The organism is Gordonia iterans (genome assembly GCF_002993285.1).
Classification (GTDB): Bacteria; Actinomycetota; Actinomycetes; order Mycobacteriales; family Mycobacteriaceae; genus Gordonia; species Gordonia iterans.
In genome coordinates this window covers 342,128-399,028 of sequence record NZ_CP027433.1, presented here as the reverse complement: position 1 = coordinate 399,028, position 56,901 = coordinate 342,128, and the positions used below count along the sequence as shown (strand labels likewise).

Genomic DNA, 56,901 nt, shown 5'->3' with positions numbered 1-56,901 from the left:
TCGACGCCGTCGGCGCCCAGCGCCTGCTCCGCCTCTACACCGGAGCAGCCCCCTCGAGCCATCCGCGCATGCGCATCCGGCTCACGAGCGACATGGCCGTCCCCGACACGCTCATCCAGTTCGGCGGCCGCGAGGTGATGGCCGACGACGCCCGCGCAATTCATGCGGGGATCCTGGCCGCGGGCGGCAGTTCCACCCTTCAGGAGTGGCCCGGACAGGGCCACGTGTTCCAGATGTTCCCCTACTTCACTCCGGATTCGCGCAAGGCGGTCCGGGAGCTGAAGAACTTCCTGGACCAGTACGTGCGCGTGTGACCGGCGGGCGCGCTGCCGGTTTCGCCCCCGGCCCGGACCCACGGAGATCCCGTTCCGGACGAGTACACCCAACTCGGATCAGCAGCCGCAATGGTCCGGGTCGGCGCCCGCCTCTTGGCCGTTCCCGCGTGTCGATCCGCTTCCCGATTGTGGTTCTCGTTCCCGCGGACCTCCGGGAGTCCGCAGGAGGCGGATCGACACTCGGCAGGAGGATTGATACTCGGGAGCGTCGTCCGTGCGGTCGCGCGTGGCAGAATCACGACACAGCGCGGCACGGGCCGCACCGAGCAGAAGCGAGAGTGTCATGGCCGACCTCAACGATCTCCTGAACCGCCTGCCGATCGACGACCTCGCCACGAAGGTCGGCGCCAGCCCCGACGACGTGCGCGCCGCAGCGGCGGCCGCGCTCCCCACCATGGTCGCCGGCTTGGCCGCGCAGACCGGTAGCGAGGAGTCGTCCGCCGCGCTGGCCGGTGCGCTCGAGAAGCACGACGACGGTCTCGCCGACGGGGCCATCGACGTGGAGAAGGTCGACACCGCAGACGGGCAGAAGATCGTCGGCAAGCTGTTCGGCGACCAGCAGGACTCCGTCGCCCAAGGCATCAGCGGCGCGGTCCCTGCCGCGGCGGTCGACCAGGGCCTGGTGAAGAAGCTGCTACCGATCCTCGCCCCGATCGTGCTCAGCTACGTGATGAGCCAGTTCGGCGGCGCCAAGGGCGGCACCCAGACCGACGGCGGTCTCGGCGATCTGCTGGGCGGCATGCTCGGCGGCGGCAACAAGAGCTCCGGCGGGGGGCTCGGCGACCTCCTGGGCAGCGTGCTCGGCGGGGGCGGCGGCAAAGGCGGCGACAATCCGCTCGGCTCGATTCTGGGCGGCATCCTCGGCGGCAAGTAGCACCGCCGGGTCTCGACTTCGCTCGACCAGGGGTGGCACTTCCCGCGGCCGAGACACAACCCTTCCGCGGATCTGCGCGCTGAGCGCTCGGATCCGCGGAACACAGTCGGCCGTCCCGTCGGGGTTCGACCGCCGTGGAGACACAACCACTAGGATCGACGCATGAAGCGCGTCCTGATGTCGGCGGCGGTCCTGCTCCTCACCGCCTTCGGGATCTTTCTGCCGCTGATCAGCTTTTCCACGTCGTCCGGCTCCATCTCCTCCGACCCGGTGGTGATCACCGATTACCGGGCCGACGTCACGGTGCACCGGGACGGCTCCCTGAACGCGACGGAGACGGTGACCGCCGAGTTCCCCTACGGCCGGCACGGCATCTTCCGGTTCTGGGACGTCTCGGACACCAGCAATCGCGGGACTCGCTTTCCGCCGCAGGACATCTCGATCACCATGGACGGCGCAGCCGTCCCGTTCGAGCTGAGCTGGGAGCAGCGCGACCGCTACCGTGTCGCCAAGATCGGTGATCCGAACCGGTACGTGAGTCCGGGCGCGCACACCTACGTCATCAAGTACCGGGTCGACGGCGTGCTGGCACCGGGCGGGTCACCGGCCCACCGCGGCGACACCTCCAGCTGGGGCAGCGACAAGACCTCCCGCTTCCTCTGGCGGGTGGTGGCCGACGGTTGGCAGATGACGATCGTCAAGTCCGAGAGCATCCTCCGCTTGCCGGAGGAGCCGGTCTCGTTCACCTGCGCGACGAACCGCGGCATCGACTGCCGGATCGCCGCGCCGGATGCGAACACGCGCGTGGTCACCACCGGACAATTGCCGCCGATGACCGGCGTCGCCGTGCGGGCCGATCTCCCGTTCCCCGCGCCGGACCGCACCGTGCTGCCGTGGTCGATCCGCTTCGATCCGGTCTTCGGCCGCTCGGTCGGCGGTCTGATCGCCGCCCTGGCACTGTCTGCCGTCACCCTCGGCCTCGGAGTCTGGTGGACGCTGCGCAGCCGGGAGAAGCCGCCGCTGCGGCCGGTGATGTACGGGCCGCCCGAGGATCCGCAACGGTCGGGCGGGGTGCTGGGACCGGCGCAGAGCTACTACGTCGCCTACGAGGCGATGCCGAAGAAGGCCCTGGTCGCCACCCTGTTCCATCTCGCCGAAGAGGGCGCCGTGCGCCTCGAACGCAAGGGCGGCGACTGGACCGTCCACTCGACGGTGACACCGGACCTGAGGAACACGCTCGACCCGGCCGCGCGCTCGGTGCTCTCCTCGCTGGGTCTGGCCGCAGCGGGTCAGACCTTCCGGGCCGACGGCAGCGTGTCCGCGGGCCAGAAGCTCAGCGCGGCGCAAGGATCACTGGAGGGCGCGGTGAAGGGCTGGGGCGCGTCGAGCGGCACCGTGGCGCACAGCAACTCCGAGAACCTGGGACGCGCACTCACGGCGGTCGCCCTTCTCGTCGCCGCCGGTCTGCTGATCTTCGGGCTGCTGCCGGCCACCGTCTGGGCGCTGCCGGCGGCCGCGTTCGCCGTCGGCGGCGCGGGCCTGTGGTCGTCGGGGGTGGGCACTCGTCGTACCCGGCTCGGCCGCGAAGTCTGGTCCCGGGCCGCCGGCTTCGAGCGACTCCTCTCCACCCGCTCCAATCAGGAACGGTTGGATTTCAGCGCCCACAAGGAGCTCTACACCGACTACATCCCGTACGCGATCGCCTTCGACTGCGCCGACGCCTGGGCCGACAAGTACCGCTACGCGACCGGGCACGAGCCGCCCGAGCCGGTCTGGTTCGGCGGCGGCTTCTACGGAGTGCACGGAATCGGCGGCTTCGGGGCAGGCGGGTCGGCGTTCAGCAGCTTCGAATCCAGCCTGCAGTCGTCGCTGTCGGCGTATACCGAGTCGCAGTCGTCCAGCAGCAGCGGAGGCGGCGGCAGCTTCGGCGGCGGCTTCTCCGGCGGCGGCGGAGGCGGCGGAGGCGGCGGTTCCTGGTGACCAACGGCCGGAGCCGACCTCCGCAATGGACGCATAATGGCAGTCAGTCCCCCATCGGAAGAGAATTCCCATGACCACCGCCTTGATCATCGTCGCCGTCGTTCTCGTCATCGTCGTGCTGTTGGCCCTGTTCGGGATCATCGGCTTCAACAAGCTCCGCAAGGCGGACATCCTGTGCGAGGAGGCGATGGGCGGAATCGACGTCCAGCTGACCCGCCGTGCCGACCTGATCCCGAACCTGGTCAACACCGTCAAGGGCTACGCCGCGCACGAGTCCGGCGTCCTCGAAGCCGTCACCGCCGCACGCACCACCGTGCAGCAGGCCGCGCAGGGGCACGACGTCTCCGCCAAGGCTGCTGCCGAGGCGCAGATGAGTGGCGCCCTGGGCCGGCTCTTCGCCGTCGCCGAGAACTACCCGCAGCTGCAGGCCGCGCCGAACTTCCTGGCGCTGCAGACCGAGCTCGCCGAGACCGAGAACAAGCTCTCCTTCGCCCGGCAGTACTACAACGACGCCGTCTCCCGACTGAACCAGCTGGTCAAGACGCTGCCGTGGATGTTCTTCGCGCCGATGGCCGGAGTCAAGGCCCGCGAGTTCTACCAGGCGCCCGCCGCCGCGACCGAGCGGCCCGACGTACAGTTCTGAGGTCCCCGTCGCGCGTCCATCCACGCCTGTTCCCGCTCGGCGACACCGCCGACCCGACGACCGGCTGGCGCGCTAGTGTCTTAGTCCTCGTCGTTCTTCGGCGCCGGATACTGCACGCGCAACCAGCTGTAGCCGTACGTCGACAGGAACATGACGCCGACCGCTCCTATCGACCACCAGAGCCAGACGTTGAGCAACGAGTCGCGGAACGCGGTGACCAGCCAGAGCATGATGAAGATCACGCAGGCGAGGGTCGCCAGAAACCGCAGCGGCAGAATGATGGTCGCGGCCGTCGACCACAGCGCTTCGCGCGCAGTTCGTGACATGGATTCATTCTAGTGTCCCGTGTTGGGAGTTTCTCGATGGTTGCCGGGAGTCCGATGGGCGGCCGGCAAGGCGGACGAGGGAGGGATACCGGCAGGTATCGGCGACCGAGGACAACGCCGCCAGACGTTCATCGGGCCCCGGCATACCGCGAAAGAACTTTCGACACGGGACACTAGACATCGGAACATGTCGCGAGCAGGGACGAACGTCGCGAACAGGCGCACAATGGAGCCCATGAGGACGATTCTGAACGTGCTGTGGCTGGTGCTCTGCGGATTCTGGATGGCGGTCGGCTATGTGGTCGCCGGGGTGATCTGCTGCATTCTGATCATCACCATCCCATTCGGGATCGCCTCGTTCCGGATGGCGAACTACGCGCTCTGGCCGTTCGGACGGACGGTAGTCCGCAATCCAGAGGCGGGAGCGGCGTCGACGATCGGCAACGTGATCTGGTTGATCTTCGCCGGGATCTGGCTGGCCATCGGTCACCTCACCACCGGAATCGCCTTGTGCCTCACCATCATCGGTATTCCACTCGGCGTCGCCAGCTTCAAGATGATCCCGATCGCCCTGCTTCCGCTCGGTGCGCAGATCGTCTCCACTGACGATCCTGCGGCCATCGGCCTGTGACCGAGCCGCCGGTCCGGTCGGAAGCCACTGCGGCGGGACGGTCGCCGATCAACCCAGCGCGGCGATCAGCTCCGACTTCTTCATCGTCGAGTATCCCTTGATTCCCTTGGCCTTGGCCTCGGCCTTGAGCTCGGCGACGGTCTTCGCCTTCGGCTTGGCGGCCTTCGCCGCGGGCTTGTCAGCCTTCTTGGCCGGCGCGGACTTCCCCGCCGGCTTCGACGCAGCGGGCTTCGACGCAGCGGGCTTCTTCGCAGCAGACTTGGTCGCAGCAGACTTGGTCGCAGCGGGCTTGGCCGGCTGAGGCTTCTTCGCCGCGGGCTTGGCAGCCGCCGACTCGACCGGCTCGGACTTCTTCGCTGCGACGGGCTTGGCGGCCGGCTCCGGCTTCTTGGCCGCCGCGGGCTTGGCGGTCGGCGCAGGTTTCGCGGATTCCGGCTTGGCCTTCTTGCCGATCGGGCTCTTGGCGCTCAGCGTGTCGCGCAGCGCCATCACTTCGTCGGAGAGACGCCGGACTTCCTTTTCGAGCCGCTTGAGGAGTTCGTTCTTAGCCATTGATCGCTACCCTTCGTCGGGATTGTCAGGACGCGGCCGTCGTTCGACCTGCCCCATTGTGACCCGACCTGCAGGAAATGTGCCGCATCGACACCCGATCAGCGTCATTCCGGCGGGGCGTGACCGGGTGCGCTGATCAATCGGCGAGGCCCCGACACGGGTGTCGACCGAAAGTGGGAATTCGCCGGCAGGGTGATACGACGCCGCATTTCCCGGCGATGTTTCGAGTGAACGATATCTACCGTTCAGTCCGACACCGATTCCCTCGCTAGGAGATGGCATGACGTACCCGCCGCCAGGGGGTCACGGCTTCCCCCAGAGTCCGCACCACCCGCCCGCTGTTCCGGCCGCCAAGCGCAACCAGCGCCGGCTGACCATCGCGCTGTCCGCAATCGTCGTCGTTCTCGCGGTGATCGTCGCGCTGGTCGCCAACCAGCTGATCTTCGAGGCGACGGGAAAGGCGCCGTTGCCGAGCCTCACCCTGCGGGCCGCGAACGATTCCGGCGAGGATCCCTTCACGGACTCCGTCGTGCTCACCAACAAGGTCCAGCCCGCGGCGCCCCGGGTGGAGACGGCCGCCGGCGCCGGGGTGCGCCTGGTCAACGGCACCGCGCCCGGCCTCTACGCGACGCCTGGCACGGCGTCGTGCGATGCGGCCGCGCTGGGCAATCGACTGTCCGCCAATCCGGGTGCGGCTCGCGCCTGGGCCGCGGTCCAGGGCATCCGGCCGCAGGACATCCCCTGGTACCTCGACTCCCTCACTCCGGTGGTGCTGACCGCGGACACGTGGGTCACCAACCACTCGTACTCCAGCGGGGGCGCACGGGCGTTTCAATCGGTGCTGCAGTCCGGGACCGCCGTCTTCGTCGACGCCGCGGGTGTTCCCCGAGTCGCGTGCGCGTGCGGCAACCCACTGCGCCCGCCTGCCGCCGCACCGATCGGCGGCTACCGCGTCCGGGGCGACCGGTGGCCCGGCTACCAGCCGCGATACACGTACAAGGTGACGACCAACAACACGTACGTCACCAACAACACCACCGTGGTCCAGCAGACCCCGCCGCCCGGTCTCTCGCCGACCGACGTGCTGCGGCTGATCGACACCGTCACCGGCGCCCTGGTCGCCACCCCCGTCGGCGACCTGCTGAATCTGCCGCCCCGCCCGGAGGGCACCCCCGAGTTCACCGTCGAGCGCGCCGCGGCGACGAACGTGGCGGTCTCGTTCGACGACGAGGAGGAAGCGACGGCGAACGGGCTCGCCGGTGCGCAGCAGACCGGGCCCGCCGCCGAGGTGGTCGAGGCGGCCGAGAACAACGGCGACGATCCGTTCCGCAACGATGCCACCGCATCGTCAGGCGCTCCGGACGTGCACGCATCCGACGCCGGCCAGCCGGCCCCGGCCGACCCCGGCGCACCCTCCACGGGCGAGTCGTCGCCGAGTGCGGACCGGGAGACGGCGACGGTGTTCGACCCCGCCAGCAGTGGCGATGCCATCGGTTCGCTGACCTTCGACGACGACGGCCGCGAGGTGACGTGCACCTTGCCGACGACCTTCGCGACCGCGACGGTCAGCCCGGCCCCGGGCAACGCCCCGGAGTGCGCCCGCCTCACATTCCGGGCGGCGGATCTGACGAAGACGGCGGTCGAGAGCGCCGTCTCGGCGGATGCCGCTCGCGTGTGGCGGGTGACTCCGGTCGGGCAGACCGCGCCGATCGCCGTGGTGCGGGCGTCGTGGCAGACCCTGGCTGCTCCGTCCACCAGCGCCACGACGACCCCGGAGCGCACGACCACCACGGAGGACACGCCGTCTCCGGCGCCGACACCCACGGAGACGACCCCCACGGAGACGACCACCCAGACTCCGCGGGAGACGCCGACGCCGCCGTCCACCGGAGAGTCGGCCGCCCCCGTGCCCTCGTCCTGATCGTCCGCACGCCGGATTCCGCCGAACGGTCCTCCTGATCAACACGATCGGGGGGCCGTTCGGCATCGGCATACGACGCCGCCTCCGGACCTCGCGACGCCGCGGACGTCCCGAAGTCCGGAGACGTCGATCACATCCCGGCTGGAATGAGACGTTGCCCGCCAATTGTTCCAATCGCCTTGCATCACAGTGTTACACGCTTGCAAGCTGGAGTCGAATGCGGTTGTCCCCCTTCGGATCAGGAGGTTTCTTCATGACCACGCACACCGCCTGGCTGGTGCCCGTCCGCCACCTCTCCCCCGCCTCCTTCGAGCGCTACCTGGAGAAGCAGGCCGCGCGCGGCCGGCATGTTCGCGACGTCGACGCTCTGGGCGTCCTGCGTCTGCGCTTCGACGAAGGGATCCCGTCCACCGTCCGCTACGTCCTCGACCGCCGCTCCCAGCCGGCACCGGCGGACTACTTCCGGTTCCGGGAGAGCTCCGGCTGGGAGCACGCCGGCGCCCTCGGCGACCTGCACGTGTGGCGGCAGGAGTACACCGTCCGACCGCCCCTCGGCTTCATCGGCGACACCGCGCAGAAGCGGGCCGGGAGCTGGAGCGTCGCGCTGGGCGTCCTCGCCGCGATCTGTGTGCTCGGCGCCGTGGCCCTGGGCATTCTCGCCGCCGTCGATCCGGTCGCCGCGGCGAGTCCACGCGACTTCTGGGCGCCGGCGGTCGCCCTGGCGGTCGTCGGCGTGATCGCCGTGGCGGTGTCTCTTCAGCTCGGCGTCGGCCGGCGCGAGACACCCGCCTTCCGGCCGCTCGAGGACGCTCACGACACCGCGGACGAGCCCGCTCGCCGCTGATCTGCGCCAGGCGGGCATCATCAGATTTTCCGGTCCCGATTGTCGATTGCTACAAAGACGCCGATAGAGTTCGCACGTAAGCACCGGCCGCGCCGGGCCCCGAGCGCTGCTGCACTGTCGCAGCAAGAGGAGTAGCGAAGCGATGAGCGAATTCAATGGTTCCCTTCAGGACGTCTACGACGTCGTGATCCGGCGCAACCCGGGTGAGCCCGAGTTCCACCAGGCCGTCCAGGAAGTCTTCGAATCCCTCGCACCGGTCGTCGAGCGCCACCCCGAGTACGTCGACGTGCTCACCCGCATGTGCGAGCCTGAGCGGCAGATCATCTTCCGGGTGCCGTGGACCGACGACTCGGGCAAAGTGCAGATCAACCGGGGCTTCCGCGTCGAGTTCAACTCCGCCCTCGGTCCGTACAAGGGCGGTCTCCGCTTCCACCCCTCGGTGAACCTGTCCATCGTGAAGTTCCTGGGCTTCGAGCAGATCTTCAAGAACGCTCTCACCAGCCTGCCGATCGGCGGCGGGAAGGGCGGCTCGGACTTCGACCCCAAGGGACGGTCCGACCTGGAGGTGATGCGGTTCTGCCAGAGCTTCATGACCGAGCTGTACCGCCACATCGGCGAGTACACCGACGTCCCCGCCGGTGACATCGGCGTGGGCGGCCGGGAGATCGGCTACCTGTTCGGCCAGTACAAGCGGATCACCAATCGCTACGAATCGGGTGTGCTCACCGGCAAGGGCCTGACCTGGGGCGGCTCGCAGGTGCGCCCGGAGGCCACCGGCTACGGCACCGTGTTCTTCGCCTCCGACATGCTCAAGGCGAAGGGCGACACCTTCGACGGCAAAAAAGTCCTGGTGTCCGGTTCGGGCAACGTGGCGACCTACGCGATCGAGAAGATCCACCAGCTCGGCGGCACCGTGATCGCCTGCTCGGACTCGTCCGGGTACGTCGTCGACGAGAAGGGCATCGACCTGGACCTCCTCAAGGAGGTCAAGCAGGTCCGGCGCGGCCGCCTCAGCGAGTACGTGGAACTGCGTGGAAACGGCGCCACTCTCGGCACCGAGGGCAGCCTGTGGCACGTTCCCGCCGACATCGCGCTGCCGTGTGCGACGCAGAACGAACTCGACGCCGACGACGCCGCCGCGCTCGTCCGGAACGGCTGCAAGGTGGTCGCCGAGGGCGCCAACATGCCCACCACTCCGGACGCGATCAAGATCCTCCAGGCCGCGGGCGTGGGCTTCGCGCCGGGCAAGGCCGCCAACGCCGGCGGCGTGGCCACCAGCGCACTGGAGATGCAGCAGAACGCCTCGCGCGACTCGTGGACCTTCGAGCACACGGAGCAGCGGCTGCGCGCGATCATGGGCGCCCTGCACGACAACTGCCTGGCGACCGCCGACGAGTACGACGCCCCCGGCAACTACCTCGTGGGCGCGAACGTGGCGGGCTTCGTGCAGGTGGCCGACGCGATGCTCGCACTCGGCGTCATCTGAGCGTCGCCGGGACGACGCCCGGGAATCCCACGACCACGAGCGCCCCGCGGATCGGATCCGCGGGGCGCTCGTCGTGAGAACCGGACCGGTCAGGCGGTCTCGTCGGCGACGTGGTCGATCACTTCGACGAAGAACTCGTCGAACACGCCGGTGTCGATCGGACTGCCGTCCGGGCTCATGTACTGCGCGGTCACCTGGTAGCCGTTGACCATCGCGATGCCCATCCGGGATTCGGATCGCACCGTCTGCCCGTTGACCGTGGCCGCGGTCTTCTGCACCACGACCATCGACTCCTGTGCCTTGCTCTTGGGCGCATCGACCAGCTTCTGGTCGACGGTCGCCGTGGCGCCGGCGGCCGGACCCGTGGTGAAGGACATGCTGAGCTTGGAGCAGTCGCCGGTCACCGCAGCGCGGCTGGCGGCCATGTCGGCCTGCGGCACGGACACCGCGGTCGCGAGACTGGTGGTGCCCTTGGAGGCCACCGCGAGGCCCACTTGACTGACGTCGAACTCGTCCGGAAGCAGGGTCAGCTGCGCGCAGGACGCGGGCTTGATCGTCGCCCCCTTCGTCGCCGAGAGGACCTGGTCGGTGATCTCCTGGATCTGCGACCGGGGGATGTCCTGCACCTGGAAGCCGGCGGGGAATTCGTCGGCGGGAAGCACCAGCGACGGTGCTTTCGCGGGGTCGGCGCTGACCGTGGCCGCCGGGGCCTGCGCGCTCGGATCTCCCAAGGAGCCGATGTCGCCGTCGCTCCCGCAGCCGGCGAGTGCGAGCACTGCCCCGCCGGTCAGCACGACCGCCCCGATCCGTCTTCTGGTCCCTGCACGCGTCATCTGAGTTCTCCTGCCGATCCGGTCACGATGTGTCAGGTGGCGAATCTACCGCCACGCCGACGGGCGCCCGCAGCCGCGCCCGGCGCCGACCGGAGAAGTCGTTACACGTAGGCAACAGTTCCGACACGGAGGGTCGCAGAGATGCGGGACGATTCCCCTATGAACCCGACGCCCACTCACCTCGGTGCCGCCGCTTTCGCGCACTACGACGGCGGCATCGATCAGCACGCCCTCGATGAGATGTTCCGGCCCGACGGCACGGTCCGCCCGCCCTACCGCGGCATCGCCAAGGCCCTGTCGGAGATCGAGGCGTCCGATCTGATCGCGCGGCTGGAAGCACTCGGCCGGGCGTTCATCGACCAGGGCGTCACCTTCTCCCTCTCCGGCAAGGAACGACCGTTCCCGCTCGACCCGGTCCCGCGGGTGATCAGCTCCGCCGAGTGGGCGAGGCTGGAGGCGGGCATCGCCCAACGGGTCCGCGCCCTGGAGATGTTCCTGGACGACGTCTACGGCGAGCAGGCGATCCTGTCCGACGGCGTGATCCCGCGGCGGCTGATCAACTCGTGCGAGCACTTCCACCGGCAGGCAGCCGGCATCCGCCCGCCCAACGGCGTGCGCATCCACGTCGCGGGAATCGACCTGATCCGCGACGAGCAGGGCGACTTCCGCGTGCTCGAGGACAACGTGCGCTCGCCGTCCGGCGTCTCGTACGTGATGGAGAACCGGCGCACCATGGCGCGCGTGTTCCCCGACCTCTTCGCCGCGCACCGGGTGCGCGCCGTCCGCGACTACCCGCGGCATCTGCTGCGGGCGCTGCGCCGCTCCGCACCGTCGGGCGTCGCCGAGCCGACCGTCGTCGTGCTGACCCCGGGCGTGGCCAACTCGGCGTACTTCGAGCACTCGTTGCTCGCCCGGCAGATGGGGGTCGAGCTGGTCGAGGGACGCGACCTGTTCTGCCGGGACAACGTGGTCTACATGCGCACCACCGACGGCGAGACACGGGTGGACGTGATCTACCGGCGGATCGACGACGAGTTCCTCGATCCCCTGCAGTTCCGCCCCGACTCGATGCTCGGCGTCGCCGGTCTGGTCAACGCCGCTCGTGCCGGGAACGTGGTGATCTCCAGTGCCGTCGGCAACGGCGTCGCCGACGACAAGCTGGTGTACACCTACGTCCCGGAGATCATTCGCTACTACCTCGGCGAGGATCCGCTCCTGGACAACGTGGAGACCCTGCGGTGCTGGCTCCCCGAGGAATGCGCCGAAGTGATCAACCGCATCGACGAGCTGGTGGTGAAGCCGGTCGAAGGCAGTGGCGGCTACGGAATCGTCTTCGGCCCTCAGGCAACTCGCGCCGAACTCGACGAGCTCGCCGACAAGATCCGGGCGAACCCCCGCGGCTGGATCGCGCAGCCGATGGTCTCCCTCTCGACCAATCCGACGCTCGTGGGCGACAGTCTGGAACCGCGCCACGTGGATCTGCGGCCGTTCGCCGTGAACGACGGCGAGTCGATCTGGGTGCTGCCCGGCGGCCTGACGCGGGTCGCGCTCACCAAGGGCTCGCTGGTGGTCAACTCGTCGCAGGGCGGCGGCTCCAAGGACACCTGGGTGCTGGCCGCCCGCCGGTCGGCCGACGAGGCCGAGGCCGGTGTCGTCGATCTGCTGGACGCCGATCTGCCTGCGGTCACCGTGCCGCCGATGGATCCCCTCGCGGGCGCCACCGAACAACAGCAGCAGCAACAACAGCAACGGGCGGTGGCCCCGGCTCCGGGCGGCCGGCGAGAGCCGGAGCCGTCCGATCGACGAGCATCCCTCAGACAACGAGGAGTGCTCCACCGGCACCGAGGAGGACGACGATGATGCTCGCTCGCAACGCCGATTCGCTGTTCTGGATCGGGCGATACGTCGAACGCGCCGACGACACGGCGCGCATCCTCGACGTCGCCGTCCAGCAACTGCTGGAGGATCCGACCGTCGACACCGACCGCATGGTGAGCCATGTGCTCACGGTGCTCGGCTTCGACCCGGGCGAAGGACCGCACTCGGTGTGGAGCCTGGCCGACACCGTCGCCTACGACCGCAACGCGCCCGGCTCCATCGTCGGGCTGCTGCGGGCCGCGCGGGAGAACGCCCGCGGCGCCCGGGAGGTGATCTCCAGTGAGATGTGGGAATGCCTCAATGCGACGTACATGGGCCTGGGCGACGCGGAACGCCGCGCGCGCCGGCTCGGCCCGCACGACTTCCTCACTCACATCAAGGGCCGTGCCGCGATGTTCGCCGGGCTGTCCGACGCCACCCTCAGCCACGACGACGGCTACAGCTATCTGCTTCTGGGACGCTCGATCGAGCGTGTCGACATGACCGCGCGGCTGCTCCTGTCGCGGACCGCCGATCACGCGAGCTCGCCGTCGTGGATGAGCGTGCTGATGGCGGCCGGCGGCCAGGACACCTACATCCGCGCGTATCGCGGCGCGGTGGAGGCCGAGAAGGTGGTCGAGTTCATGATGGTCGACCGGCTGTTCCCGCGGTCGATCTTCCACACGCTGCGCGTGGCCGAACAGAACCTCGCCGAGCTGGACAAGCGGCCCGACCGCGTCGGCGCGCAGTCCGAGGCGCTGCTGCTGCTCGGGCGGGCCCGCAGCAACCTGGAGTTCATCGATCCGCGCGAACTGATGCGCGATCTCTCCGGCTATCTGCTCCGGCTGCAGCAGACGTGCCGGCTGGTGAGCGAATCGGTCGTGGAGGAGCACTTCCACGTCGCACCGTATGTTTCCTGGACCGACACCGGCCTCACCGCCGGGCACGACGGAGAGGCAGCACGATGACCACCCGGCTGCGCGTCGTCCATACGACCGGCTTCACCTATTCCGAGCCCGTCACCAAGAGCTTCAACGAAACCCGCATCACGCCTCGCAGCGACAGCAGGCAGTCGGTCGTCCTCGAGCATGTGGACACCTCCCCCAGCGCCCGGCAGGCGAGGTACAGCGACTACTGGGGCACCCAGGTGATCACCTTCGACCTGCACGCCCCGCACGACCGGCTGGAGGTGGTCAGCACCGCCGTGGTGGAGACCGAGGACGAGACCCGCTCGCCGGAGTCGATCGCGGCGAACTGGGACCGGATGCGTTCGGCCGAGGTGGTCGACGAGTTCGACGAGATGCTGACGCCCACCCCGTACACGCCGCACACGCCGGAGCTGCTCGCTCGGGCCAGGGAGGCGGCGGGCTCGCTGGAACCGGCCGCCGCGGCCGAGGCGGTGGTGGCCGCGGTGAACGCAGAGATGACCTATCTGCCCGGAGCCACCGAGGTGCACACCACCGCCGCCGATGCCTGGGAACGACGCTCCGGCGTGTGCCAGGACTACGCCCACGTCACGCTCGTCATGCTGCGCAGTCTCGGCATCCCGGCGCGCTACGTGTCGGGGTACCTCCATCCGAAGGCCTCGGCGGAGATCGGCGAGACGGTGGAGGGCGAAAGCCACGCCTGGATCGAGGTATGGACCGGCGGGTGGTGGGGCATCGACCCGACCAACGACAAACCGGTCGACGGCCATCACGTCTTCATCGGTTCGGGACGCGACTACGCCGACGTGACGCCGATCAAGGGCATCTACACCGGTGGCGGCACCTCCGCGCTGGAAGTCAGCGTCCGGATCACGCGGCTGGCCTGACCGGGCGACGGCGAGCCGGACGCGCCCCGCCAGGCGGCGCGCGCTCTGGGTTCTCACGCGGCTACGTCGTCATCCCGACCAGGCGGTAGCCCATCCCCGGCTCGGTGATCAGATGCACGGGATGGGCGGGATCGTCCTCGAGCTTCCGGCGCAGTTGCGAGACGTACAGGCGCAGGTAGCCGGTGTCCTCGGCGTGCTCTGTGCCCCAGATCGTGGTGAGGATCGTCTGGCGGGTGACCAGATTGCCCGCGTTGCGGACGAGGATCTCGATGAACTGCCATTCGGTCGGCGTGAGCCGGATCTGCCGCTTCCCTTCTGGCGTGTCACGGAAGACGCTGTGGGCGGCGAGGTCGACGGTCACGGCGCCCAGATGCACCACGGGCGCGGCCTCGCCCTGGGGTACGCGGCGAGTGAGCGCGCGGATACGCGCGAGGAGTTCTTCCACGGAGAACGGCTTGGTGATGTAGTCGTCGGCGCCCGCGTCGAGGGCCTCGACCTTGTCGACGGCGCCTCCGCGGCCGGACACGACCAGGATCGGGGCCTGCGACCAGCCCCGGATTCCGTGGATCACCTCCATCCCGTCCAGCTGCGGCATCCCGAGATCGATGAGGTAGATGTCGGGGCGGTGGTCGATCGCGGCGGAGATGGCGGCCGCTCCGTCGGAGGCGGTGATGATCCGGTAGCCCTTGGCGGTGAGCGTGATGCGGAGTGCTCGAAGCATCTGCGGATCGTCGTCGGCGATGAGGATCTTCATGCTCATTCCTGAAGGGGGTCTTGGGTGGGCGACGTCGTGGGCAGGGCGATGACCATCGTCAGTCCTCCGCCCGGAGTCTCCTCCGGGTCCAGTGTGCCGTGCATGGCCTCGATGAACCCGCGGGAGAGCGAGAGTCCGAGTCCCAGTCCAGCGTCGTTGTCGGTGTCGCCGAGCCGCTGGAAGGGCAGGAAGACGTCGTCCTTCTTCTCGTCCGGGATGCCGGGACCGCGATCGATGATGCGGATCTCGAGCCGGTCGCCGAACGTGCTCGTGCTGACATGGACGGGCGTCCCCTCGGGACTGTACCGCCGGGCGTTGGTGAGGAGGTTGACCAGCGCCCGCTGGAGCAGGACCGGGTCGGCATAGGCCACCGCGGTCCCGTGCTGCAGGGAGAGGGTGACGTCGGTCGGCCCGAACCGCAGTTCGTCGAGCGCGGGTGCGATCGCGTCGGCGGGATCCACCGGGATCTCGGCGAGGGTGAGCACCCCCGCCTGCAAACGGCTGGCGTCGAGGAGATCGGTGACGAGCGTGGCGAGCGCGGTCAGGCTCTCGTCCGCCGTGTCGAGCAGTTCCCGGATGTCCGCGACAGTGAGCTCGGGACCGGCCGCCTTGAGCCCACCCACGGCAGCCGTAGCCGCGGCCAGCGGGCGACGCAGATCATGGCTGAGCGCCGACAGGAGGGCCCCGCGCACGCGGTCGGACGCCGCGATCGGTTCGATCTGTTCGGCCGCCCTGGCGAGGTGCCGATGCTCGAGGGCAGCGGTGAGCTGTGCACAGACGACGGCCAGCAGGCGTTGCTCGGAGGCCGCCAGATCCCGGCCGTACAGCTCGAGACGGCCGTCCTCGGTGACGGGGAGCGTGGTCGGTGCACTCCCGGGCACCGCCTCGCCGGACTGAGCGAGGACCTCGTCGTCCGAGACCAGGCGGACGCCGGGGAGCTGGAAGGCTTCGCGGGTGCGCTCGACCAGGGCGTGGAGCGCGTCGTCCCCGCGCAGGACGCTCCCGGCGACGGTCTGCAAGAGCTCCGCCTCCGCTGCCGAACGCTGTGCGGCACGCGTGTAGCGGGCAGCACGGCCGACGATGACGCTCACCAGGCCCGCGATGATGACGTAGAGGATCAGGGACAGCAGATGGTGAGGCTGATGGATATGCACCCGGTACAGCGGCTCGATGAACAGGAAGTCGAGCGTCACCCCGGACAGCACCGCGGCGAAGAGTGCCGGCCAGATTCCGCCGACGAGGGCGACGACGACCACGAGGAGCTGGTAGCTGAGGACCTCGGTGGTGATGGATTCGGCGCCCCGGAACGGAAGCAGAAGGGCCGTGAGCGCCGGGCCGCCGAGGAGCGCGACGACGAATCCCAGGATCCGGCGTTTGCGCGTCAGCGCACCGGTGAGCGGAGGGAGGGCGACCCGGCTGCCCGCGGCCGCGTGGTTGACCATGTGCACGTCGATGTCGCCGGACTCCCGAACCACGGTGGCGCCGATGCCCGGGCCGGAGACGGCGGCCGCGATCCGGCCCCGCCGGCTGGCGCCGAGGACGAGCTGCGTCGCATTGACCGAGCGGGCGAACTCGACGAGCGCGGTGGGGACGTCGTCGCCGATGATCTGGTGGTAGGTGCCGTTGAGCTTCTCGACCAGTGCGCGTTGCTCGGCCAGCGCGCGGGGATCGGCCGAGCGAAGGCCGTCCTGGCTCGTCACATGGACCGCGACCAGTTCGCCGCCGGCAGATCGTGCCGCGATGCGCGCGCCGCGCCGCAGGAGCGTTTCGCCCTCACGACCTCCGGTGAGCGCGACCACGACGCGCTCCCTGGCTTCCCAGGTGCTGTCGATGCCGTGCGCCTCCCGGTAGCCCTGCAAAGCCTGGTCCACTTCGTCGGCGAGCCAGATCAGCGCGAGTTCCCGCAGTGCGATGAGGTTGCCCAGCCGGAAGTAGTTCGAGAGGGCGGCGTCCACGCGTTCGGCCGGATAGACGACCCCGCTGCTGAGCCGCGCCCGGAGCGCCTGCGGCGCCAGGTCGACCACTTCGATCCGGTCCGCGCCGCGCAGGAAGCTGTCGGGGACGGTCTCCCGCTGCGGCACCCCGGTGATCTGCTCCACCACGTCGTTGAGCGATTCGATGTGCTGGATGTTGACGGTGGACATGACGTCGATCCCCGCCGCCAGGAGCTCGTCGACGTCCTGCCATCGTTTGTCGTTCGTCGACCCGGGGGCGTTGCTGTGCGCCAGCTCGTCGACGAGCGCGATCTCCGGGCGCCGGGCCAGGACGGCTGCGAGGTCCATCTCCTCGAGGACCACCCCGCGATGGACCACCGTGGTTCGCCGAATCGACGGAAGGCCCTCGGCCATCGCAGCGGTCGCCGCCCGGCCGTGCGTCTCCACGACGCCGACGACGACGTCCTTCCCGTCGGCCAGCAGTCGGCGGCCCTCTTCCAGCATGGCGAACGTCTTGCCGACGCCGGGAGCGGCGCCGAGCAGGATGCTGAGCCGCCCCCGCTTCCCCATCGTCAGCCCTCCAGTCGGTCCAATGCGGCGTTCAGTTCCAGCACGTTCACCGTCGATTGTCCCAGGAAGCCGGCTGCGGCCCGGCTGGTGTGGGCGTCGACCAGTTCCCGCACGGTATCAGCGGGAATCGCCCGCGCATCGGCCACTCGGGCGATCTGGATCGACGCGTAAGCGGTGCTGATGTGCGGGTCGAGGCCCGACGCGGACGCGGTGACCGCATCGGCGGGCACGTCCGACTCGGCGACGCCGTTGAAGACGGCCACCTGGGCCTTGCGTTCGGCGATCGCGGCGATCAGGTCCGGGTTCTCCGGACCGTAGTTGGAGCCCCCCGACGCACCGGCGTCGTACCCGTCGCCCGCGGCGGACGGCCGCGACTGGAAATACTGCGGCAAGGGATTGCCCTCCGCGTCGACGAACGCCTGGCCGATCAGCGACGAGCCGGTGTCGCGGCCGTCCTCGCCGGAGATCATCGACCCGTTGGACTGCCCCGGGAACACGAGCTGTCCGGCGACGGTGACGACCGCTGTATAGAGCACGCCCAGCAACAGGGTGAACAGGATCATCGCGCGCGTCGCCACCCAGACTGTGCGCCCCACCCCGCGTATCGGAGAGTTCACTGCATCCTGCCTTTCGTGGTGCTAGAAGCCGGGAATCAGGCGGACGACGTGGTCGATGAGCCAGATCCCGAGGAATGGTGCGATCACGCCGCCGAGACCGTAGACGGCGAGGTTGCGCCCGAGAACGCTGGACGCGGTACCGGGCCGGTACTTCACGCCGCGCATCGCGAGCGGAATGAGGAAGACGATCACGATCGCGTTGAAGACGACCGCCGACAGCACCGCGGACGACGGCGAATGCAGACCCATGATGTTCAGGGCGTCGAGTTGGGGGAACACCCCCAAGAACATCGCGGGGACGATCGCGAAGTACTTCGCCACGTCGTTCGCCACCGAGAAGGTGGTCAACGCACCGCGGGTGATCAGGAGCTGCTTGCCGATGCGGACGATGTCGATGAGCTTGGACGGGTCGGAGTCGAGGTCGACCATGTTTCCGGCCTCCTTCGCGGCCGACGTGCCCGAGTTCATCGCCACCCCCACGTCCGACTGGGCGAGCGCCGGCGCGTCGTTGGTGCCGTCGCCGGTCATGGCGACCAGGTTGCCGCCCTCCTGTTCCCGGCGGATGTAGGCGAGCTTGTCCTCCGGCGTGGCCTCGGCGAGGAAGTCGTCGACCCCGGCCTCCGCGGCGATCGCCGCGGCGGTGAGCGGATTGTCGCCGGTCACCATGACGGTGCGGATTCCCATGGAGCGCAGCTCGGCGAACTTCGCCGGCAGTCCCTCCTTGACGACGTCCTTCAGGTGGACCACGCCCAGCAGCCGGCCTGCCCCGGTGTCGTCCTTCGCCGCCACCACCAGCGGAGTGCCGCCGGACTGGGAGATGCGCTCGACGTGTCCGCCGAGTTCCGCGGCCAGGGCGGCGGGCAGGGGCTCGCCGTCGTCCTCCAGCCACGCCGTCACGGCGGATCCTGCGCCCTTGCGGATCTGCGTGCCGTCTGGGAGGTTCAGGCCGGACATGCGGGTCTGTGCGGTGAACGGCACGATCTCGCCCTCGGCGTCGCGGTCGCACGTGACTCCGGCGTGCTCGGCGAGGTCGACGATCGAGACGCCCTCGGGTGTGGGGTCGGCCAGCGACGACGCCGCCGCGGCCTGAATCAGCTCCCGTTCCCGGACGTCGCCGACCGGCGCGAAGGCACAGGCCCGCCGGTTGCCGTAGGTGATGGTGCCCGTCTTGTCCAGCAGCAGCGTGGTGACGTCGCCGGCGGCCTCCACCGCGCGGCCCGACATCGCGAGCACGTTGCGCTGCACCAGCCGATCCATCCCCGCGATGCCGATCGCGCTGAGCAGCGCACCGATCGTGGTCGGAATCAGGCAGACGAGCAGAGCGATGAGCACCGGGACGCTCACCGGGGCGGCCGCATACGACGCGATCGGGTTCAGCGTCAGCGCGACGACCACGAAGATGATCGACAGCGATGCGAGGAGGATGTTGAGCGCGATCTCGTTCGGCGTCTTCTGCCGGGCGGCGCCCTCCACGAGGGAGATCATCCGGTCCACGAAGGTCTCACCCGGCTTGGACGTGATGCGCACGACGATCCGGTCCGAGAGCACCCGGGTACCGCCGGTCACCGCGGAACGGTCTCCCCCCGACTCGCGAACCACGGGAGCCGACTCACCGGTGATCGCAGATTCGTCGACCGACGCGATGCCCCACACGATGTCGCCGTCGCCGGGGATCAGGTCCCCTGCCGAGACCACCACGACGTCGCCGAACGCGAGGTCCGCCGAGGCGATCTGCGACAGCACGGCCTGCTGCGCGGCGGCGTCGCCGGCGGGATCGTAGTTCTCGACCCGATGCGCCGTCGTGCTCGTACGGGTCTTGCGGAGAGTTTCGGCCTGCGCTTTGCCACGGCCCTCGGCGACCGATTCGGCCAGGTTCGCGAACAGCACGGTCAACCACAGCCAGATCGCGATCGTCCAGGTGAACGACCACGGTACTGAGGTTCCCCCGGAGTCGGCCGGACCACCGGCGAACGGCTCGACGACGGCGAGCACCGTCGTCATCGCGGCGCCGACCCACACGAGGAACATGACGGGGTTGCGCCACTGCTCCTTCGGATTGAGCTTGACGACCGCGCCCGGGAGGGCGGATCGGACCTGGTCCCAGGTGAAGCCGGCCTTCGCCGCGGGCGAGGCCGGGCGCGCGGGACGCGTCTGGGTGATTCCGGACATCGTTACATCAGCCCTTCTGCCAGGGGACCCAGCGCAAGAACGGGAAAGTAGGTGAGGGCGGTCACGAGCAGCGTGACCACGGTGAGCAGTCCGACGAACAACGGCCGGTGTGTCGGGAGCGTGCCCGAGGTGGCCGGGATCTTCTCCTGCGCAGCGAGCGCTCCGGCCAGTGCCAGGACCAGGATGATCGGTATGAACCGGCCCAGCAGGATGACGACGCCCAGCACGGTGTTGAGCCAGGGGGTGTCGGCGCCGAGGCCGGCGAACGCCGAACCGTTGTTGTTGGCCGCGGAGGTGAACGCGTAGAGCACTTCGGACATGCCGTGGATCCCCGGGTTCGCGATCGAGTCCTCGACGCTGCCCCGGACCCCGGGGATCGCGAAGCTCAGCGCGGTGCCGGAGAGCACGAGGACGGGTGTCACCAGCAGATACAGCGCGGCGAGTTTGATCTCCCGCGAACCGATCTTCTTGCCCAGGTACTCCGGGGTCCTTCCGATCAGCAACCCCGAGAGGAACACGGCGATCACCGCCAGCACCAGCATCGCGTAGAGGCCAGATCCCACCCCGCCCGGAGCGACCTCGCCCAGCATCATGTTGAGCATCGGCATCATGCCGCCGAGTGAGGTGTAGGAATCGTGCATCGAGTTGACCGCACCCGTGGAGGTGCCGGTGCCGGTGGTGGCGAACAGCGTCGACCCGAGGATGCCGAACCGTTGCTCCTTGCCCTCCATCGCCGCGCCGGCCAGCTCCGGGGCGCTGCCTCGGCCCGCGGACTCGAGCGCGGTCAGAATGCCGAACGATGCCACGTACAGCAGCGCCATGACCGAGACGACGGCATAGCCCTGTCGGTTGTCGCCGATCATCTTCCCGAAGGTGCGGGGCAGCGAGAACGGGATGATCAGCATCAGAACGACTTCGACCAAGTTCGTCCACGCGGTCGGGTTCTCGAACGGATGCGACGAGTTCGCGTTGAAGAATCCGCCGCCGTTGGTGCCCAGCAGCTTGATGGCCTCCTGCGATGCGGTCGGCCCGCCGGGAATCGTCTGCGTCGCGCCGGTGAGGGTGGTGACGGAGGTGAACCCGTTGAAGTTCTGGATCACGCCGCCGACGATCAGCACGACGGCGCTGATCAGCGCGATCGGAAGCAGGATCCGCAGCGCACCCCTGGTCAGGTCGACCCAGAAGTTCCCGATCGTGCCCGTCCGGCGGTAGGCGAAACCACGCACCAGCGCGATCGCCACCGCGATGCCCACCGCCGCGGAGACGAAGTTCTGCACGGCGAGACCCGCGAACTGGACCGTGTACCCGAGGGTCTGTTCCGGTGAGTACGACTGCCAGTTCGTGTTCCCCACGAACGAGGCCGCGGTGTTGAACGACAAGGGCTGTGACGGGGCCTCGAGCCCGAGCGAATAGGGCAGCCACTGCTGCAGCCGCTGCAAGCCGTAGACGATCAGCAGGCCCACCGCCGAGAAGACGAGGACGCCGCGGAGGTAGGCCGGCCACGTCTGCTCGCCCTTCGAGTCGACCCCGATCACTCGATAGATCCCGCGTTCGAGCCACCAATCCTTGCCGGAGGTGAAGACCCAGGCCATGTAGTCGCCGAGCGGACGGTACAGCGCGGCGAGGATGAGGACGACGGTCCCCAGCGAAAGGATCGCGTGCAACCACGTCATCAGAATCGCTCCGGATGGATGAGGGCGATCACGAGATACACGATCGCCGCCACGCCGAGCGCTGCGGCGACGAGCTGAATGACCGTCACAGTTTCTCCACCGCCTTCCCCAGCAGCCCGAGGCCGACGAACAAGGCGATCACGCCGCACACATAGACGAGGTCAAGCACACGAACTCCATTCGGGCACCGGCGACCGCGGGTTCGCTGGTCGCACGCCCGCAGCGGGCGCAACTCCCGATCAAACGCTCGAGCCCGGGTTCCGAACAGGGCTCCTCACGGAATCCATACGCCGATCGGTCAGACCCTGACGTCGCGCTCACGGAGCTCGGCGGGTCCGGTGGCGCTGGGCCGGAGAACAGAGGCGCCGAACCCCTACAGGCGCGCGGTCGCGCGGTCGACCGCCTCCTGGAGACGGGCGGCGGCGAACCTGGTCGCGGCGGCGGCGCTCTTGCGCGCCGCACCGTCGAACTCGACCGGCTCGCTGATCGAGACGGAGGTTCGCTGCGCGGTCGTATCCCGGTAGGCCAGCCCGATGCTGACCAGGGACACCGGCTGCCCGCGCCGGAGTGCGCCGAGCGCGATGTGCCCGAGGCCGCTGCCGAGCGGCTGCAGTCGCGCCGGGTCACCCTTGTTGCAGGTGCCCTCGGGGAACACCGCCAGCCAGTCGCCTCGAGACATTCGGTCGATGCACACGTCGATCATGGTCCGCCCGGCCGCCATCGACTCGCGCACTCCGTGGTCTTTGGGACGGAACACGGGAATGCCGCCCATCACGTCGATCTTGCGGCGTTGCTCGGGATCCTGGAACAGCCCGTCCTTCGCCAGCACCCGGATCGTGCCGATCCGGGGCCGCAGGGGCGAGCGGAAGCCGGTCGCCGCCAGCACGAAGGGATCGGTCTGCCGCACATGATTCGCCGACACGATCACCGCATGACCCGGCTCCCGGCGCAGTTCGCGGAGCCGCCGGGCCGCCTCCCCGTCGAGGTGGACGTCGGGCCGGTGACGCAGCGCGAGCCACCCGTAGAGCGCCTTGGCCCGGAGCGCCGGCTGGCGATGGCCGCGGTAGTACTCATAGACCGCATCGGCGTCGGCCAGCGCAATATCCATGCAACCTACGGTACCGTAAGTTACGGAGACGGCCGAGGGGTGAACGGGTCTCCGACCACGGCGCCTCCGCCGTTCAGTCCGCGACGACGACCGGACCGAGGTACTCGCACACGGTCAGAGCGAGAGCCAGATCCATACGGTCCCCGGGGCGCGGCAGCGTTTCCATCGCCTTGCCGATCCGGTACTTGACGGTGTTGCGATGCAGCGTCATCCGTTCCGCGGTGCGCACATGACTCTCCCCGGACGCGAGATACTCCGACAGCGTCTCCCGAAGGATCTGCGCGTTCGGCGTGTCGGCGGCGAGCGGGCCCAGAAGGTCACCGATCCAGGCGCGGGTCGACGGCAGATCGCGCGCCATCACCGAGACCACCGCGATTCCCCGGTCGCCGTAGCCGACCACCTGCGGGCCCCGGCGCGGCACCACGGTGGCGACGTCGTACGCCGCGCGGGCCTGTCGATGTGACCGGCGGAAGCCGGCCACGCCGTCTCCCGGCAGTCCGAGGGCCATCCGCAGGCCCGCCGGCAAGGACGCCCGCTCGGCGATGCTCGCCGCGTCGGTGGGCGGCACGCGACCGTCGAACGGGATCCACACCCACACGGTGCTGCGGTCCGATGCGGTGATCACCGGAGCGGCCGGACTCCGCAAGGCCGCGGCCAGAGACCTGGCAGCCCGGTCGATCTCGGTGAGCATTCCGGTCGGATCGGGGGTCCACAGGATCGCGGCGAGGTGGGTGCGGTCGAGCCGGTAGCCGGTCTCCGACTCGAAGGCCTCGAGCTCGTACGGTTTCGGCTCACCGTCGCCGTCGAGCAGATGATTCACGGTCGACGAGAGGACGTTGCCCTCGGCACCGATCCAGCGCCGCCGCTCGTTCTCGTACGCCAGGAAGACCTGCTGGCTGATCCAGTCGATGTAGTCGAACAAGACCCGGGCGAGATAGCTCGCGGCCCGGATCGAGACCGCCTCGCTCAGCTCGAGGTCTTCGAGCATCTCCAGGCAGAGCCGGTTGTACTCGTACTCGCCCATCCGGTAGGCCCGCATGAGCGAGTTCGACGGAACCTCTCGCTGTGCGAGCCGGAACGCGTATTCCACCGCAGCGGTGGTCGGCTGCAGGTGTGCGATCGGGATGTCGTTGGAGAGGACGTGGTTGATGGTGGTGATGTTGGCCTCCACGCTCGCCCGAAGAAGGTCCACCAGTACCGGGTCGCCGTCCAGGTGATCGATCTCCAGCATCCGGGCGGTCATGTGGTCGATGATCTCTTGTTCCCGCTCGTGGAACCGGCGAGCGATCACTCCGACAGCGGCCCGCACTTCGGCGTCGACCGGGTCGGCCGTCGATTCAGTCATGGCTGGCGTCCCCTCTCTCGTCTCACCGTCCCGGCATCAGCCCGCGACGATTCCCGCTCGCCGCAGTGCCGTCGTGGCCGCGTGGTAACCGCAGAGGCCGTGGATGCCGGCCCCCGGAGGCGCCGACTGCGAGCAGATGTACACCCCGTCGACGCCCGTCGCATACGGATCGAGCGCGGGCCGCGGCCGAAGCAGCATCTGCACGCCGGTGTTGGCACCCCCGATGATGTCCCCACCGGCGTAGTTGGCGTTGTACCGCTCCAGTGCGACGGTCCCCCGCGACTCCGACCAGACGATCTGATCGCGAAAGCCCGGGGCGAAGCGTTCGATCTGCCGGATCACCGCTTCGGTGGCATCTCCGGTGTAGCCGGCGGGCACGTGCGCGTACGACCAGATCGGATTCACGTCACCGTTGCTGCGACTCGCGTCGGCGACGTACTGCTGCCCCACCAGGACAAAGGGGTTGTCCACCATCACACCGGCGGCCCGCTGCTTCTCCGTGTAGGCGATCTCGGCCAGATCGCCGCCGAGATGCACGGTGCCCGCGGCGGCGGTCTCCCGATTGCGCCAGGGCACGTCGCCCCGGATCGCGAAGTCGACCTTGAAGGCCGAGGACCCGACCCGATACCGGCCGTACGCCTTGGCGATGCGCGTCGGCATGCGATCACCGAAGAGTGCGAGCACCTGCGCTGCAGACAGATCCAGCATCACGATGTCGGCATCCGGGAGCTGCGATCGATCAACGACGGTCACACCGGTCTCGATCCGGCCGCCGGCCCGGGTCAGCGCCGCAGCGGCAGCCCGGGTGATGGCCCCGGAGCCGCCGACTGCGACCGGCCAGCCGAACCGGTGCCCGCTCGCGGTGATCATCATGCCGAGCGATGCGGTCATCGGACGGTCCAGTCGGTGGAATGCGTGCGCCGCCACTCCGCCGAACAGAGCCCGCGCCTGCGGGGTGGTGAAGAAGCGCGCCAGCCAGGTCGCCGGCAGCAGCGCCCGGGGACCGAACGCGGCGAGCCGGAACGGGTGCCGGGGCACGTTCACCACCGGACGCAGGAGGTCGGGAGCGATCTGGTCGAAACCGGACACCAGGTCGCCGAATGCCAGCAGCCACCGTCGCCCGTCGGCGCCCAGCCCGGCGGCGGTCTGCTCGATCGACCGATGAAGCAGACCCGCCGATCCGTCGTCGAGCGGATGCGCGCAATCGATCTCCGGCCACGCCCATTCCAGGCCGTGACGGTCCAGGCCGACCTCCCGCCAGAACGGCGAACCGACGCCCAGCGGATGGAACGCCGAGCAGTAGTCGTGGATCAGACCGGGCACGCCGAGCTCGCCGGACTTTGCGCCGCCGCCGATCTCGTCCGCCGCCTCCAGGACGGTCACGTCCACACCGTGACGCGCGAGTTGCAGGCCGGCGGCGAGCCCGTTGGGCCCGCCGCCGACGACGATCGCGGTGGTCATGGTTACCGGACGCCCGACAGTCGTGGGGCGTTCGCCCGGCGCCAGGCGACCTCGACCGGGATGGGGCCGTTCGGGAGCCACGGCTGCTCCGCCACCGCATCCCGGACGTCCCAGGTACCGCGCTCGAGGATGCCGAGGGCCGCGTCGATCACCATGTACTCCTGGGTCGTCTTGTGGATGGGTTGGGACTCCACCCATACCACCGTGAACTCGCCCGGAGCGAAGTCACAGCGCTTCTGCAGAGCCTCGATCAGCCGCCAGTTGTGGAAGTGACCGTCGCCGAAGTTGAATCCCAGCAGCGAGTTGCAGGCGAACTCCGCTTCGCGAATGGTGTACTCGCCGATCCGGTCCTCGCCCAGTTCCCGGTAGAGCAGCGAATAGAGGCCACGGCCCTGACTGTGCATGGCACGCCACGCGATGGTCTGCTGCATGGTGATCTCGGCGATGTCCGCCGGGTAGGTCTTCTCCAGCTGGTTCACATTGTTCACCGTCGGGCGGACCACTGCCTGACCGTTGAGCTTCTGCTCGGCCCCCGGAGCGAACGCCCACAGCGCCGACGCCCAGTTGCCCGCGTACTGCCGCAGGGACGGCAAGAACGAGACCAGATCGGGCCGCAGGTTGCCCAGCACCGGAAGGATCAACAGCAGCACGGCGATCACCGCCAGGCCCCAGGCCGGGTCGAAGTCCCACGGGGCGTAGCCGTTCTGATTCGGGAAGCCCCAGAACAGGAAGATCGTCAGATAGGCGAACAGGATGTTCCACTCGAGCGGCACCGCCAGCGGGAACGTCGAGAAGATGAACAGGTGGAAGCAGACCATCAGCACCACCATGGCCAGAGTCAGCCACTTGCTCGTCGAGAACAGCAGAATCAGCGGTGCGACGATCTCGACGAGTGTGCCCAGGACGTGACCGGTGAGCGAGGCCGAGTGGCTCGGGCGCAGGTCTTTCGGGAAGTCGCGGTAGTTCATCCGCTTGGCCGATTTGATCGTGAGCCACGGGGTGTTCGACACCATCGGCGGGATGACGTTGGTGAAGTGGTAGCCGATCTTGGAGACGCCCGCACCGACCCACACGATCACGATGAGCAGCTTCGCGGCGATGATCATGCTCGCGAAACCCGTCAGGATCGGCAGGAACGCGAAAAAGATCACCGCCGGAAGGTACTGCTCGGCACGTGAAGCCAGGAAAGCGACCTTGTCGCGCAGGCCGAGCAACAACCAGAGCACGATCAGCGAATACAGGACCGCCGGGTCGACCAACCCGTGCTCGTTGACCCAGGCGGGAACGCCGTTCGCGCCGGTCCAGCCCGGAAGAACGATCGCGACCAGGATGTTCACCAGGAACAGCAGGTAAATCGCGACGTCGACGACGGTGCGGGTGTCGCCGCCGGTTCCCGGGACCTTGTCCGGCCACGGCGCCATGCGGAGGGTGCCCGGGCGTGCCCAGAACAGGATGCCGCCGGTCATCGGCGAGAACTTCCCGGCCAGCGGACCCCACGAGCCGGCGATGCCCACCGATTCCAGGAACACGGTCCAGAGCAGGATCTTCTGATACACGATCGGCTGATTCCAGATCTCGCCGAGGTGCAGAGGATTCATTCCGGAGGTCAGCGCGGCGAGGCACCAGCCCGCCACGATGTACACCAGGCCCACCTTCATCAGATAGATCGTGTGCACCATCTTCGGCGTGCCGAAGCCGTACTCGGCCCAATGCGTGGCGAGGGTGCGGACCCGGTCCCGAAGCGGTTGCTCGAGGAACACCGGTGGATCGACCGGCGGGAAGTCGCCTTCTGTGAAACCCATGATGTGTCGTCTCCTTGTCGGATTGTGCGTGGAATGACGGAAAGAGGAATCGATGCCGTGTAGCGGGCAGGGGTCATCGCGGGCGAGGTCGCTCGCCGTCGATCTCTCTGCGTGTTCGGCGGTGGAATCAGGCCGGGGCGCGCAGCCGACCGCGCAGTCCCGGTTTGTCGACCTTGCCCACCGGGTTCCGGGGCAACGCCTCGACGAGGTGAACGTGCTGGGGCCACTTGACCTTTGCGAGCTGCGGCTGGACGAACTCGGCGAGCTCCTCTGCGGTGACCGGCAGGTCCGGATAGGTGACCACGAAGGCCACGGGCACCTCGCCGAGCACCGGATCGGGCGCGCCGACCACCGCGCACTCCAGAACGGCGTCGTGGCCGGCGAGCGCGATCTCGATCTCCTTGGGATAGACGTTCTCGCCGCCGCGGATGATCATGTCCTTGATGCGGTCGACGATCCTCAGATAGCCGTCCTCGTCGAGCACCCCGACGTCGCCCGTGTGCAGCCAGCCGTCGACGACCGCCTCTGCGGTCGCCTCCGGACGGTTCAAGTATCCGCGCATCACCGCGGGTCCGGCGATCAGCACTTCGCCGCGCTCGCCGACGGGAACCTCTCGCCCGTCCGGACCGACGACGCGCACCGTCTGGCCCGGCAGCGCGGGTCCGACGGTGCCGAGCTTGCGGGGGCCGTCGATCGGATTGCAGCAGGACGCGCACGTCGCCTCGGTCAGGCCGTAGCCCTCCACGATCGGGATCCCGAAGGTCTGCTCGGTCCTGTCCAGCAGTTCCCGGGAGATCGGCGCGGCGCCGCAGATCGCGAAGCGGAGTGAGTCCAGCGCGCCGCTGGGAACCTCGCCCTTGGCGACGAGCATCGCGTAGACGGCGGGGACGGCCGAGAAGAAGGTGGGCCGCAGGCGGGCGACGTCGTCGAAGAACCGGCCCGCCGAGAAGCGGCCGGTGATGCTGACCTGCCCGCCGACCGCGAGCGGCGCCAGCACGCTGACGTTGATGGCGTTGGAGTGGAACAGCGGGAGGATCAGCAGGGCGTGGGTGTCGGGCCCGTGCCCGAAGAACTCGGCGGAGCTGCGCGCGAAGAAGTGCAGGTTGTCGTGTCCGAGAAGCACCCCTTTGGGGCGGCCGGTGGAGCCGGAGGTGTAGATCAGCAACGCGTCGTCGGCCTCGGTCGGCGGCTGCGGGGGCATCCAGCCGGGCGACGGGGCGGCGGCCAGATCGTCGACCAGGAGAAGGGTCCGTGCGTCACGGTCGCCGATCGGCGTCTCCGCGACGACGACCGACGTGCACGAATCGCGCAGCTGGTACTCGGCTTCGGCATCGGTGAAACCGGGGTTGACCGGAGTGCCCACCGCCCGCAGTCGCCACGCGGCCATCAGGGTGACGACCAGTTCGACGCGGTTCGGCAGAAAGGTCGCCACCACGTCGCCGCGACCGACGCCCAGCGACTGCAGCTGCTCTGCGGCGGCGTCGACGCGTGCGGCGAACTCGGCGTAGGTCAGGTCGAGCGCGTCGTCGCGGATGCAGGGGGCGTCGCCGCGGTCGGCAGACTCCCAGGCGAAGTAGGTTCCCGGTGTCACAGCAATCACCTTTTCTCTCGAATGTGATTGCTGACACTATGGGCCGGGGTCGGCGGTGGGAACGGCCGCGAGACACGAACTATCGGCGGGTCTTTGTGCCCGGAGCACAAGCCGGCAGGCCGCGGACGGTTACTCCTGCGGCTGCGGGTTCTTGAAGTAGACCAATTGATGCGTCGACGCCAGCAGGACCGGCTCGCCCTCGCCGGGAACACTCCAGACCCGGCCGTGCTGGTCGTAGTGCCCGCCGGCGAACCGGGCGGCGCTCGCTGTCGCCAGCAGATGGGCGGTGCCGTGCTCGGAGAGTTCCCCCGGCGTGGCGTGGAAGTACGTGGTCAGCGAAATGGTGCCGGCCGGCATGTACGTCCCGTGCCGCAGAAACACGCGCGGATAGAAGCTGTCGGTGATCGACATCAGGGCGGGGTAGTCGAGCGGACGCTCCGGCGCATCGCGGATCCACAGCGTCGACGTCGAGTCGTCGCTCGCACCGGCGTCGAGCCCGCCGGTCACGAACCGCTTGTCGTAGTTGCGCGCCCACGCGATGAACTCCGGGAACTCCAGCGGTTCGATCTCTTCCACCGGCGGCGCGGTCGGCGGCTGGGCTTCGGTGTTCGACCAGGTAGGACGATGCAGACCGAACACCGCGGTGCCGGTCGAGACGATGTCGCCGTGCTGCTCGATGCGGAACACCCAGTGCTGGTTGGTGCGGTTGGTGCGCACCGCGCTGGTGAACAGATCCCAGTCGCCGTCGGCGATCGGCGCCGTGTAGTTGATGGTCACGGCCAGCGGTTCGCCGAGCGTGTCCGGGTGCTGCTGGAGGGCGTGGACGACCGTCGCCGCGGTGATTCCGCCGAACGGTCCGACCATGTTGGAGTAGGCCGGATGGGTGGTGGCGTGGAAGACGTCGTCCGTGCGCCGGACCGAGATCGCCTCGTCGAATACATGGCTCATGGGCGAGACGATACAGAACGATCGGTCTACTTGGGTAGACTGGGCGGCGTGACCATTGATTCCGGCCGAGAGCAGGACACGAAAGCCGGTGTCCGCGAACGACTTCTGCACTCGGCGATCGTGCTGCTGCGCAGTCGCGGAGCGGATGGATTCGGAATGACCGAACTGCTCGACAGCAGCGCCGTCGCCCGTCGTTCGATGTATCAGCACTTTCCCCGCGGCAAGGCCCAACTGCTCGAGGCCGCCGCGGCCGAGGCCGGTGCGCGAATCGGCGCCGAACTCGACGCGGTGCTGGCCGCGCATCCGCCGGTCGAGGCGCTCGCCCTGTGGGTGGAGCAGTGGAAGCACGCGCTGACGGCCAGCGACTACCGGTTCGGCTGTCCACTCGCCGCCGCGACGCAGGCCGCCCAGGAGTATCCGGCCGCCGCCGCGGCCGCCGCCCGCGCCTTCGCCGGGTTCACCGACCGGATCGCCGCAGCGTTCGTCCGGTCCGGATTCGGCGACGACGCGGCCCGCTCGGCCGCGCGGGTCATGGTGAGCGGAGTCGAAGGCGCGATCATCACCGCGCAGAGCCTGCGCACCGTCGCCCCGCTCGACGACCTCGTCGCGCACGCACGCCGCCATCTCACGTCGCCTCTCGCCTGACTCCGTCCCGACTCGCCTGTTCGCGGACACCGCGCTCGGGGCCGATATCCCGGTCGAGGCCACTAAACTCTCGTCCCATGTACCGTTCCAGGCCTGCGCTGCTGATCGCCGCGGCCGCCGCGACGGCGGCGCTCGCCGCAGGCTGCGCCTCCGCCGGGACCTCGCCGTCCCCGGACGGCTCCCCGCCGTCGAGCGCGGTCTCGTACCCGTCGACGAGTGCGACGTCGGTCACCGCGACGTCGGTGTCCGTCGCACCGTCGACCGCCGGATTCGAGCCGGGCGCCCGGCGGCTCACCGGCAGCGCAGACAACGGCTCGACGTGGGACGTCACCGTTCCCCAGGTCACCGGCGGTACCACGCGCACCCGGCAGGCCTTCAACCAGGCGATGGACCGGGCGGCGAACGGAATCACGGCGCGGGCGCGCGCCGATCGGCGCACCACGGTGTCCGACGGCGAGCTGACCCCCCGCGAAGTGTCGCGCACCGTCGTCGCGAAGACCACGCTGTCGGGCGTTCTGATCACGCTCGGCGCGACCGACGGCGCCGCCTATCCGTCCCACAGCGTCGAGACCACGGTTCTCGATCCCGGTAAGAATCAAGCACTGACGCTGGATTCGCTGTTCACCGATCCGGGTGCGGCCCGCCGGCAACTGCTGGTGCTGGCCGCGGCCGCCGACACCAGCGGCCGACTGGCCCAGACCGAGTCGGCGCCCGACGCGCTGCGCGCGTGGATCGCCCTCGACGAAGGGCTGCACCTCTACGTTCCGGTGATCCACGCGTTGGGCGACTACGTCCCCGTCACGATTCCGTGGCCGCGGCTCGCCGGCCTGTTGAACCCGGCCGGCCAAGTGCTGTTCAGCTCCCCCTGACCAGCTCGCCGCGCATCGAGGGTCTGTTCGGCACCGAGCCCCCACCCACGGCTGGGGCGCCGGTTCGCGGAGTCGTGGCGGGAAGCGAAATTGGTCGCATCCGTCTCATTATTTAGGTTTGCCTAATCAAACTTCTGAGCTACTGTTTGCGCGTGCAACAATCTCGCTCAGAAACCTCCCAGGTTTCCCGCCGCGCCTTCCTCCGCGGCGCCCTCGGAACGTCCGCCGTCGTCGCCGGTGCCGCAGCGATCGGCACGCTCGGCGCATCACCCGCGGCGGCACAGCCCGGCGGCCCGACCGCCATCGTGATCGGCAGCGGCTTCGGCGGTGCGGTCGCCGCACTCCGCCTCGGACGCGCGGGCATCCGCACCACCGTCTTCGAGCGCGGGCGCCGCTGGCCGATCCGCAAGGACGGAAACACCTTCGCCACCTTCGACAACCCCGACAAGAGGGCCGCGTGGTTCTCCGACACCGCGGGAATCTCCAGCTCGATGCAGGTGCCGGTGGAGCGCTACCCCGGCGTCCTGGAGACCGTCAAGGGCAACGGCATCGAATCGGTGCACGGAGCCGGCGTCGGCGGCGGATCCCTGGTGTTCGGCGCCTTCTCCGCGCAGCCGGACAAAGCCGACTTCGACGAGGTGTTCCCCGGCGGGACCGGGTACGACGAACTCGCGCGTGTCTACTTCCCGCGGGCCCGGAAGATGCTCGATGCGACCGGCCTCCCGCGGGACATCCTCGCCACGCCGAACTACACCGGCGCGCGCACGTGGCTGAACACCATCGCCCGCTACGGGGCCGAGCCCGCCTTCCCCGACTTCTCGGTGAACTGGGACGTCGTCCGCCGCGAGCTCGCCGGCAAGGCGCGACCCGGCGTGAGCGTCGGCGACCTCTCCTACGGCGTGAACAGCGGCGCCAAGAACTCCGTCGACCGCAACTACCTCCCCGCCGCCGAAGCCACCGGCAACGTCGTCGTCAAAGCCATGCACGAGGTCTTCGACATCCGGCCCCGCAGCCGGAAGAAGGGTTTCGTGGTGCGGGCCCGTCTCATCGACGACAAGCGCCGCACCCTGCGCACGGTGACCGCCGAAGCCGACTACGTCTTCATGGCCGCGGGCTCCTTCCACACCACGTCCCTGCTGGTGCGCGCCCGAGCCCAGGGTGCGCTGCCGGCCCTCTCCGGCAAGATCGGCGACGGCTTCGGCGGCAACGGCGACTTCCTCATCGTCCGCACCAACCTGCGCGACGCTCAGGGTCCCCGCCAGGGCGGGCCAGGCTACGCCCGCATTCGCGACGACCGGCTCCCCGGCGGGCCCGCCGCGATGATCTACCAGGCCGCACCGCTTCCCGCTCCGCTCGGCGGCGCGGCCCTCACGCACCTGATCCAGGTGCACACCGACGAGCGCGGCACCATCGACTACGTCCACGGCACCCGCGGAACCGAACTGAACTACCCGTTCCGCGAAGGGACCAGCGTCCTGGACCGTCGTGCCAACGTCTTCGCCAGGCACTTCCATCAGAGAACCGAGGTGCGTCACGGCACACCGCACAACGGCCTCGTGATCTCTTCTCGCGCAGCCGGATTCGGGTCTGGGGCCACATTCCACGGGCTCGGCGGCGTGGCCGTCGGTCAGGGCGCGAACGCCGGCGGTTCGGTGAAGGGCTACGACAACCTGTTCGTCGTGGACGGCGCCTTCTGCCCGGGCGCGGTCGGACTGGTCAACCCTTCGCTGACCATCACGGCGCTGGCGGAGCGCACCATGGACCGGTTCCTGGCCAGCATCGGCCGGTGAGCCGGACCGAGCCGACGATCGCCGAGCGAATCGTCGAGCGTCTCGCCGGACTCGGCGTGCACACCCTCTTCGGCGTGCACGGCGCCAACGCCGAGGACGTGTTCGACGCCGCGGTGCGCCATCGCGGAATCCGCCCCGTCATCGCCAAGCACGAGTTCGGCGCGGGCGCCATGGCCGACGGGCTCGCTCGGATCAGCGGCGGACCGACCGCTGTGCTGACCACCTCCGGCGGCGGGGCGCTCAACCTGGTGCCGGCGCTCGGCGAGTCGTACGACAGCCGCGTGCCCGTCCTCGCGATCATCGGCAGCGCGCCGCGGGCGACCGTGGGGCGCGGCGGATTTCAGGACATGCTCGACCCTCCGGACACCATCGACCTGCCGGCGATCCTGTCCGGGGTGGTCGGTTGCTGCCGCATCGTCGACCATCCCGCAGACGTCGACGCGGCGTTCGACGAAGCGGCCGCCTGCCTGAACCGGGGCATGCCCGCAGCCCTCGTCGTCCCCAAAGACGTCCAGGCAGCCGTCGCACCGGACGTCCTTCGACCGCGTGTCCTCACCGGCTCCGCCCCGCCGACGACCACCGGCGAGTCCCTCGCTGGTCGCCCTTCAACCGCGGCGTCGAGACCACCCTGCCGACGATGCGGCAGCCTGGAGAGAGGGCGCCAGTTGGAGACGAGGGTGCCAGTTGGAGACGGGGTGCCCGGCCGAAACGAGGGTGCCCGGCACCCCGGGCACGTTCTGGCACCGTCAGTCAAGGGTGCCAGAACGAGACAAGGGTGCCGGGCACCCTCGCCTCGGATAGACCGGACCGCAGTTCTGATTCAGGAGTGACTCTGGTCACTTCAGTCACGAGATGGTAGGCAGGAGGGACGGGGACCGAAATGTCCGGACTACAGGGGAGATCACCATGCGACTTCGGCCCCGGCTGGCAGCGATCGCGCTCGGAACCGTCGCTGCGCTCTGCCTGGGTGCGGCCCCGGCGAGCGCCGCACCGACATTCTCGACCCCGGCGGTGACCGGGATAGAACTCCCGCCGGTGGCACCGCCCGGCGCATCGTTCACGCCCGTCACCGTGACCGCCGCCCCCGGCGTGCGCCCGCTGATGATCGGAGCGCCGGCGACCACGGAATTCCGCGTCGCACCGCTGGCCCCGCACACGTCGTACAACGCCGCGCGGTACCTGATCGTCGACTGGCGCAACCTGCAGACCGGCAAGACCGGCGCCGAACGCCTCCGCTACTGGCACCGCCCTGCGCAGCGACCCGGCCCGCAGGCCGACAACGGCTTCTGGCGCCTGCCCACCTCCGCGACCGCCGCCACCGGCGCAGGCCCCGTCGTGGCCACTGTGCGCAACGTGTGGAAGACGTGAACGACGCCCCGCGCGACATCCAGCTGATCCCCGGCACCATCGGTATCCTCGCCGAGTAGCGCCGACCGCTGCCCGTTCGCGCGGATCAGGCCGTCCGGTTCCCCGTGCCCAGACCGCTTCCCGGAACTGTGACCACCCCGTGGGTCCGATCTCGAAAGCCTCTCCCGCGTCGAGGGTTCTGCTCTGCAGCGAGGTCCCCACGACGGGAATCTGAACGCCGCCGCAAAGAGAAGACCCCGGCCGGAGCCGGGGTCGTCTCTTCTCTATGTGGGCGAAGGGGGACTTGAACCCCCACGTCCCGAAGGACACTGGCACCTGAAGCCAGCGCGTCTGCCATTCCGCCACTCGCCCGTGGCCTGTCGATCTCTCGACGGCGTCCGCTTGGACTTAACGAAGATTACACGGATCCCCGCCCGAGCAAAAATCGGCCCCCCAGCACGGCGCTGACCAGCGACGGCGATGTTCATTGAAAGGCACAGCACCGGTGTCCGTGTGACAGAAGGGGCTCAAGTTCACTATGAAGGGTGCGATGCCATCGCTTGCCGGTAGCATTGATCCACGACCGACGCACGTCGACCCGCCGAGACACATCGAAGGAGGACTCGTGGGCCTGCTGGACCGCATCGAGCGCAAGCTCGAGTCCGCCGTCGACGGCGGATTCGCGCGTGTCTTCGGGGGTCAGGTGGCGCCGCAGGAGATCGAGAACAATCTCCAGCGCTCGGCCGAGGCCTCGGCGGAAGACCTCGGCGACGGCGCGACCCTCGTCGCCAACAGCTACACGGTGGTCCTCAGCGGATCGGACCTCGCACACGTCAGCGAAGAGTATGAACTCAATCGTAAGATCTTTTCCCGCCACCTCGAAGACTTCATTCGGGACAATGGATGGCAGACCTACGGGCCGGTCGTCGTAGAGTTCGATCAGGTGCCGTCGCTGCACACCGGGCAGTTCCGGACCCAGGGCGTCGTCGATCCAGACGCCAGACCACGACCGGTGCCGTCCCGACCAGAACCGACCCCGCCAACCGAAAGCCCCAGTCAAGGAGCCCCCGACATGACCAATCCCCCCGGAAACGACGGCCAGTACCCCGGACAGGGCTACGGCCAGCAGGGTGGCTACGACCCGTACGGACAGCAGCAGCCTGCGTACGACCCCCAGCAGGGGTACGACCAGCAGCAGGGCTACGACCAGCAGGGCTACGCACAACAGCCGTACGACCAGGGCCAGCAGGGCTACGACCAGCAGGCGTACGGCCAGCAGCCCGCCGGCTACGACCAGCAGGGCTACGCGCCGCAGGGGTACGACCAGCAGGGCTACAGCCAGCAGGGATACGACCAGCAGGGCTACGCACAGCCCGCCGGCTACGACCAGGGCTACGGCCAGCAGCCCGGCTACGGCGCGCAGGGCTACGACCAGGGTTACGGCCAGCAGGGGTACGACCAGCAGCAGGGGTACGACCAGCAGGGCTACGCGCAGCCCGCTGCCGATCCGTACGCCCAGCCGGCCGCCGATCCCTACGCGCAGCCCGCCGTGGATCCGTACGCACAGCCGCAGGGCTACGACCAGGGGTACGGCCAGCAGGGCTATGCGCAGCCGGGCTACGAGCAGCCCGCGTACGACGCCGCACCCCAGGGTTACGACCAGCCCGCCGCCTACGACCAGACCGCCTACGCGCAGCCGGGTCTGGGTCAGCCGGGCCCCGGCGGCGCTCAGGCGCCGGCGGCCATCACCCTGATCCTGGAGGACGGCAGCAACCGCACGTACGCGCTGCGCCCGGGATCCAACGTGATCGGGCGCGGCCAGGATGCGCAGTTCCGCCTGCCCGACACCGGCGTCTCGCGCCGGCACGTCGACGTGAGCTGGGACGGGCAGACCGCGATGCTCCAGGACCTGCACTCCACCAACGGCACCACCGTCAACGGAATGGCCGTGACGAGCTGGAAACTCGCCGACAACGACAGGATCCGGCTCGGGCATTCCGACATCACCGTCAGGTTCCAGTAGCCACTAGCCAATACAATGCGGTCGGGGCCGATCAGCGCCCCGGCCGTCGGCGTGCATCGCCCCGGTGCACCCGAGACGCCGGCGCCGCCGGCTCGACCGACTCACTAGGAGGTGAAGCGCGAATGCAGGGCATCGTCTTGCAGGTGACCCGATTCGGGTTCCTGATCCTGTTGTGGCTGTTCGTGTACGCCATCATCCGCTCGATGCGCAATGATCTCGCCTCCGCCGCCGGCACTCGCGCCGCCTCCGGCAGCGGGTTCCGGGAACGACGACGTCGTCGCGGCGCCACCCGCGGCGGAGCGCGCTACCTGGTGGTCACCGCCGGCGCCCTGGCCAACACGCGGATCACCCTCGGCGACCAGCCGGTCCTGATCGGCCGGGCCGACGACTCCACCCTGGTGCTGTCCGACGACTACGCCTCCGAGCGCCATGCGCGCCTGTCCAAACGCGGAGACGACTGGTACGTCGAAGACCTCGGCTCCACCAACGGCACCTATCTGGACCGCGGCAAGGTCACCACCGCGGTCCGCGCACCCCTGAACACGCCGATCCGCATCGGCAAGACCGTGATCGAGTTGCGCTCGTGACCCTCGTCCTGCGCTACATCGCGCGAAGCGACCGCGGCCTGGTCCGGTCCAACAACGAAGACTCCGTCTACGCCGGCGCACGACTGCTCGCGCTCGCCGACGGCATGGGCGGGCACGCGGCCGGCGAGGTCGCCAGCCAGCTGGTGATCCAGTCCCTGCGCACGCTCGACGACGACGAGCCCCCCGGCAATCTGCTCGACGCCCTCGGGGCGGCCACCCGCGCCGGCAACGAGGCGATCGCCGCCCAGGTGGAGCGCAACCCCGAGCTCGAGGGCATGGGCACCACGCTGACCGCCATCCTGTTCGCGGGTAGCCGCATCGGGCTGTGCCACGTCGGCGACTCGCGCGGCTATCTGCTGCGCGACGGTCAGCTGACCCAGATCACCCGGGACGACACCTTCGTTCAGTCCCTCGTCGACGAGGGCCGCATCACCGCCGAACAGGCACACAGCCACCCGCAGCGCTCGCTGATCATGAAGGCGCTCACCGGGCAGGAAGTGGAGCCCACTCTCACCATCCGCGAAGCGCGCGCCGGCGACCGCTACCTGCTGTGCAGCGACGGCCTCTCCGACGTGGTGAGCGAAGAGACGCTGGCCGAGACGCTCGCCTCGATCCCCGACCACACCGAATGCGCGGACCGCCTGATCGAGCTCGCGCTGCGCAGCGGCGCCCCCGACAACGTCACCGTCGTCGTCGCCGACGTGATCGACACCGAGTACGGGGAGTCCCGGCCGATCCTGGGCGGCGCCGCGGGCACCGACGATCAGGCCGGGTACGTGCCCAATCCGAAGACCGCGGCCGGGCGGGCCGCCGCCCTGCGCCCGCCGCCCGAGCCCACTGCGCGCCCGACGCTGCACACCGACCCCGAGCCCGCGCCGTCGCGCAGTCCCTGGCGCATCCCGCTGCTGCTGATCACTGCGGTGGCGATCGTAGCCCTGCTGGTGACCGCGTTCTTCGTGGTGCGCTCCAAGGCCATGGAGAACTTCTTCGTCACCTCCGAGAACGGTTCGGTGGTGATCAAGCGCGGCACTCCCGACAGCCTGCTCTTCGTCAACTTCGAGGGGCCCGCCGAGAAGGTCTGCGTCAGCGACCTCGACTCCGACCGGCCCACGGTGACCTTCGCCGACCACGACGCCGCGCAGTGCGTGCCGATGAAGGTCGACGATCTCACCGGCATCGGCCAGACCACCATCACCTCCAAGAGCATCAAGAACCTGAAACTGCTCGACGTCCAGGACCGGGTGCGCGAGCTCGAGTTCCTGCCGCTGTGCACACCGCCCGCCGGTGACGGCCAAGCGCCTCCCGAACAACCCGAGCCCGCCCCCCGCACCCCCGGCCCCGCCGCTCCCCGCTCCGAGCAGCCGAGCTCCCCGCCGGCGTCGCCCAGCGTCGACCCCGAGGGTCACCGGACCTGCCGGGGGTCCTGATGGCTGCCGCCCCCGTTTCGTCCGCGCCCGCCGCGGCGCCCGCCAGTCGAGGACGCACCACGGAGTTGGTGCTGTTGATCTGTGCTTTGGTGCTGGTGACCGTGGCCCTGCTGATCGTCGAGGCCGCCCAGAACCAGGCGATCACCTGGGATCTGGCCAAGTACGTCGGCGCGTACGGCGCGATGTTCGCCGTCGCACACCTGGTGATCCGCCGGTTCGCCCCCTACGCGGACCCGACCCTGCTACCTGCCGTCGCCGCGCTCAACGGCCTCGGTCTGGTGATGATCCACCGCCTCGACCTGGGCACGGCCCGCACGGACGAGTTGCTGGCCTCCACCGAACGCACCGCCAACGGCAACCAGCAGTTGCTGTGGGTGGTGATCGGCATGATCGCCTTCGCCGCGACACTGATCCTGCTGCGCGACCATCGCACCCTGGCCCGGTACGCCTACACGCTCGGCCTGGCCGGCCTGATCTTCCTCGCGATTCCGGCGATCCTGCCCGCGTCGATGTCGGAGATCAACGGCTCCAAGATCTGGATCCGCACGCCGCTGTTCAACATTCAGCCCGGCGAATTCTCCAAGATCCTGGTCATCATCTTCACCGCGGCCTTCCTGGTGTCCCGGCGCGACCTGTTCACCACCGCGGGCAAGCAGATCATGGGCATCGACTTCCCGCGGGCCCGCGACATGGGCCCGCTGCTGGCCGCGTGGATCATCGCGCTCGGGGTCCTCGGCTTCGAGTCGGACCTGGGCACCGCACTGCTCATCTTCGCCACCATCCTGACGATGCTGTACATCGCCACCGAGCGCGTGAGCTGGCTGCTGCTCGGCGTGGGCCTGTTCGCGGCGGGCGCCGTCGTCGCGTATCAGCTGTTCGACCATCTCCAGATCCGCGTGCAGGTGTGGCTCGACCCGTTCGCCCAGTACGACACCTACGGGTACCAGATCGCACAGAGCCTGTTCGGGCTGGCGACGGGCGGCCTCTTCGGAACCGGCCTGGGGTCGGGCCGGCCGAACATCGTGCCGTTCGCCAACACCGACTTCATCCTCACCTCCTTCGGTGAGGAACTCGGTCTGGTCGGCCTGGCCGCGATCTTCATGCTGTACTTCGTCTTCGTGATGCGCGGCCTGCGCACCGCCGTCGCCGTGCGCGACAGCTTCGGCAAACTGCTCGCCGCCGGCCTCTCGGTGACGATCATCATCCAGCTGTTCGTGGTGTTCGGCGGGGTCTCCAAACTGATCCCGCTCACCGGGCTCACCTCGCCGTTCCTCTCCTACGGCGGCTCGTCGCTGCTCGCGAACTACATCTTGCTCGCGATCCTGATCCGGATCTCCAACGCCGCCCGGGAGCCCGACGCCCCCAAGCCGCGGCCCAAGGTGCAGGTCGAGGCCATGCCGACGCAGGTGGTGAAGCGCGCATGAACCGTCCCATTCAGCGCGTCGGGATCGCGGTGATCGCGATCATCGTGCTGCTGCTGGCCAACGCCACCTACGTCCAGGTGTTCCAGGCCGGCGCCCTGCGCAACGACGGCCGCAACGCGCGGGTGCTGTTCGACGAGTACTCCCGCCAGCGCGGCATGATCGTCACCGCCGACGGCACCATCGTGGCGCAGTCGGTGCCGAGCGGGAACCGCTTCAAGTACCAGCGCACCTACCCGACGGATCCGGCCGCCTTCGCCCCGGTCACCGGCTTCTATTCGCTGCGCTACGGCGCCGATCGGGGGCTCGAGGCCGCCGAGGACCCGTTCCTGTCCGGCAGCGACGACCGGCTGTTCACGCAGCGCTTCGTCGACATGTTCTCCGGCCGCGATCCCCGCGGCGGCAACGTGGTGACCACCATCGACTCCACGTTGCAGGTCGCCGCGTTCAACGCCCTGCGCCGGGGTCAGTGCTCGGGCCCGTGCCGCGGCGCCGTCGTCGCACTGGAACCCGGCACCGGCAAGATCCTGGCGATGGCGTCGACGCCCAGCTACGACCCGAACACTCTGGCCACACAGAACTTCCAGGCCGCGGAGAACAGCTGGAACGAGCTCACCCGCGAGGGCGTACCGTCCCGGCTGACCAATCGGGCGATCGCCGAGCTGTACCCGCCCGGTTCGACGTTCAAGGTGGTCACCACCGCCACCGGGCTGAACGCCGGACTGAACGCGAACACCCGACTGACCTCCGCGGCGTCCTTCCCGCTGCCGAACAGCAACACCGTGCTGCCGAACAATGCGAATGAGACCTGCCCCGGCGCGTCCGGCGGCACCGTGACCCTCGCCCAGGCCTTCGAGTCGTCGTGCAACACCGCTTTCGCGCAGCTGGTGACCGAGAAGCTACCCGGCGACGAGTTCGCCGATTTCCGGAACACCGCGGCGAAGTTCGGCGTCGGGGAGGATCCGGCCGGCATCCCGATGCGGGTCGCCAAGTCGACGGTCGGCGATCTGGGCGACGACGCCGCCGCCCTCGCTCAGGCGTCCATCGGCGAGCGCGACGTCCGCCTGACCGTCCTGCAGAACGCCGTGATCGCCGCGACCGTCGCCAACGGCGGCGTCCGGATGCGGCCCTACCTGGTCGACAAGCTGCAGACCGCCGATCTGCGGACCGTCTCGACTACGTCTCCGTCGGCGGTCAACCGACCGCTGAGCCCCGAGGAGGCTGACACACTGACCGACATGATGATCCGGTCCGAGCAGCAGACGTATCAGTCCCAGTCCGGGATCGCGTCGAAGACCGGGACCACCGATCCGAACCGCAGTGGCAGCGCCTACGCCTGGTACATCGCCTTCGCCCCCAGCTCGAGTCCACGGATCGCCGTCGCGGTGATGATCGAGAACGGAAACCAGGGGGCGCAATCCTACGGCGGCGTGATCGCCGCCCCGATTGGACGCGCAGTGTTGAATGCTTATACGGGAGGTAACTGATGAGCCTGCAGAACGGCACCATCATCGCCGACCGGTATCGATTGGTCCGACTGATCGCCACCGGCGGCATGGGCCAGGTGTGGGAGGCCCTGGACACGCGGCTCGGCCGACGGGTCGCGGTCAAGGTCCTCAAGGCCGAGTACTCGAACGATCCGACGTTCCTCGCCCGGTTCCGCACCGAAGCGCAGACCACGGCACGGCTCAACGACCAGGGCATCGCGAATGTCTTCGACTACGGCGAGACACCGGACCGCAACGGCGGCGACCCGCTCGCCTACCTGGTGATGGAACTGGTCGACGGCGAGCCGCTGAACTCGGTGATCTCCCGCATGGGCAAGCTCTCGCTGACCCACACGCTGGACATGCTCGAGCAGACCGGCTGGGCGCTGCAGGCCGCTCACGTGCAGGGCCTGATCCACCGCGACGTGAAGCCCGGCAACATCCTGATCACCCCCACCGGGCAGGTCAAGATCACCGACTTCGGCATCGCCAAGGCGGTCGACGCCGCCCCGGTCACGCAGACCGGCATGGTGATGGGCACCGCGCAGTACATCTCGCCGGAACAGGCCACCGGCGGCGAGGCCACCGCGGCGTCGGACGTCTATTCGCTCGGCGTGGTCGGCTACGAGGCGCTCACCGGGATCCGCCCGTTCACCGGCGACGGCGCCCTGACCGTCGCGATGAAGCACATCCAGGACCCGCCGCCGCCGCTGCCCGACTCGGTGCCGGCTCCGGTGCGCGAACTGATCATGATCACCCTCGCGAAGGACCCGCAGCAGCGCTACGCCACCGGCGGGGAGTTCGCCGAAGCGGTCGCCGCGGTGCGCGCCGGACATCGTCCTCCCGCACCGCGCGGCGGGGCGGTGCCCGCCGCGCGGCCGCAGACCAGGGTGTCGACCTCGCCGGCGATCGTGCCGCCCGCCGCCGCAGCCGCGGCGGCGGCACACCGTCCGCCCACCGCACCGGCGCCGGTGCCCGCCGCCGACGACAGCTGGAGCTCCGGCCAGAAGGCGCTCGCCGCCGTCGCCGCACTCCTGCTGATCGTCGCGATCGCCCTGATCGGGTTCTGGCTGGTCAATCAGTCGCCCACCGGCAGCACCACGCCGACCAGTCCCACTTTGTCGACCGAGACGGTCGAGACCACGCCGGAACGCATCACGACGACGCGCACCCGGACCGCGACAGACACCCCGACGACCGAGACCACGCCGTCGACCACCGAACCCGACGACGAGACCACCGAGGAAACCGAACCGGAAGACACGACGACGCCGGAGGTCCCCGAACCGACCACCCGGACCCCGCTGATCCCGGGACTTCCGATCCCCGGACTGGGCGGCTGAGACGATGGACGAGCTGCTCTCCGACCGGTATGAGCTGGGCGAGACGCTCGGCTTCGGAGGCATGTCCGAGGTCCAGTTCGCCCGGGATCTGCTGCTGCACCGCGACGTCGCCATCAAGATCCTGCGGCCCGATCTGGCCCGGGACCCGATGTTCTACCTCCGCTTCCGGCGCGAGGCCCAGAACGCCGCCAAGCTGAATCACCCGACCATCGTCCAGGTCTTCGACACCGGCGAGGCCGACACCCCGGACGGGCCGCTGCCGTTCATCGTGATGGAGTACGTCGACGGCGAGACCCTGCGCGACATCCTGCGCTCGGACGGGCCGATCCCGCAACGGCAGGCGATGACCTGGATGGCCGACGTCGCCGCCGCGATGGACTTCTCGCACCGGGCCGGGATCGTGCACCGCGACATGAAGCCCGCCAACGTGATGATCGATCACCAGGGCGCGGTCAAGGTGATGGACTTCGGCATCGCCCGCGCCATGGACGACACGTCGGCCACCATGACGCAGACCTCCGCGGTGATGGGCACCGCCCAGTACCTGTCACCCGAGCAGGCCCGCGGCATCAAGGTGGATCCGCGCAGCGACATCTACTCGATGGGCTGCGTGCTGTTCGAACTCATCACCGGCGAGCCGCCGTTCACCGGCGATTCGCCGATCGCCGTCGCGCATCAGCACGTGCACGAGGATCCGCGGCGGCCGTCGCAGGTGAATCCGGACGTCTCGCCCGAACTCGACTCGGTCGTGATGAAGGCGATGAGCAAGAATCCCGCCAACCGCTATCAGACCTCGGCCGAGTTCCGGTCGGACCTGATCAAGGTGCTAGCCGGGGGCAAGCCGTCGGCCCCGATGCTGCTCGACGACGACCTCGACGACGACTCCCTGGAAACGGTGCCGCAGGGCGTGCTCGGCGCCGGACGACGCCGCCGCGACGACTCCCGCAGTGACGACTACGACGACGAGCTGCCGCTGTACCGGAGGCGATCGGCGAAGGCCGCGCTCGCCGTCGTGCTGGTTCTGGTGCTCGCCGTCAGCCTGTTCGCGTGGGCGCCGTGGTCGTCGGCGCCGCTCGTCGCGGTGCCGAAGGTGACCGGGCTGGCTGCCGACGCCGCCAAAGCCAACCTCGAGCAGGCCGGGTTCCGGGTGAAAGAGCTGTCCGAACCCAGCCTGGAGGTGGCCGCCGGAAGCGCCACGCGCACCGCGCCGGGCAACGACGTCCCGACCCGCAAGGGTTCGGAAGTGACGCTGTACGTCTCGTCCGGGCCGCAGCGGCACCCGATCCCGGATCTGCGCGGCAAATCGCTCAAGGAGGCGACCGAGGCGCTGGAGAAGCTCGGCTTCACCCAGATCAAGCCGGACAAGACCGACTCGACGGTGGCCATGAAAGACAAAGTGGTGCGGACCAGTCCCACCACCGGGAGCGACACCGCGGTCAACACGACCGTCGTCGTCTTCGTCGGCACCGGGCCGAAGGAGGTGACCATCCCGGATCTGGTCGGACAGACCGAGGACCAGGCCCGCAAGACCCTCGAGCAGATGGGGCTGGACATGGTCGCGGTACAGGGCGACTCCGAGCGGCCGGCCGGACAGGTGGTCTCGTCGTCGCCGGGCGCCGGCGAGACCGTCGAGGCCGGCAGCGTGGTTCAGGTGACGATCTCCCGCGGCAACCAATTCGTGGTGCCCGACTTGCGAGGTAAGACTCCGGACCAGGCCCGCGCCGCGCTGAAGTCCGCGGGCTGGGAGGACAACACCCTCACCACCACGCAGCGTGCGGTGGGCTTGAACTCGCCGCTGGACGGCAAGGTGGTCTCGCAGAGTCCCGCTGCGGGCTCCCGGATGAAGAAGGACGAATCGGTCTCGGTCGTCATCGGCCGGTCCAGCCTGATCCCCGGCTGACCGGCGTCGGTCGAACTTGGTGGTCGAGCGGCGGTCGACTTGGTGGTCGAGCGGCAACCAAGTTGGTGGGCGAGCGCCAACCAAGTTGGTGGTCGAGTAGTCGAGCGGCAACCAAGTTGGTGGTCGAGTAGTCGAGCGGCAACCAAGTTGGTGGTCGAGTAGTCGAGCCGCAATCAAGTTGGTGGTCGAGTAGTCGAGCCGCAACCAAGTTGGTGGTCGAGTAGTCGAGCCGCAACCAAGTTGGTGGTCGAGTAGTCGAGCGTCGTCCTGAGCATGCGTGGCGGAGCACGCGACGATCAAGTTGGTGGTCGAGTAGTCGAGCCGCTAGGCGAGACGTATCGAGACCCTCGAGACCCCGCGCTCGGACCGCGGCCGCTCAGCCGAGCGCGGCCGCGACCTCCGCTTCCAGCATCGTGACGCGCTCCGGCGGCACATCCATGCCGCAGACTCGCAACCAGTTGGCGAGCATCCGGTGACCGCCCTGGGTCAGCACGCTCTCGGGATGGAACTGCACGCCGTGGATCGGCAGGTCGCGGTGGCGCATCGCCATCACGATTCCGGACTCGGTGGTTCCGGTGACCACCAGCTCGTCCGGAACAGTCTCCGGCAATACGGTCAGCGAGTGGTAGCGGGTCGCCACGAACGGATTGGGGAGACCGGCCAGCACGCCGTCGTCGTCGTGCTTCACCAGTGACGTCTTGCCGTGCAGGAGCTCCGGGGCCCGATCGACCGTGCCGCCGAAGGCCGCGCCGATCGCCTGGTGCCCGAGGCACACCCCGAGCAGCGGCGTCCCGGCCGCGGCGGCGACCGGGATGATCGGCATGGTCGCACCGGCCCGTTGCGGGGTCCCCGGCCCCGGGGAGAGCAGGATGCCGTCGTACTCGTCGACCACCCGCTGCAGCTGGGTGAGCCGTTCGTCGTCGTTGCGCCACACCTCGGCATCGACTCCCAGCTGACCCAGGTACTGGACCAGGTTGTAGACGAAGCTGTCGTAGTTGTCGATGACCAGAATGCGCACGGAGCCAGGTTAGCGGTTTCCCGCCGGACGCCGCCCCTGGGTTACCGTAGAAGTATGCCTAAGTCAAAGGTGCGGAAGAAGACCGACTACACGATCAACACGGCGAGCCGCACGCCGGTGAAGGTGAAGGCGGGCCCCTCGGGCGTCCTGTACCAGACCTTCATGTTCGGGTTCATGCTCGTGGGGCTCGCGTGGCTCCTCGTCTACTACCTCGGTGCGTCCAACAGCACCTCCGGATTCGGCGCGGAGGGCAAGCCCCTGCACTGGATGAATCAGCTCGGCTCGTGGAACCTGCTGATCGGTTTCGGTCTCGGGGTGGTCGGCCTGCTGATGACGATGGGCTGGCGCTGACCGGCGTCGACGGTCGTCCACAGGACGCGAATGACATGTGTGTAATTCATCCACACTGTGGAAATCACATGTGTGTAACTCGTCCCCAGTGTGGGTAAATCCTGTGGATAACTCTGTGAATCGCGGGACGCAACAGTGGGCGACGCCGGTACCTGCGGGAATCGCTCTGCTCGCCCTGGGGATAGCGCTGGCCGTGGCGTCGGCAGCGTCGTACACCGAACCGCCGGCGATGGTGCTGCTGGGCGTGGCGGCGCTGGCCACCTTCCTCACCGGGCTGGCCGCACTGATGCGCCGTCCGCGGCTGGCGCTGTCGGACGGACCGGTCCTCACCGTCGGCACGCTGCGCGGCCGGTATGACCTGACGGCCGCCGACATCGAGAGCATCGAGTTGCTGGGCACGCGGCGACTGGCGTTCCGTTCACGACAGCTCCTGATCGAGGAGTCCGACGACTCCGAGCGCCCGGGACGACTGCTGGTCTTCGGGCAGTGGGACCTCGGCGCGAACCCCGCCGTCGTGGCCGGGCGTCTGGCCGACGCCGGCTTCTCCGTGCACGACCGGACCGGCGGAAAGCCCGCGTCCGCGGACTGATCGCCTGGCCGGGTCGACTCCGGCTGCCGGATCCACGTCGTGCCGCCGGATTGATGCGGCAGCCGGAACTCAATCCGGCAGCAGGACGTGAACCCGACCCGTGTCACGGGCGTTCAGGGGCTCAGCGCCATGCTGTAGCCGACGCCGAGGGCGATCGCCGCCACCAGCAACGCCGCCAGGGCGGTCCATCCGACGACGCTCACCTTCGTCTGCGTCCGGTCCTCCGGGGCGAGGGCGACCGCCGGGAGCCACAGCACGGCGAGGGCGCCGAGGGCCCCGAACACCAGACCGCCCAGGTGTGCCCACAGGGAGATCCCGGGGATCGTGAACGACACCACGATGTTGAGCGCGATGATCGTCAGCACCGACGTCGCAGGCAGCTTGAGGCGCAACACCACCACCAGAATCGCACCGAGCAGACCGTAGATCGCGCCGGATGCGCCGGCGGTCAGAGCGTTCTCCCGTTCCAGGATCACCACTGCGGCGCTGCCGCCGAGGAGGCTCGTCAGATAGACGACGCCGTAGCGGGCGGGCCCGAAGTGCTGCTCCAGATCCCGGCCGATGATGTACAGCGAGATCATGTTCACCGCGATGTGCACGATCGACCAGTGCAGGAACCCCGAGCTCAGCAGTCGCCAGTACTCGCCGAGAAAGACGTCGTCGTATCCCGTGATGAGCACGCCGTCCCGCATGATCGACGACGTCCACAGGTCGGCACGGTCCCGCAGCGCGCCGGTGCCGGCCTGCACGATGCAGGCCAGAAACAACAGCAGGTTGGCCCCGATGAGCGTGTACGTCACGTACGGGGTCGTGTGTGAGCCCTGGGCGGCGGCCGCCGGGTCGACGCGGGCCGCGGCCTGTTCCCGGGCCACGCAGTCCGAGCAGTGCTGGCCGACCGGCGCCGGCCGCAGGCAGTCGGGACAGGCCGACCGCCCGCACCGCGTGCACGAGAGCGCGGTGGGGCGGTCGGGATGCCGGTGACAGGTGGGCGTCAAGTCAGGAGATCTCGACGCTCTCGATCACGACCTCGTCGAGCGGACGATCGCTGCGATCGGTGGCGGTGGTGGCGATCGCATCGACGACGGCCTGGCTGGCGGCGTCGGTGACCTCGCCGAAGATGGTGTGCCGGCGGTTCAGGTGCGGGGTGGGGCCGACGGTGATGAAGAACTGCGAGCCGTTGGTGCCGGGGCCGGCGTTCGCCATGGCCAGCAGGTAGGGCTTGTTGAACTGCAGATCCGGGTGGAACTCGTCCTCGAAACGGTAGCCGGGGCCGCCACGGCCGGTGCCGGTCGGGTCGCCGCCCTGGATCATGAAGCCGTCGATGACCCGGTGGAACACCGAGCCGTCATAGAACGGGCCGCTGGCCTCGCCCTTGGCATTGGCAGAGGAGTACTCCTTGGACCCGTCTGCGAGGCCCACGAAGTTCGCCACGGTCTTCGGCGCGTGATTCGGAAACAGTTCGACGACGATGTCGCCGCGGTTGGTGTGCAGGGTTGCGGTCTTCTTCTGATCACTCACGTCTCCATACAACCACGCGCGGTGGCTCGAGGAGGTCCGCACCTGGCAGGCTGAACACATGTCGAACAAAGCCGCTGGCATCACCGTCTCCGCCGTTCTGGCCCTGCTGGCCGCGCTCGTCGCCGTCGCCCGCCGAGCCCGCACCGAACATCCGCCGGTCGCCGCCGAACCGCCGCGCATCGAGTCGTAGGCGCACGTCCGGGGACCTACGTCCCGAGGTTCTCTCCTCGTCCCCGGTCCGGCGGGTAGGTTGGATCCGTGGCCACCGAAGATCCCAGAGACTCCGCAGATCCCAGAGACTCGGCCGCCGAGCCCGCACCCGGACCCGCGGCAGCCGCGTCCACGCCTGCGCCGGGCCCCGAGGAGGGCAGCGGAATGGTCGCCGCCCCCTGGGAGCGCTCGGAGGCCCCGGTCGCCGGGAGGGCGAACGACGACCCGGCTCCCCCAAGCGGTCCGGCTCCGGCCACCCGGCACGCACCGTCGAGCGGGCCCGTCTCGGCGCCGATCAGCGGGCCTGTTGCCACGTCGTCGAACGGACCTTCCCCGGTCGCATCGGGTGGACCGAGCCCGAGTGCCGCGCCGTCACCGGCCGGTAGGCCTGTTCAATCCGCCCCGTCGGGTCCGCCTTCTCCGTCGAGCGGACCCCTGCCCACACCCGCGGCGCAACAGCGCCGTGCCCCGTCAGCCCAAGCACCCGCGGCCCAACCACCGTCAGGCCAACCACCGTCAGGCCAAGCACCATCCGTCCAAGGACCCGCAGGCCAGGTTCGGCCCGCCGCAGCGCCTGCGGCGCCCTCACCGTCCGGGCCTCCGCCCGGTGCCCGTCCCGCCCAGCGGCCGGCCGGAGCCCACGAGTCAGGCTCGGCACGGGCGAGCGGACAGCCCTCCGGCAGACCGGCCCAGACGCCGCCGGGACCGGGGCCCCGACCGCACGGGCAGCCGGCGCAGGCTCCGCCGCAGGATCGTCCGCTCGCCTATTCGGCGGTGCCCGAGGAGACCACCGCGGTGCTGGGCGGCACCTCCGGTCCGGGATCGACGGCCGCAGCTCGGCCTACGACCGCCCCCGGTGCGCCGCCGTCCGCTTCCCCCGGGTCCGGCTCTTCGGGACCGCAGGCTCCCGAACAGAAGGGGCGCGCCTACGCGGCGGCGTCCGCTGCGTCGAGCCCGAGCGGACCGCCGCCGGCCGCCGCCGCGGGCGGCACCGTGCAGAAACCGACTACCGTGGGCGCCGTGCAGTCTCGACCCACTTCCACCCAGAGCGCGTCGGTGCGCGGTCCGCAGGCCTCCGCCGGAGGCCAGATCAGCATCGCGGCGATCGTCGGCTTCGTGCTCTCGGGCCTCGGCTTCCTTCTGGTCACCGCACCGATCGGCCTGTGGCTCGGCTACCGCGGCCGGGAAGAATGCACGCGGGGCGGCCGGGAGGGCGTCCAGTTCGCGAAGTTCGCTGTCTGGCTCGGCTGGATGTGGGTGGTGTTCTGGGTGCTGGCTCTGATCACCTACCTGTGGATCCTGATCTGAGCACGCGACCTGGGAGGTCCGCGAACTCGCGCCCGCTATAGTTCGAACATGATCAAGCGGATCCTCCTCGTTCTCACAGCGACCGCACTCGGCCTCACCCTGCTGAACGCCACCCCGCTCGGCTCCTCGGCCCCCGCCGCGGCCGCTCCCGGTTGCGCGGCCGTCGAAGTCGTGTTCGCCCGCGGAACTGCCGAGGCGCTGCCGCCGGCGGGCGCGACGGGGCTCTCGTTCGAGTTCGCGCTGAACAATCGGCTGCCGAACTCGTCGGTCGGGCTGAATGCCGTGCGCTACCCCGCGAGTTCGAACTTCTCCGACCGGCACGCCTTCGTCCGCAACGTCGTCAAGGGGATCAACGACGCACAGGCACAGATCCGCTCGCTCGCCCGGCGCTGCCCGAACTCGTCGATCGTCCTCGGCGGCTACTCGCAGGGTGCCGTGGTCGCCAGTTACGCCGTCGCCGATCGCATCGACATCCCCGCGCGTTATGCCCAGTACCGTTCGGACGCGCCTCGACCGCTGGAGGCCGCCTACGCGCCGCGCATCGCCGCCGTCGTCCTGTTCGGAACGCCGTCGGCGCGATGGATCCGTGACGTCGGCGCTCCGCCGATGCGCGTCGGGGCCGCGTACCGGAACAAGACCGCGCACTACTGCATTCCGGGCGACAACGTGTGCGACGGAAGCCGCGTCGGCCAGCCGTCTCCGCTGCATGTGCTGTACTCGGTGAACGGTATGACGGGTGTGGCCGCAGACTTCGCCGCCCGTCGGATTCGCTGACGCCTTGTCGTTCGCCGAGTCTTCTTGTGCCGGACACGCCCCGTCGGATGCGCGGGGGTTGCGCGTCGCTTAGCATGCGTTTCATGACAAAGCGGATCGTGCTCCTCGTCGCGTGCCTGGCCCTGCTCGTCGGTCTGGCCACCCCGATCGGCGGCGGCAAAGCCGCTGCGGCGGACTGCGCCGACGTGCATCTGCTGTTCGCACGCGGGACGCAGGAGGCGGGAGCGCCGGTCGGCACCACCGGCCAGGCGTTCGGACGTTCGCTTCAGGCCCGCTTCCCGGGCAAGGACGTCCGCGTCTCGCCGGTCCGCTACCAGGCCAGCGACGACTTCCAGAAGGGCACAGTCTTCCTCAAGACCGTCGCCGCCGGCGTCCGCGACGCGCAGAACCAGATGATGCACATCGCGCGGACCTGCCCGAAGACCAAGATCGTGCTCGGCGGCTTCTCTCAGGGCGGCGTCGTCGCGATCTACGCGGTGAGCGATCAGATCGCCGCCGCCTCCGTCGTCGTCGCCGAGGTGCCGAACGTCCTGCCGGCCTCGGTGGCCCGCAAGGTCGCCGGCGTCGTCACCTTCGGGGCCCCGAACGACCGCTGGTTCCGCGAGGTCGGTGCGCCGCCCATGCGCCCCGGCGCCCGCTACGCGCACAAGACCAAGCGCTACTGCATCAAGGGCGACAACATCTGCGACGGCGGCCGCATCGACCGCCCGAACACGGTGCACGGCAACTACTCCCACAACGGGATGACCGCATCGGCGGCGAACTTCGTCGCCCGCTTCGTGCGGTAGGCAGTCACGGTGCTCAGGCGGGATGGTCCGTGAACTGCTTGATCAGCAGAGCCAGTGCCGCCGAGTCTTGAAGCATCGGCAGGTGTCCGGTGTCCAGCTCGTCGACCTGTGTGCTCCCCATGCGCTCGGCGAACGTGCGCTGCAGCGCTGGTGCCAATTCCTTGTCGTGCGACGTGACGACGTATCCGCGGCGCCCGGGCCAGGCTCCGGCCCCGACCCGGCCCGAGTAGTACGAGCGCGGCTCCGGGGTGAAGTCGGCGACGAGGCGGTCCACCACCTCCGCCTCCAGTCCGGCCGCCAGTGACTTTCTGATCACCGACTCCGGCGGCCGGGTCCCGGCCACCCGCATCACCAGGGGCACCACCCAGCGTTGGGGAGCCGGCAACGCGGAGACGAATGAGCCGCCCGGTTCCGGCACCACTGCACTGACCGCCAGCACGGCGTCGACACGGTCCGGCGCCCGAGCGGCGATCTCGGCGGCCACGACTCCTCCGGCCGAGTGCGCCACGACGGTGAACCGCTCCGCCGTCGCGGCGTGCAGGGCGGCAGCGGCGTACTCGGCGGGGCCGCCGCCACCCCCCGCCGGTCGCGGCGCGACCGTGGTGGAGAACGCGGGGCCGAGCGCCCGGGCGACGTCGTCCCAGATCCACGGCGGCAGGCCCGCTCCGCTGAGAAGCAGGAGGTGGCGCGCCGGATCAGTCATGGGTGCATCTTCGCACCGCCCGCTGACATCCGGATCCCGGAAGCGGCTGAAGGCCCGTTCAGGATCGTTCAGCCCCGGTTCAGCGTTCGTGGGCCACGATGGTTCCATGAACGAGCACACGACACCGAATCCGGCCCCCGATCCCCCGTCGACGCAGCCCCTGGAACCCGGAAGTCCGGAACCCGGAGGCCGGCGCCGCACGATCCTGCTGGGTGCGGCCGTCGCCGCGGCAGTTCTGGTGGTCGGCGGCGCAGGCACCGCCATCGCGCTCTCGGTGACCGGCGACGACGAACCGGCGAACGTCTCCAGCCGCGTCGACGACGACCCGCGCGCTGCCGACGACGACCACGCCGGCAACCATCACGCCGACACCGACCGTGATCGGCCGGACGACTCTCCCGCGCCCGGCTCCACCCCGGACGTCCCCGCTGACGCCGCGGCGCTGACCCGGGCGATCGATGCCGCTGTGGCAGTCGTCCCGGGCGCGCTCGGCGCGTCGGCGATCGACGTCGAACGCACCGGATGGGACGTGGACGTCGTCCGCTCCGGAGGCGGCGAGGTCGAGGTCTTCGTCAGCCGCGACGGGACCGCCGGCATCCGCGACGACGACGAAGACGATGACGACGCCGACCCGGTCCTGGACACCTCGCGCATCGGAGCCGTCGTCGATGCCGCACTCGCCGCCGCCGGCCCCGGCAGGATCGACTCCCTCGCGACGGACGACGACGATGACGACCACTTCTACGAGGTCAACGTCGATCTCGACGACGGCCGCGATGCCGAAGTCGAGCTCACCCGGGATCTCGCCGTCGTCTCCGTCGAGCGCGACGACTGACCGTCCATCGACCCCTCGGGTGCCCGCAGGCAGGACTCCGCTCGTCGCGGAGGACGTCGGGACGGAGAATGACACCATGCGCATCTTGGTCGTCGACGACGAGATCCACTTCGCGGACGGGCTGCGCCGCGGATTGGAGGCGGAGGGCTTCTCGGTCGACCTGGCCCACAACGGTGTCGACGGGCTCTGGCGCGCGCGGGAGGTGCGCTACGACGCGATCGTGCTCGACGTGATGATGCCCGGTCTGGACGGCTACACGGTGTGCCGAACGCTCCGGGAGGAGGAGAACTGGACGCCGATCCTGATGCTCACCGCCAAGGACGGTCCGTGGGACCAGGTGGACGGGCTCGACCTCGGCGCCGACGACTACGTGGTGAAGCCGACCGAGCACGTGGTGCTCATGGCTCGCCTGCGGGCGCTCGTTCGCCGGGGCCGACCGGAGCGGCCGACCGTGCTCGAGGTGGGCGACCTCGTCGTCGACCCGGCGACCCGTGAGGTGCGCCGCGGCAGCACGCCGATCACGTTGACCGCGCGGGAGTTCGCGGTGCTGCTCTACCTCGCCCGCGAGGCGGGCGCGGTGCGCAGCAAGGCCGAGATCCTGGCCTCCGTGTGGGACGACGATTTCGACGGGGACGCCAACATCGTCGAGGTCTACGTTGCGCACCTGCGCGCGAAGCTGGACCGTCCGTTCGGGCTGGACACGATTCAGACGGTCCGCGGGGCCGGCTACCGTCTGGTTCCTCGTGGCTGATTCCCGGACCCGCACGGGCACCCGTCGGCCACGGCTGTCGTTGCGGGTGCGGATCACCGCGTCGACCGCGGCGATCGTGCTCGCCGTGCTCGCGGTCGGCGCTGTGGCTCTGGTTCTGCTCCTCGGCCGGTCGCTGGTCGAGTCCGAGGCGCAGACCGCCGAGAACCAGGCCGAGCAGTACGCCGAGACCACTGAGGCCGGCGGCGCGCTCCCCAGCTACGACGACGACGTCCTCATCCAGCTGCAGCGCGACCGCGCGGTGATCGGCGTCGGCGACGGTGACCTCGACGAGACTCCTCCGCTGCCCGTCGAGGACGACCGCATCGTCGAGTTCGACGGCGACCGGTACGTGGTGCGGTCGGAGGACGTCACGCTCGCCGGCGGTGAGCATCACGTCGTCGTGGCTCGCAGCCTCGACACCGCCGACGACGCCGTCCGGGCGGCTACCACGCTGATGGCTTTCGCAGTGCCCGCGGTCAGTGCCTTCGTCGCCCTGCTGATCTGGACGGTGGTCGGCCGCGCCCTGCGTCCGGTCGAGCGGATCCGGCGTGACGTCGAGTCGGCCGGCGACGACGTCACGCGCCGCATCGAACCGCCCGGCGGCGGTGACGAGGTGGCCCGGCTCGCGTCCACGATGAACGGCATGCTCGAGAAGCTCGAGGCCGCGCAACGGACCCAGCGCCGGTTCGTCTCCGACGCCTCACACGAGCTGCGTTCGCCGGTGGCCGCCATCCGGCAGCACACCCAGGTCGCACTCCGGCATCCCGAAGCCACGTCGCTGCACGAGCTGGCCGGCGTCGTCGACGACGAGGCACGGCGCCTGCACGAGCTCGTCAGTGATCTGCTCCTGTTGGCGCGTCTGGACGAGGGCTTGTCCCGGCAGCGTCGCGAGGTCGATCTGGACGACATCATCCTGGCGGAGGGTTCGCGTCTGCGGACGCTCGGGCTGACCGTCGACACCTCGGGGGTCGGCCCGGCCAGGGTGTTCGGCGACGAGGTGCTGCTCACGCGTGCGGTGCGCAACGCCGCAGAGAATGCCCGGAGGCACGCCAGGAGCCGCATCGACTTCTCGCTGTACGCGCTCGACGGGCGCGTGACGTTGTGCGTCGACGACGACGGCGCCGGAGTACCCGAGGAGGATCGCCGTCGCGTGTTCCACCGCTTCGAACGCCGCGACGATGCCCGCAGTCGCGACAGCGGCGGCAGCGGACTGGGGCTGGCCATCATCGCCGAAGCGGCTCAGCACACCGGCGGAGACGCCCGGCTCACCGACTCTCCGTCGGGCGGCGCACGCCTGGAGATGCACTTGCCCGAGCACAGCGGCGAGCAGCCCCACCGTTCGATCCCGATTCCCGACGAGAGAGAATAGATCCGACACTCGCGAACGTCGGGTATGCGCGAGCTGGCGGGACTGCGCCTCAACTGTTGTTGCTGTGGAGCCTAGGAGATTCGAACTCCTGACATCCGCCTTGCAAAGGCGGCGCTCTACCAACTGAGCTAAGGCCCCGTACCGGCGGAGCCGGAGGGTGGTGCTGGTGGGCCTAGGAGGACTTGAACCTCCGACCTCTTCGTTATCAGCGAAGCGCTCTAACCGCCTGAGCTATAGGCCCGTGAACCGAGATGGAACATTACAGGAGAGCCTCGAGGAGTTGCAAAACACGTGGTCAGGTCCGTTTCGACAAGCTCAACGAGCGACGGGCCACCGCTCGACGGGCGACGACGTTTCGACAAAGCTCAACGAGCGACGGGGCAGCTCAACGAGCGACGGGCGGCTCGACGGGCGATGACGTTTCGACGAGCTCAACGGGCGATGGGCGACGACGTTTCGACGAGCTCAACGAGCGACGGAGCGACGACGTTTCGACGAGCTCAACGAGCGACGGAGCGATGACGTTTCGACGAGCTCAACGAGCGGGACGAGCTCAACGACCGACGGAGCGACGACGGTCAGTCCAGGTCGGCCAGGGTCACCTCGACGCCGCCCACCACGTCGGCGCACACGTTGTAGATGTACGCCAGAATCGTCGAGAGGGCGGTCAGCACGATCGCCGCGAAGATCCCGAAGAGCGCTGCGAACCCGAAGACCTGGCCCGTGGTGATCAGCTCGTCGCTGGTGCTGCTGCCGTCGGCGCTCACGATGGTGCTGAACGAGCTGTTGATCTGATCCCAGATGCCCATGCCGGCCAGCACACCGTAGAGCACCGCGACGGCGATCATCCAGATCAGAAAGCCGGCGACGGCGAGCACCCCGCTCACCTTGAAGATCGACCACGGATCGACCCGCCGGACCTGGACCGCCGCCCGCAGCGGCGTGCCAATGGACGACGACGCCGGAATGCGCCGCACTGCGGCCCGATCACTCGTATCGGATTTGGCACCTGTCTTGTGAATCGCATCCAGATCGGGCCGCTCCTCGGCGGGCTTCGGCGTGGCGACCGCTGCGGTGGCCGCCTGAGCCGACGCCTGTGGCGGGGCCGACTTCGCCGGAGCCGGCATACCCTGGGGCGGAGGATTCTTCGGGATCGGACCGGCCGGAGCGGGTGCCTTCGGCGCCGACCCCGTGGTGCCGGGCACATTCTGCTGAGGGCCAGGTTGCTGCGAACCGGACTGCTGGGTTCCGGGCTTCTGGGTTCCGGGCTTCTGGGTTCCGGCCGGACCCGCAGCGCTCGACCCCGTCGGAGCGGCCTTGCCCGGACCGGGAGCGTTCTGACCCGGTCCCTTCGAACCTGTCTTCTGCTGACCCGGTCCCGGAGAGCCGGGCCCACCCGGTCCGCCCGTCGGACGCCCGCCCGACTGTCCCGGCGCAGTGCCGGACGCCGGCACCGGCGGGCGTCCCGCCGCGCCGGCGGCCTCCGGCCCGACCGCCGGGACTGCGCGGGTCGGCGCACTCGACGGCGCGGACGAGCCCTGCCCGCCGCTCTCGGACACACCGTCGCCGGTGATCTGCGGAGCGGACTTGGCCACGTCGCCTGCCGTGAGGCCGGTGGCAGCGGTGGTCTCCCCGCGCTTCCACGGCGGCGGCACCTGCCCGCGCTCGGCATCCTCCGGCTCGTTGGCATTTGTCACTGAAGTGTCCTCACTCACGACGGCGTCGCCTCAACCCTAGTGGCTCTCACGACACGAGACTGCGCACGCGCCGATTACTCGCCC

At 69.3% G+C, this 56,901-nt stretch carries 53 protein-coding genes and 3 tRNA genes (2 of these 56 only partly in view); 32 read left to right on the top strand and 24 right to left on the bottom strand.

The window, feature by feature from the left end; genetic code table 11:
- The 4 genes from C6V83_RS01810 to C6V83_RS01795 all read left to right on the top strand — a co-directional run.
- Positions 1 to 314 carry the final stretch of an alpha/beta hydrolase gene (locus C6V83_RS01810; protein WP_234353815.1) on the top strand. It extends 697 nt beyond the left edge of the window, so only the last 314 of its 1,011 coding nucleotides appear in the window; the start codon falls outside the window, past its left edge; its stop codon occupies positions 312 to 314.
- Positions 315 to 618: 304 nt separating this feature from the next.
- Entirely contained in the window at positions 619 to 1,209 is a 591-nt protein-coding gene (locus C6V83_RS01805) for a DUF937 domain-containing protein (RefSeq protein WP_105940954.1), read from the top strand.
- Positions 1,210 to 1,371: 162 nt separating this feature from the next.
- The gene (locus C6V83_RS01800; protein WP_105940953.1) at positions 1,372 to 3,189 is read left to right on the top strand and encodes a DUF2207 domain-containing protein; all 1,818 of its coding nucleotides are present in this window, start codon (positions 1,372 to 1,374) and stop codon (positions 3,187 to 3,189) included.
- Between the two features lie 70 nt (positions 3,190 to 3,259).
- Complete coding sequence (locus tag C6V83_RS01795) at positions 3,260 to 3,832, top strand: LemA family protein (RefSeq protein ID WP_105940952.1); 573 nt, start codon at positions 3,260 to 3,262, stop codon at positions 3,830 to 3,832.
- 80 nt (positions 3,833 to 3,912) lie between these two features.
- Here C6V83_RS01795 and C6V83_RS01790 read toward each other — a convergent pair whose 3' ends face one another.
- Positions 3,913 to 4,158, bottom strand: coding sequence for a hypothetical protein (locus tag C6V83_RS01790; RefSeq protein WP_105940951.1), 246 nt, complete (start codon positions 4,156 to 4,158; stop codon positions 3,913 to 3,915).
- 235 nt (positions 4,159 to 4,393) lie between these two features.
- Between C6V83_RS01790 and C6V83_RS01785 the strand changes: the two genes are divergently transcribed.
- The gene (locus C6V83_RS01785) at positions 4,394 to 4,789 is read left to right on the top strand and encodes a YccF domain-containing protein (RefSeq protein WP_105940950.1); all 396 of its coding nucleotides are present in this window, start codon (positions 4,394 to 4,396) and stop codon (positions 4,787 to 4,789) included.
- 48 nt (positions 4,790 to 4,837) lie between these two features.
- Here C6V83_RS01785 and C6V83_RS18620 read toward each other — a convergent pair whose 3' ends face one another.
- Positions 4,838 to 5,341: a Rho termination factor N-terminal domain-containing protein gene (locus tag C6V83_RS18620; RefSeq protein WP_105940949.1), complete on the bottom strand. Its 504-nt coding sequence runs from the start codon at positions 5,339 to 5,341 to the stop codon at positions 4,838 to 4,840.
- 280 nt (positions 5,342 to 5,621) lie between these two features.
- Between C6V83_RS18620 and C6V83_RS01775 the strand changes: the two genes are divergently transcribed.
- From C6V83_RS01775 to gdhA, 3 genes are all read left to right on the top strand, one after another.
- Complete coding sequence (locus C6V83_RS01775) at positions 5,622 to 7,262, top strand: DUF6777 domain-containing protein (RefSeq protein ID WP_105940948.1); 1,641 nt, start codon at positions 5,622 to 5,624, stop codon at positions 7,260 to 7,262.
- A 253-nt stretch (positions 7,263 to 7,515) separates the two neighbouring features.
- Positions 7,516 to 8,106, top strand: a complete 591-nt coding sequence (locus tag C6V83_RS01770; protein ID WP_159067420.1) for a DUF2812 domain-containing protein — start codon at positions 7,516 to 7,518, stop codon at positions 8,104 to 8,106.
- A 142-nt stretch (positions 8,107 to 8,248) separates the two neighbouring features.
- Positions 8,249 to 9,592: an NADP-specific glutamate dehydrogenase gene (gdhA, locus tag C6V83_RS01765; RefSeq protein ID WP_105940946.1), complete on the top strand. Its 1,344-nt coding sequence runs from the start codon at positions 8,249 to 8,251 to the stop codon at positions 9,590 to 9,592.
- Between the two features lie 89 nt (positions 9,593 to 9,681).
- Here gdhA and C6V83_RS01760 read toward each other — a convergent pair whose 3' ends face one another.
- Positions 9,682 to 10,425 (bottom strand): hypothetical protein, encoded by a 744-nt coding sequence (locus tag C6V83_RS01760; protein ID WP_159067419.1) that lies wholly within the window; start codon positions 10,423 to 10,425, stop codon positions 9,682 to 9,684.
- A 159-nt stretch (positions 10,426 to 10,584) separates the two neighbouring features.
- Here C6V83_RS01760 and C6V83_RS01755 point away from each other — a divergent pair, with 159 nt between their 5' ends.
- From C6V83_RS01755 to C6V83_RS01745, 3 genes are read left to right on the top strand one after another with little or no spacing between them, the layout of a single operon-like run.
- Positions 10,585 to 12,285, top strand: coding sequence for a circularly permuted type 2 ATP-grasp protein (locus tag C6V83_RS01755; protein WP_105940944.1), 1,701 nt, complete (start codon positions 10,585 to 10,587; stop codon positions 12,283 to 12,285).
- Positions 12,282 to 13,250, top strand: coding sequence for an alpha-E domain-containing protein (locus tag C6V83_RS01750; RefSeq protein WP_105940943.1), 969 nt, complete (start codon positions 12,282 to 12,284; stop codon positions 13,248 to 13,250). Before C6V83_RS01755 ends, C6V83_RS01750 begins: the two co-directional genes overlap by 4 nt.
- Complete coding sequence (locus tag C6V83_RS01745) at positions 13,247 to 14,095, top strand: transglutaminase family protein (protein WP_105940942.1); 849 nt, start codon at positions 13,247 to 13,249, stop codon at positions 14,093 to 14,095. Before C6V83_RS01750 ends, C6V83_RS01745 begins: the two co-directional genes overlap by 4 nt.
- 61 nt (positions 14,096 to 14,156) lie before the next feature.
- Here C6V83_RS01745 and C6V83_RS01740 read toward each other — a convergent pair whose 3' ends face one another.
- The 12 genes from C6V83_RS01740 to C6V83_RS01685 all read right to left on the bottom strand — a co-directional run bounded on the left by C6V83_RS01740 (position 14,157) and on the right by C6V83_RS01685 (position 30,067).
- Positions 14,157 to 14,849, bottom strand: a complete 693-nt coding sequence (locus tag C6V83_RS01740; protein ID WP_105940941.1) for a response regulator transcription factor — start codon at positions 14,847 to 14,849, stop codon at positions 14,157 to 14,159.
- A 2-nt stretch (positions 14,850 to 14,851) separates the two neighbouring features.
- The gene (locus tag C6V83_RS01735; RefSeq protein WP_105940940.1) at positions 14,852 to 17,353 is read right to left on the bottom strand and encodes an ATP-binding protein; all 2,502 of its coding nucleotides are present in this window, start codon (positions 17,351 to 17,353) and stop codon (positions 14,852 to 14,854) included.
- 2 nt (positions 17,354 to 17,355) lie between these two features.
- A complete protein-coding gene (gene kdpC / locus C6V83_RS01730; RefSeq protein WP_105940939.1) occupies positions 17,356 to 17,970 on the bottom strand; it encodes a potassium-transporting ATPase subunit KdpC in 615 nt (204 codons plus the stop codon).
- Between the two features lie 21 nt (positions 17,971 to 17,991).
- Positions 17,992 to 20,139: a potassium-transporting ATPase subunit KdpB gene (kdpB, locus tag C6V83_RS01725; RefSeq protein WP_105940938.1), complete on the bottom strand. Its 2,148-nt coding sequence runs from the start codon at positions 20,137 to 20,139 to the stop codon at positions 17,992 to 17,994.
- 2 nt (positions 20,140 to 20,141) lie between these two features.
- On the bottom strand, positions 20,142 to 21,812 hold the full coding sequence (gene kdpA / locus C6V83_RS01720; protein ID WP_105940937.1) for a potassium-transporting ATPase subunit KdpA: 1,671 nt from the start codon (positions 21,810 to 21,812) through the stop codon (positions 20,142 to 20,144).
- Positions 21,812 to 21,901, bottom strand: a complete 90-nt coding sequence (locus tag C6V83_RS01715; protein WP_105940936.1) for a potassium-transporting ATPase subunit F — start codon at positions 21,899 to 21,901, stop codon at positions 21,812 to 21,814. Before C6V83_RS01715 ends, kdpA begins: the two co-directional genes overlap by 1 nt.
- Positions 21,902 to 22,185: 284 nt before the next feature.
- The gene (locus C6V83_RS01710; RefSeq protein WP_105940935.1) at positions 22,186 to 22,920 is read right to left on the bottom strand and encodes a 1-acyl-sn-glycerol-3-phosphate acyltransferase; all 735 of its coding nucleotides are present in this window, start codon (positions 22,918 to 22,920) and stop codon (positions 22,186 to 22,188) included.
- A gap of 73 nt (positions 22,921 to 22,993) precedes the next feature.
- Positions 22,994 to 24,265 (bottom strand): PucR family transcriptional regulator, encoded by a 1,272-nt coding sequence (locus tag C6V83_RS01705; RefSeq protein WP_105940934.1) that lies wholly within the window; start codon positions 24,263 to 24,265, stop codon positions 22,994 to 22,996.
- A gap of 36 nt (positions 24,266 to 24,301) precedes the next feature.
- Positions 24,302 to 25,726: a phytoene desaturase family protein gene (locus tag C6V83_RS01700; protein ID WP_105940933.1), complete on the bottom strand. Its 1,425-nt coding sequence runs from the start codon at positions 25,724 to 25,726 to the stop codon at positions 24,302 to 24,304.
- A gap of 2 nt (positions 25,727 to 25,728) precedes the next feature.
- Positions 25,729 to 27,528, bottom strand: a complete 1,800-nt coding sequence (locus C6V83_RS01695; RefSeq protein WP_105940932.1) for a DUF3556 domain-containing protein — start codon at positions 27,526 to 27,528, stop codon at positions 25,729 to 25,731.
- A 127-nt stretch (positions 27,529 to 27,655) separates the two neighbouring features.
- Entirely contained in the window at positions 27,656 to 29,119 is a 1,464-nt protein-coding gene (locus C6V83_RS01690; protein WP_105940931.1) for a class I adenylate-forming enzyme family protein, read from the bottom strand.
- A gap of 129 nt (positions 29,120 to 29,248) precedes the next feature.
- A complete protein-coding gene (locus tag C6V83_RS01685) occupies positions 29,249 to 30,067 on the bottom strand; it encodes a thioesterase family protein (RefSeq protein ID WP_105940930.1) in 819 nt (272 codons plus the stop codon).
- Positions 30,068 to 30,115: 48 nt separating this feature from the next.
- Between C6V83_RS01685 and C6V83_RS01680 the strand changes: the two genes are divergently transcribed.
- The 5 genes from C6V83_RS01680 (at position 30,116) to C6V83_RS01655 (ending at position 34,739) form a co-directional block, all read left to right on the top strand.
- Positions 30,116 to 30,712, top strand: coding sequence for a TetR/AcrR family transcriptional regulator (locus C6V83_RS01680; RefSeq protein ID WP_234353814.1), 597 nt, complete (start codon positions 30,116 to 30,118; stop codon positions 30,710 to 30,712).
- A 77-nt stretch (positions 30,713 to 30,789) separates the two neighbouring features.
- The gene (locus C6V83_RS01670; protein ID WP_159067418.1) at positions 30,790 to 31,581 is read left to right on the top strand and encodes a hypothetical protein; all 792 of its coding nucleotides are present in this window, start codon (positions 30,790 to 30,792) and stop codon (positions 31,579 to 31,581) included.
- 152 nt (positions 31,582 to 31,733) lie between these two features.
- Entirely contained in the window at positions 31,734 to 33,371 is a 1,638-nt protein-coding gene (locus C6V83_RS01665; protein WP_105940926.1) for a GMC family oxidoreductase N-terminal domain-containing protein, read from the top strand.
- Entirely contained in the window at positions 33,368 to 34,201 is an 834-nt protein-coding gene (locus tag C6V83_RS18985) for a thiamine pyrophosphate-binding protein (protein ID WP_325027370.1), read from the top strand. Before C6V83_RS01665 ends, C6V83_RS18985 begins: the two co-directional genes overlap by 4 nt.
- 76 nt (positions 34,202 to 34,277) lie before the next feature.
- Positions 34,278 to 34,739 (top strand): hypothetical protein, encoded by a 462-nt coding sequence (locus C6V83_RS01655; protein ID WP_105940925.1) that lies wholly within the window; start codon positions 34,278 to 34,280, stop codon positions 34,737 to 34,739.
- A gap of 268 nt (positions 34,740 to 35,007) precedes the next feature.
- Here C6V83_RS01655 and C6V83_RS01650 read toward each other — a convergent pair.
- Positions 35,008 to 35,090 (bottom strand) — tRNA-Leu (locus tag C6V83_RS01650).
- Positions 35,091 to 35,343: 253 nt separating this feature from the next.
- On the opposite strand from C6V83_RS01650, the gene C6V83_RS01645 reads away from it, so the two are divergent.
- The 7 genes from C6V83_RS01645 (at position 35,344) to pknB (ending at position 44,906) form a co-directional block, all read left to right on the top strand.
- Positions 35,344 to 36,741, top strand: a complete 1,398-nt coding sequence (locus tag C6V83_RS01645) for a DUF3662 and FHA domain-containing protein (protein WP_105940924.1) — start codon at positions 35,344 to 35,346, stop codon at positions 36,739 to 36,741.
- A 122-nt stretch (positions 36,742 to 36,863) separates the two neighbouring features.
- Complete coding sequence (locus tag C6V83_RS01640) at positions 36,864 to 37,328, top strand: FHA domain-containing protein FhaB/FipA (protein ID WP_105940923.1); 465 nt, start codon at positions 36,864 to 36,866, stop codon at positions 37,326 to 37,328.
- A complete protein-coding gene (locus C6V83_RS01635) occupies positions 37,325 to 38,755 on the top strand; it encodes a PP2C family protein-serine/threonine phosphatase (protein WP_105940922.1) in 1,431 nt (476 codons plus the stop codon). The genes C6V83_RS01640 and C6V83_RS01635 overlap by 4 nt, the downstream gene beginning before the upstream one ends.
- Positions 38,755 to 40,179 (top strand): FtsW/RodA/SpoVE family cell cycle protein, encoded by a 1,425-nt coding sequence (locus C6V83_RS01630; protein WP_105940921.1) that lies wholly within the window; start codon positions 38,755 to 38,757, stop codon positions 40,177 to 40,179. The genes C6V83_RS01635 and C6V83_RS01630 overlap by 1 nt, the downstream gene beginning before the upstream one ends.
- The gene (locus C6V83_RS01625; protein ID WP_105940920.1) at positions 40,176 to 41,663 is read left to right on the top strand and encodes a peptidoglycan D,D-transpeptidase FtsI family protein; all 1,488 of its coding nucleotides are present in this window, start codon (positions 40,176 to 40,178) and stop codon (positions 41,661 to 41,663) included. The genes C6V83_RS01630 and C6V83_RS01625 overlap by 4 nt, the downstream gene beginning before the upstream one ends.
- Positions 41,663 to 43,006, top strand: coding sequence for a serine/threonine-protein kinase (locus C6V83_RS01620; RefSeq protein WP_105940919.1), 1,344 nt, complete (start codon positions 41,663 to 41,665; stop codon positions 43,004 to 43,006). The genes C6V83_RS01625 and C6V83_RS01620 overlap by 1 nt, the downstream gene beginning before the upstream one ends.
- A 4-nt stretch (positions 43,007 to 43,010) precedes the next feature.
- Complete coding sequence (pknB, locus tag C6V83_RS01615) at positions 43,011 to 44,906, top strand: Stk1 family PASTA domain-containing Ser/Thr kinase (RefSeq protein WP_105940918.1); 1,896 nt, start codon at positions 43,011 to 43,013, stop codon at positions 44,904 to 44,906.
- Positions 44,907 to 45,282: 376 nt separating this feature from the next.
- Here the strand turns inward: pknB and C6V83_RS01610 are convergent, their stop codons facing one another.
- The gene (locus tag C6V83_RS01610) at positions 45,283 to 45,924 is read right to left on the bottom strand and encodes an aminodeoxychorismate/anthranilate synthase component II (protein ID WP_105940917.1); all 642 of its coding nucleotides are present in this window, start codon (positions 45,922 to 45,924) and stop codon (positions 45,283 to 45,285) included.
- 54 nt (positions 45,925 to 45,978) lie between these two features.
- Here C6V83_RS01610 and crgA point away from each other — a divergent pair, with 54 nt between their 5' ends.
- Both crgA and C6V83_RS01600 read left to right on the top strand, forming a co-directional pair.
- Positions 45,979 to 46,275 (top strand): cell division protein CrgA, encoded by a 297-nt coding sequence (crgA, locus tag C6V83_RS01605; RefSeq protein WP_105940916.1) that lies wholly within the window; start codon positions 45,979 to 45,981, stop codon positions 46,273 to 46,275.
- Positions 46,276 to 46,390: 115 nt separating this feature from the next.
- Positions 46,391 to 46,864: a hypothetical protein gene (locus C6V83_RS01600; RefSeq protein WP_105940915.1), complete on the top strand. Its 474-nt coding sequence runs from the start codon at positions 46,391 to 46,393 to the stop codon at positions 46,862 to 46,864.
- A gap of 113 nt (positions 46,865 to 46,977) precedes the next feature.
- Here the strand turns inward: C6V83_RS01600 and C6V83_RS01595 are convergent, their stop codons facing one another.
- Both C6V83_RS01595 and C6V83_RS01590 read right to left on the bottom strand, forming a co-directional pair.
- Positions 46,978 to 47,859 (bottom strand): rhomboid family intramembrane serine protease, encoded by an 882-nt coding sequence (locus C6V83_RS01595; protein ID WP_105940914.1) that lies wholly within the window; start codon positions 47,857 to 47,859, stop codon positions 46,978 to 46,980.
- 1 nt (position 47,860) lies between these two features.
- Positions 47,861 to 48,442 (bottom strand): peptidylprolyl isomerase, encoded by a 582-nt coding sequence (locus C6V83_RS01590; protein WP_105940913.1) that lies wholly within the window; start codon positions 48,440 to 48,442, stop codon positions 47,861 to 47,863.
- Between C6V83_RS01590 and C6V83_RS18910 the strand changes: the two genes are divergently transcribed.
- From C6V83_RS18910 to C6V83_RS01570, 4 genes are all read left to right on the top strand, one after another.
- Positions 48,441 to 48,572 carry a hypothetical protein gene (locus C6V83_RS18910; protein WP_267893965.1) on the top strand — a complete coding sequence of 44 codons (132 nt, stop codon included), beginning with the start codon at positions 48,441 to 48,443 and terminating at the stop codon, positions 48,570 to 48,572. The genes C6V83_RS01590 and C6V83_RS18910 overlap by 2 nt on opposite strands.
- Before the next feature lie 794 nt (positions 48,573 to 49,366).
- On the top strand, positions 49,367 to 49,900 hold the full coding sequence (locus C6V83_RS01580; protein ID WP_105940911.1) for a DUF4190 domain-containing protein: 534 nt from the start codon (positions 49,367 to 49,369) through the stop codon (positions 49,898 to 49,900).
- A 48-nt stretch (positions 49,901 to 49,948) separates the two neighbouring features.
- The gene (locus C6V83_RS01575) at positions 49,949 to 50,674 is read left to right on the top strand and encodes a cutinase family protein (RefSeq protein ID WP_199832566.1); all 726 of its coding nucleotides are present in this window, start codon (positions 49,949 to 49,951) and stop codon (positions 50,672 to 50,674) included.
- An 83-nt stretch (positions 50,675 to 50,757) separates the two neighbouring features.
- Positions 50,758 to 51,462, top strand: a complete 705-nt coding sequence (locus C6V83_RS01570; protein ID WP_105943636.1) for a cutinase family protein — start codon at positions 50,758 to 50,760, stop codon at positions 51,460 to 51,462.
- Positions 51,463 to 51,475: 13 nt separating this feature from the next.
- On the opposite strand, the gene C6V83_RS01565 is transcribed toward C6V83_RS01570, so the two are convergent.
- Positions 51,476 to 52,165 carry an alpha/beta fold hydrolase gene (locus C6V83_RS01565; protein ID WP_159067417.1) on the bottom strand — a complete coding sequence of 230 codons (690 nt, stop codon included), beginning with the start codon at positions 52,163 to 52,165 and terminating at the stop codon, positions 51,476 to 51,478.
- A gap of 106 nt (positions 52,166 to 52,271) precedes the next feature.
- On the opposite strand from C6V83_RS01565, the gene C6V83_RS01560 reads away from it, so the two are divergent.
- From C6V83_RS01560 to C6V83_RS01550, 3 genes are all read left to right on the top strand, one after another.
- Positions 52,272 to 53,000 (top strand): hypothetical protein, encoded by a 729-nt coding sequence (locus tag C6V83_RS01560; RefSeq protein ID WP_159067416.1) that lies wholly within the window; start codon positions 52,272 to 52,274, stop codon positions 52,998 to 53,000.
- A gap of 76 nt (positions 53,001 to 53,076) precedes the next feature.
- Positions 53,077 to 53,751: a response regulator transcription factor gene (locus tag C6V83_RS01555; RefSeq protein ID WP_105943635.1), complete on the top strand. Its 675-nt coding sequence runs from the start codon at positions 53,077 to 53,079 to the stop codon at positions 53,749 to 53,751.
- Complete coding sequence (locus C6V83_RS01550; RefSeq protein WP_105940908.1) at positions 53,744 to 55,120, top strand: sensor histidine kinase; 1,377 nt, start codon at positions 53,744 to 53,746, stop codon at positions 55,118 to 55,120. The genes C6V83_RS01555 and C6V83_RS01550 overlap by 8 nt, the downstream gene beginning before the upstream one ends.
- Before the next feature lie 65 nt (positions 55,121 to 55,185).
- Here C6V83_RS01550 and C6V83_RS01545 read toward each other — a convergent pair.
- The 4 genes from C6V83_RS01545 to gyrA all read right to left on the bottom strand — a co-directional run.
- Positions 55,186 to 55,258, bottom strand: a tRNA-Ala gene (locus C6V83_RS01545).
- A gap of 26 nt (positions 55,259 to 55,284) precedes the next feature.
- Positions 55,285 to 55,361: transfer RNA gene (locus tag C6V83_RS01540), tRNA-Ile, on the bottom strand.
- A gap of 337 nt (positions 55,362 to 55,698) precedes the next feature.
- Positions 55,699 to 56,817 (bottom strand): DUF3566 domain-containing protein, encoded by a 1,119-nt coding sequence (locus C6V83_RS18610; protein ID WP_234353812.1) that lies wholly within the window; start codon positions 56,815 to 56,817, stop codon positions 55,699 to 55,701.
- A gap of 74 nt (positions 56,818 to 56,891) precedes the next feature.
- Positions 56,892 to 56,901, bottom strand: partial view of a DNA gyrase subunit A gene (gyrA, locus tag C6V83_RS01530; protein WP_105940907.1) — the 3' portion only. 2,495 nt of this gene lie beyond the right edge of the window; the window shows 10 of its 2,505 coding nt (coding positions 2,496-2,505); the start codon falls outside the window, past its right edge — the gene reads right to left on this strand; it ends in the stop codon at positions 56,892 to 56,894.

Coding starts and splice junctions, on each gene's coding strand:
- C6V83_RS01805 (WP_105940954.1), top strand. CDS start 619: ATGGCCGACCTCAACGATCTCCTGAACCGCCTGCCGATCGACGACCTC.
- C6V83_RS01800 (WP_105940953.1), top strand. CDS start 1,372: ATGAAGCGCGTCCTGATGTCGGCGGCGGTCCTGCTCCTCACCGCCTTC.
- C6V83_RS01795 (WP_105940952.1), top strand. CDS start 3,260: ATGACCACCGCCTTGATCATCGTCGCCGTCGTTCTCGTCATCGTCGTG.
- C6V83_RS01790 (WP_105940951.1), bottom strand. CDS start 4,158: ATGTCACGAACTGCGCGCGAAGCGCTGTGGTCGACGGCCGCGACCATC.
- C6V83_RS01785 (WP_105940950.1), top strand. CDS start 4,394: ATGAGGACGATTCTGAACGTGCTGTGGCTGGTGCTCTGCGGATTCTGG.
- C6V83_RS18620 (WP_105940949.1), bottom strand. CDS start 5,341: ATGGCTAAGAACGAACTCCTCAAGCGGCTCGAAAAGGAAGTCCGGCGT.
- C6V83_RS01775 (WP_105940948.1), top strand. CDS start 5,622: ATGACGTACCCGCCGCCAGGGGGTCACGGCTTCCCCCAGAGTCCGCAC.
- C6V83_RS01770 (WP_159067420.1), top strand. CDS start 7,516: ATGACCACGCACACCGCCTGGCTGGTGCCCGTCCGCCACCTCTCCCCC.
- gdhA (WP_105940946.1), top strand. CDS start 8,249: ATGAGCGAATTCAATGGTTCCCTTCAGGACGTCTACGACGTCGTGATC.
- C6V83_RS01760 (WP_159067419.1), bottom strand. CDS start 10,425: ATGACGCGTGCAGGGACCAGAAGACGGATCGGGGCGGTCGTGCTGACC.
- C6V83_RS01755 (WP_105940944.1), top strand. CDS start 10,585: ATGAACCCGACGCCCACTCACCTCGGTGCCGCCGCTTTCGCGCACTAC.
- C6V83_RS01750 (WP_105940943.1), top strand. CDS start 12,282: ATGATGCTCGCTCGCAACGCCGATTCGCTGTTCTGGATCGGGCGATAC.
- C6V83_RS01745 (WP_105940942.1), top strand. CDS start 13,247: ATGACCACCCGGCTGCGCGTCGTCCATACGACCGGCTTCACCTATTCC.
- C6V83_RS01740 (WP_105940941.1), bottom strand. CDS start 14,849: ATGAAGATCCTCATCGCCGACGACGATCCGCAGATGCTTCGAGCACTC.
- C6V83_RS01735 (WP_105940940.1), bottom strand. CDS start 17,353: ATGGGGAAGCGGGGGCGGCTCAGCATCCTGCTCGGCGCCGCTCCCGGC.
- kdpB (WP_105940938.1), bottom strand. CDS start 20,139: ATGTCCGGAATCACCCAGACGCGTCCCGCGCGCCCGGCCTCGCCCGCG.
- kdpA (WP_105940937.1), bottom strand. CDS start 21,812: ATGACGTGGTTGCACGCGATCCTTTCGCTGGGGACCGTCGTCCTCATC.
- C6V83_RS01710 (WP_105940935.1), bottom strand. CDS start 22,920: ATGGATATTGCGCTGGCCGACGCCGATGCGGTCTATGAGTACTACCGC.
- C6V83_RS01705 (WP_105940934.1), bottom strand. CDS start 24,265: ATGACTGAATCGACGGCCGACCCGGTCGACGCCGAAGTGCGGGCCGCT.
- C6V83_RS01700 (WP_105940933.1), bottom strand. CDS start 25,726: ATGACCACCGCGATCGTCGTCGGCGGCGGGCCCAACGGGCTCGCCGCC.
- C6V83_RS01695 (WP_105940932.1), bottom strand. CDS start 27,528: ATGGGTTTCACAGAAGGCGACTTCCCGCCGGTCGATCCACCGGTGTTC.
- C6V83_RS01685 (WP_105940930.1), bottom strand. CDS start 30,067: ATGAGCCATGTATTCGACGAGGCGATCTCGGTCCGGCGCACGGACGAC.
- C6V83_RS01670 (WP_159067418.1), top strand. CDS start 30,790: ATGTACCGTTCCAGGCCTGCGCTGCTGATCGCCGCGGCCGCCGCGACG.
- C6V83_RS01655 (WP_105940925.1), top strand. CDS start 34,278: ATGCGACTTCGGCCCCGGCTGGCAGCGATCGCGCTCGGAACCGTCGCT.
- C6V83_RS01640 (WP_105940923.1), top strand. CDS start 36,864: ATGCAGGGCATCGTCTTGCAGGTGACCCGATTCGGGTTCCTGATCCTG.
- C6V83_RS01630 (WP_105940921.1), top strand. CDS start 38,755: ATGGCTGCCGCCCCCGTTTCGTCCGCGCCCGCCGCGGCGCCCGCCAGT.
- C6V83_RS01625 (WP_105940920.1), top strand. CDS start 40,176: ATGAACCGTCCCATTCAGCGCGTCGGGATCGCGGTGATCGCGATCATC.
- C6V83_RS01620 (WP_105940919.1), top strand. CDS start 41,663: ATGAGCCTGCAGAACGGCACCATCATCGCCGACCGGTATCGATTGGTC.
- pknB (WP_105940918.1), top strand. CDS start 43,011: ATGGACGAGCTGCTCTCCGACCGGTATGAGCTGGGCGAGACGCTCGGC.
- crgA (WP_105940916.1), top strand. CDS start 45,979: ATGCCTAAGTCAAAGGTGCGGAAGAAGACCGACTACACGATCAACACG.
- C6V83_RS18910 (WP_267893965.1), top strand. CDS start 48,441: ATGTCGAACAAAGCCGCTGGCATCACCGTCTCCGCCGTTCTGGCCCTG.
- C6V83_RS01590 (WP_105940913.1), bottom strand. CDS start 48,442: ATGTGTTCAGCCTGCCAGGTGCGGACCTCCTCGAGCCACCGCGCGTGG.
- C6V83_RS01575 (WP_199832566.1), top strand. CDS start 49,949: ATGATCAAGCGGATCCTCCTCGTTCTCACAGCGACCGCACTCGGCCTC.
- C6V83_RS01570 (WP_105943636.1), top strand. CDS start 50,758: ATGACAAAGCGGATCGTGCTCCTCGTCGCGTGCCTGGCCCTGCTCGTC.
- C6V83_RS01565 (WP_159067417.1), bottom strand. CDS start 52,165: ATGACTGATCCGGCGCGCCACCTCCTGCTTCTCAGCGGAGCGGGCCTG.
- C6V83_RS01560 (WP_159067416.1), top strand. CDS start 52,272: ATGAACGAGCACACGACACCGAATCCGGCCCCCGATCCCCCGTCGACG.
- C6V83_RS01555 (WP_105943635.1), top strand. CDS start 53,077: ATGCGCATCTTGGTCGTCGACGACGAGATCCACTTCGCGGACGGGCTG.